This is a genomic window from Maritimibacter sp. 55A14 (assembly GCF_003122205.1).
Classification (GTDB): Bacteria; Pseudomonadota; Alphaproteobacteria; order Rhodobacterales; family Rhodobacteraceae; genus QEYE01.
Genome location: NZ_QEYE01000007.1, coordinates 57,672 through 115,342, shown reverse-complemented (window position 1 = coordinate 115,342; position 57,671 = coordinate 57,672). Strand labels below are relative to the sequence as shown.

Sequence of the window (57,671 nt, the reverse complement as noted above, 5' to 3'; positions counted from 1 at the left end):
GCCCAGCAGCCCCTGCCAGAAGGCGCCGTTCTGATAGGCCAGGCTGCGCCAGAGCCGCGAGCCGATAAGCCCGTGATCGGCCGCGATGAGCGTCAGTTCGACCAGGCAGGGCAGGATCACGAAGAAGGCCACCACCGGCGCGGGATGCGCCAGCCAGGCCGACCAGCGCGACCGGGGCGCGTCGTTATCCTTCTGCGTACTCATGCCCCAGCCTTGGCCCGCCGCGCCGGCGACGGCAAGGCCATGCACGTCGCGGGTGGGCAATCAGCCGCGGACAAGGCGCTGCCGTAGCAGGACATGGGCGGTAGCGGCGATGAGCGAGAGCGCCAGCCCTCCGCCGCTCAGCAGCGTACCGGACGTGCCCGGCGCCAGCCTGTCGGCGAGGAGTGTCAGGACAGTGCCCGCCAGCCCGATCAGGCCAAGCCAGACCAGAAGCATCAGGCTGGCACGCAGCATACGCCCGGCATAGGCGGGCACGGCCTTTTCCTTCCAGTGATCGGATATCCCGCGCGCGCCCACGACATGCGCCGCGCGCCGCGCGGTCGCGGCCACCGCCCGCGCCTCCGCCAGCAGCGGCAGCCGCAGCAGCAGTTCGACCAGCAGGACGGTTATCACGATTGTCAGAACCCAGGTCATCCGCGCCGCGTCATCCTTGCCCGCCCTCCGTTGCTGTCCGTTCTAGGACGTTTCGGCCGTTCGTTACAGCCATCATCGACGGGTGAAGCGCCCGGTCGCCTCGTCGTAGTAGAGCACGGGCCGTTCGGGGAAGGCGGCGATGACCGCGCGGTTGCTCTCGGGGCCGAGATCCTGGGCGAAGACAGGCTTGTCCGCTGGAAACCACGGATCGTTGAAGAAGAGCGCCGAGGATGCCTGCCGTGTCGCCTTGAACAGGATCAGCGGGGCCGCGGTGCCTTCCGTCTGTGGCAGGGCGAGATGCCTGTAATGATCGTCATAGGCGCGGTGATCGTGGTAACGCGTCACGCCCCGGTAGCTGAGGAAGACGGTCACCGAAAAAAGGCACAGCACCAGGAGCGCGGTGTTGAGCCCGCGCGCGCCGCCGGCAACACCTTCCGCGTCCAGCCGGGAGCGGAGCACCTGGAACCCGCGCGCGGAGAGATAGGCCAGCGGCGCGATCACCAGGAACCAGTAGCGCGGGCCGACATAATAGCTGGCGGCGAACCAGTAGAAGGCGTGGGCCACGGCAATGGTGACGACGACCAGCGCCATCGCCCAGTCGGCGCGCGTCTTGCGCCCCCAGATCAGGAGCGCCCAGACCAGCGCCAGCGATCCGATCCCCCAGCCCATGAAATCGGTGTGCAGCGCCGAGATGTTGTTGAGCGTGTTGACGAATCCCTCCCAGGGCGAATGGTCGAGCGGCAGAAGCTCCATATGGCCCCAACCTTCCGGGGCGCCAATGCCGCCGCCGAAGCCGAAGGCGTTCGACCCGCCCTGCCAGGTGCGGATGTAGTAATCCGACAAGGTGGTGCGCAGGGCGTCCCCGGTAAAATGAAGGTTGTAGGCAAAGATCAAGCCGCCCGTCGCGATGCAGCCCAGGCTGTAGCTGATCGCGCGCGGCAGTTGCCTGCGCAGATCCGTGTGGAAGAGCAAAAAGGCGCCGGTCAGAACGCCGATGAGCAGCCCGTCGAGGTTGCGCGTCAGAAAGAGCCAGCCCAGGGCAAGCCCGGCCGCGAGGATCAGGGCATGGGCACGCACGCCTTGCGTCTCTTCCGACCGCAACAGAAGCCACCAGGCCCCCAGCATGAGAAAGAGAGCCAGACTGTGCGACATCAGCGTGGCCGACATCGCGATCAGCCAGGGCGAAGTTGCAAGCAGCAGCGTGCCGATCATCGCGGTACGCTCTCCGGCGGTGCGCCGCATCAGGTCATGCGCGAGCGGGATCGACAACGCCCCCAGCACCGGGTTGACGAGCCAGGGCGCGCCGGCCAGCACGCCGAGTGCCAGCACCGCGGGCCAGCCGGGGGTGAAGACCGAAATCCAGCGCCCCTCATGCGTGTCGAGCAGGTAATGCTCGAAAGCCGCCCGCGCGGCCTCGGGCAGGGCCGGAAGCTCGAGCACGCCACCGGCATAGCTGCGCGCCTGGAAAAGATAGGCCAGTTCGTCCTGCACGTGCATGACCCTCTCGAACGCGAACCAGGCGAGAAGGAGCGTGGCAACGAAGGAGAACGCGGTCAGCAGCCATACGGCACCCCGCCCGCGCGGCAGCCGGACCCCATCCGGCGCGGTCACGGCGATGGCCGCGATGGTTAGCAGGTTGATCAGGCCAAGCCCGCCGCCGGCGGCCAGTTGCAGCCGAAAGCGCAGAAGATTGTCGAGCCGCAGATAGTCCAACAGGGACACCGTGAAGGCGCAGCTCAGCACGAGGAAGAGCAGGACCGGCAGGACTCCGAACGTGGACAGAAAGCGACGCAGGCCGGACCAGGCTACATTGGCGGCCAGAACCCCTGCCGCAAGGACGCCCTGCGCCACGGCGATGCCGAACATAACCGTCTCCATTCCCGAGCGCGGCGGCAGAAAAAGCTCCGGATACCAGAGCGGTTGCGTGACATAGAGCTGCGACGCGCCGCCGATCATCAGCGCGGCGGTCAGAACCCCCGTCGCGAACGCACCGCGCCAGTGCAGCGCGCCCAGCACGATGAACGCCAGACCCACGACGGCCAGCCACCAGCAGGCGAGGCCGCGCGTGGTCCCGCCAAGCATCTGTTGCGCGGCCAGCACCAGTACCGAAAGACCGACCAGCGCGGCCATCGCGGCGCAGGCCGCCCGCCTGCGATGCAGAAGGCCCTGCAAGGCTGGCAGGAAATGATCGCCTCGTGTCTCTTGCACCGGCATGGGTATTCCTCGCTCACAGGGCCTGTGTGGGCAGGCATTCAGGGCGCGGTACGCATTCGGGCCGCCGGAACCGACTCCGGATTCTCAAGCGCTACGCGCGGGCGTGCGCCGGATGACAAGCCGCAGCAGAACGATAATCAGGAACAGACCGCCATAGATGATGACGGTTTCGGCCCGGTATTTCTCGGCCATGAACCAATGCAGAAGGGTCAGCGGAGCGGCCAGATAGACCCACCGCTGAAGGGTTTTCCAGCCGGGGCCCAAACGGCGCACCGACCAGTCGTTGGACGTCGCGGCCATTACCGCAAAAATGAACAGACCGATCCAGCCGAAGAGCACCAGCGGTTCGGTGAAACTCAGGAGGACCCCCCGCAAAGGTTCCTGCATGAGCCAGATATAGGTGTGTATGGTGGTGTAACCGAAGGCGGCGACGCCGATATAACGCCTGCGCTTCAGAAACCAGCGCGGCCAGGCCCGGCCGCGGAACAGGCGCTGCACCGGGGTGACGGCAAGACCCATCAGCAGGAACCACACCGCGAAGACGCCGGTCCAGTAGAAGATCATGCCGCGGCGCATGTCATTGAACAGATGCTCGTAGGCGAGCCACAGCAACGGAACCGCCAGAACCAGCCAGAGCAGGAAGATGTTATCCCTGAATTTCTTGAACACCTGATCCACCGCTTACTCCGTCTGCTGCTTTGAGAGTATACAACAACTTGCCAGTATTCGCATTCATGTCAAATCTTTGCGGGCACTCGCCGAATGCGCGAATTGTGCAAGTGCCACCAGCCTCGCGCGTATCTCGACTGGCGCCCGATCCTGCGCAGGTTGGCGCATTGGGGGCGCATTGTGCATAATCCGGCAACGCGGACTTGGAAATCCTCACGGTCAGTTTACCGGTTCAGCGCAAGCCGGTAACCTTTGGGCAGAGGGTGGCGAATCGGTTCAATGGTTGGGAGATCTGGCGTGTTTCAGAAACGTGCTGCCGCAATTTCACTGATCGGGGCGTTGGTTTTCAGCCCGACCGCCGCGCTGGCCTATATCGGGCCGGGGCTGGGCGCCGGGGCGATCGCGGCCGTTCTCGGCGTGGTCGGGTCGATCTTCCTGGCCGTCTTCGCGGTGCTCTACTACCCGATCAAGCGCATGTTGCGCAAAAGGCGCGGCGAGGCCAAGACCGAAGCGGACGAGGCCGCGGAGTGATGCGGCCCTGGCCGGGCGATCGTGTCTGACTATTCCACGCTCGACCGGGTGCTGCACCGGCTGGCGCTCGGCGTGCCGGTCCTGCCGGAGATGCTCCACGATATCGAGCGCGCCGCCTTCCTGAAATCCGCGCCGCCCTTCGAGCCCGGCGGCCATGTTTTCGTCACCGGGCTGGCGCGCGCGGGCACCACGATCCTGATGCGCGAGTTGCACGCCACCGGCGTCTTCGGCTCGCTCACCTATGCCGACATGCCTTTCGTGCTGGCGCCCAATCTCTGGGCGCGGCTGTCGCGCGGTGGCGGCGGGTCGGAGTTGAAGGAACGCGCGCATGGCGACGGCATCGCGGTCAATGAGGAGAGCCCCGAGGCGCTCGACGAAGTCTATTGGCGTGTCGTCTGCGACATCGACTATATCCGGCCCGACGGCCTGCGCCCGCACGAACCAGGCGCCGCCGCCATCGCCGGTTACGCCGATTACATCCGGCTGATCCTGCGGCGCACCGGCCGCGCGCGCTACCTCACGAAGAACAACAACACCCTGCTGCGGCTGGCCGCGCTGGCCGATGCCTGGCCCGACGCGCATTTCCTGGTGCCGCTGCGCGATCCGCTGCAACACGCCGGCAGCCTGCTGGCGCAGCACCGGCGGTTCCTGGGGGCCGACGCCTTCACCCGCAACTACATGACATGGCTCGGCCATCACGAGTTCGGCGCAACGCACCGGCCCTATCTTTTCGGCGGCGGGCCGACTGGCAACCCGGACAGTCTCGATTACTGGCTCACGGTCTGGCTGCGTGCCCATGAGCATCTGCGCGACACTGCGGCGGACCGCGAAAATATCGTCATCCTGCCCCATGAGGAGATGAGCCGCGATCCGGAGATCTGGACGCGCCTCATGGACCGGCTGGGGCTGGAGCCGCGCGCACCTTCCGAGATGCGCGAGATCGCCCCGCGCGAGGTGCCCGACCACGACGCCGCGCTGGCGGAGGAGGCGCGGGCGTTGCACCGAACGCTGGCGGAGGCGAATAGTCTGGAACGTGGCGTTGAGGTGTTGGAAAAATAACGTCGTGGCACGCGGCCGACCGGCACCGGCGCTACGAGATGGGCCTCACGCTCCAGAAGCTCAAGTGACGCCGGGCGCGGCTCAGCGCAGCGCCGCCTCGATATTGCCGCCATCGACGGTCATCACGTGGCCGGTCGTCCGCTCGCTGGTTGCAAGGTCGGTGAACGCCTTGGCGACATGCCGCGCCTCGACCTCGCGGCCTAGCAGATTGCCGGCCATGTAGCTGTCGGGATCGGTCCCGCGTGCCTCCGCCCGCTCGGCGATGAAATCGCCGGTCAACAGGCCCGAGCGGATGCGGTCGGCATTGACGCCGTTGACGCGGATTCCGTCGGGGCCGAGTTCCAGCGCAAGCTGCCGCAGCAGAAAGAAGGTCGCCGCCTTGGGCAGACCGTAAGCACCGAAATTGCGGCCCGGATTCACCGCCTGCTTGGAGATGTTGAACAGGATCTGGCCGCCCCGGCCCTGGGCGCGCATCACCCCTGTCGCGGCGCGGGCAAAGGCGTTGTGGGCGAAGAAGTTCAACTCGAAACTCTGGCGCAGCACCGCCTCGTCGAGCCCAGCCATGTCCCCGGAAGTTGCCGCACCGGCATTCGACAGCAGGATGTCGATCCCGCCGAAGCGCCGCACGCAGCGCGCCAGCGCCTCGGCCGCCGCGCCGGGTTCGGTGATGTCCATCGCCGCGCCGCCATGCCACGGGCCGAGCGCCGCCAACGCCTCATCGAGCGCCGCGGCCTCGCGGTCCACCAGAAAGACCTGCGCGCCCTGTGCGGCGAAGGCAGCGGCACAGGCCCGGCCGATGGCCCCCGCCCCGCCGGTGATCAGCACCACGCGCCCGGTCAGGACCGGCGGCACACCCTTGCCCAGCTTGGCCTGTTCGAGCGACCAATATTCGGCGTCGAACGTGTCGGCCTCGCCGATGGGCCGGAAGCCGCCCGCCGCCTCGCCCTCCCGCATCACCTCCAGCGTCTGTTCGGCCAGGTCGGCGGCGGCGGAGGCGGCCTTGGCGGTCGCCCCGATCCCGGCCAGGCCGAGACCCTCCATCCAGGCCACGCAAGGATGCGGCGAGACCAGCGTCTTTGCGCCGCCGAAACGCGGTGCGTTGCGGTCGAAATAGGCCCGGTAGTCCTGCAAGAAGGTCTCAACCGCACCCGCGAGTGCCGCACGCCCGCTGGCCAGGACGTCGCGGGTCAGCAGCAGCGGGAAACGCTTGGTGCGCAGCACGTGATCGGGCGTGGCGACCCCGCGCCGCGACAGGTCGGCCAGATCCCGGCTGGCCAGGAAGTCCCGTACCTCCGCTCCGTCGCGCAGGTCGAGCACCGGCATGGCTGCGTCCGGGTTGCTCTGATGCGCCGCCATGACATCGCCGACGAGGCCGCGCAGCACCGGCAGGATCTCCTGCGGCTCAGGCCCGCGTGCCACCGCCGCGGCCGGTTTCAGCGGCCCCCGGCGCCGGGCGAGCCAGTCGCAGACCTCATTGGTATGCGCGATGATCCGGTCATAGCTCTCGCGGGCGGTGGCCCCGAAGGCGAAATGGCCATGGTTCTTCAGCAACAGGCCCTCGACCTGCGGATTGGTCTCGAACACCTCCGCCGCAGCCTTGGCCAGCCCGAAGCCCGGCAGGATGTAAGGCACCACCGCCAGGCGGTCGCCGAATATCTCGCGCAGCGCTGCGTCCAAGTCCGGCAGGTTGGCCAGCGCCAGGAACGGGGTGGCATGGGTGTGATCGACGAAGACATGCGGCAGGTTGGCGTGCAGCAGCGTCTCGACGGACGGGTTGGGCGCGCTGCTGTCGAGCAGGTTGCGGCGTTGCTGGTTGACCATTTCCTCGTCGCTGAGCGCGTCGAGCGCGCGCAGTTCCAGCAGCGGGTCCAGCAGGACGCCCGGCAGGCCCGGCGCCTCGATATCGCCCAGATCCCAGCCCGAACCCTTGACATGCAGAACCCGGACCTCGTTGCCGTAGAGGTCGCGGCGCGTGAGCTTGACCGAGGTGTTGCCGCCGCCATGCATGACAAGATCGGGGTTCTGTCCGATCAGGCGCGAGGTATAGACCCTGAGCGCGAGCTGCCGGTCCGCCGGATCGTCGCCCGCCTGCGCCATGCAGTGCGCCGCCGCTGCGTCATCCCACTGGTTCTCGAATTTCATGCTGCCTGCCTTGGTGGTTTTCATTTCCGGGCGTGTTCGGGAAACAGCGCCGCCAGCCCCGAAGCCGAGGCCGGGCACACGCCGCGTTCGGTGATCAGCCCGGTCACCAGACGCGCCGGGGTCACGTCGAAGGCCGGGTTGCGCGTCGGGGTCGCGTCGGGCGATATCTGCACCTCGGCGCGGCTGCCATCGGCGAGCTTGCCGGGCACATGCGTCACCTCGCGGCCGTCGCGCTCCTCGATCGGGATCTCGGACAGGCCGTCTGTCACCGTCCAGTCCACCGTGGGCGAGGGCAGCGCGACGTAGAAGGGCACGCCGTTGTCCTGCGCCGCCAGCGCTTTCAGATAGGTTCCGATCTTGTTGCACACGTCCCCGGCGGCGGTGGTCCGGTCGGTGCCGACAATCACCATGTCGATCTCGCCGCGCTGCATCAGATGCCCGCCGGCATTGTCCACCACAAGGTCATGCGGCACGCCGTGCCCGGCCATCTCCCAGGCGGTGAGCAGCGCGCCCTGCCCGCGCGGGCGCGTCTCATCGACGAAGACATGCACCGGGATGCCGGCCTCCATCGCGTGATAGATGGGCGAGGTCGCGGTGCCCCAGTCCACCGTGGCCAGCCAGCCGGCATTGCAATGGGTCAGCACCCGCACCGGTTCGCCGATAGGCTTGCCGGCGGCGATCCCGCGCATGATCTCCAGCCCGTGCTGCCCGATCCTGCGGTTGTTCTCCACATCCTCGTCGCAGATCGCGGCGGCGCGCGGGAACGCCGCCTCGGCGCGCGAAGCGGGGTCCAGCGGACGCAGCAACTCGCGCATCGCGTCGAGCGCCCAACGCAGGTTGATCGCCGTCGGACGGGTCGCGTGCAGCACCTGCCAGGCGTTCTCCAGCGCCGTGTCGCCGGGGTCGCGGCGCATCTGCTCGGCGATGCCATAGGCCGCCGTCGCGCCGATCAGCGGCGCGCCGCGCACCCACATGTCGCGGATCGCGGTGGCGAAGTCCTCCAGCCTGCGCAGCGTGACGACGCGGAACTCGTGCGGCAGCCAGCGCTGGTCGATGATGCGCACCTCGTCGGCGTCGGCGTCGTGCCAGATCGAACGGTAATGGGTGTCGCCAACCCTCATGTCACGGTCTCCCTGATGCCCGCCACGCCGCGGCTGCTGGCGGGGACACTGTCCCCAAGCCTGGCGAATCTATAAGGCTGCACTGGCGCGAAGGCCAGCCTTCCGGCGGCTGTCACATGGCCGGCGCACCGGGCGGCGGGATCAGGAACGTGCGGACGCATCCCGATTGTCCGACCGCGTCCGCCGCGTCATAGCGTCCGCCCCAGCGCGCTGCGGAAACTCTCCTCGGCCAGCGCCGCGCCCTTGTCCCAGCCGAATTGCGCGCTGCGCGCCAGCGCCTTTCCGGCCAGGTCGGCCTGCAGGCCCGGTTCGGTCAGCAGGCGGACCGCCTGCGCGGCCAGATCCTCGACCGAGAGCGGGTCGAAATAGAGCCCGCCATCGCCCACCACTTCCGGCAGGCTGCCGCGGTCCGACGACAGGACCGGCGTGCCGCAGGACATCGCCTCCAGCGCGGGCAGGCCGAAGCCTTCCCAGAGCGACGGGAAAACCAGCGCGTCGGCGGTGTTCAGAAGCTCCGCCAGTTCTGCGTCGTCGATCTCGCCGGTGAAGACGATGCTGCCGGAGCGCCGCGCATCCGCCGCCGCGCTGGCCTGCAACTCCTCCACATTGTCCCAGAAGCGCGCGCCGGCGGTGCGCCCGACGATGGCCAGCCGCAGCCCCGGCACATGGTCGAGGATCGCCGGCATCGCTTCGATCAGGCGCAGCACGTTCTTGTGCCGGTTGAAGCCGCCCAGATAGACCAGCAGCGGCGCGCCCTCGGGGATCGCGTGGCGGGCACGCACCGCCGCCAGCCTTTCCGTGTCCCCGATCGGGTGAAAGGCCGCGTCCCCGCCCTCGGTGATCGTGTCGATCCGGCTGCGCGGAATGCGCAGGATGCGCGTCAGATCGGTCGCGGAAGCCTCCGATATGGTCATTACCCGCGTCGCCTGCATCTTCGCCAGCCAGCATTTCGCCTGCCAGAGCCGGAAATTCAGCCGCCGGGGAAAGATCAGGTCGGGGAAGCGTTCCGGGATCGTGTCGTGATAGCAGACGACGCTGGGCCGCCGCGCCGGGAGCGGGAAATAGGAATAGACCGCCGGGTAGAAGAAGAGGTCGCAATCCATCCCGCGGGCAGAACGCATCATCGTCAGCAAGTCCGCCCCGCCGCGCGCCGCCGCGCCGCTGGAGGCTTCCGACATCGACCGGCCGGAGCCCGCGACGACCACATCCACCCCGCCGGGCACCGGCCGCGTGGGCGGCTGGTCGAAGAGCAGGCTGTAGCGGAAGCCGCTGTCGCGCGCGGCAAGCGCGGCGATCAGGTTGCGGGTGAACCGCCCGAAACCGCGCTCGTTCTCCCACGAACTCGCATCGACGCCGATATGGACTCCACCTTCACCCCTTGCCATGGCGCGCCTTAAGATAGGGGGCCGTGGCCGCGAGCCCGGCTTCCAGCGTGAAATCGGGGGCGTAGCCGAGCCGCGCCTGTGCGCGGGCGATGCTGCAATGCCCCTGCGCGGAGTAAAGCGTAAGCATGTGCCGGTCGGGCCAGGTCTCGCCCCCGCCTGCCCGCCGGCGCAGGCGGCGGACCAGCGATTCGAACCGCTCGCGCCCCAGCAGGTGCCGGCCCCAGGCGCCGATCCGCGCCGCGACGGAGGGGCCGGCGGGTGGCGCCTCATCCGGTTCCGGGCCCAGCCGCGCCTCCAGATCGGTCAGCGGGACATGGCGCAGGCCGCCCGCGCCGATGATCGCCGCGTAGCCTCCCAGCAAGTCGGACCAGGCGACCGTTTCCCGCCCGGAGACAATGAACCGCTCGCGCCCCGGATCGTCCAGCATCGCGGCGCGCAGCATCGCCTGCACCACGTCGCCCACGAAGACCGCATTGCAGCGCCCCTCCGGCTCGGGCAGCACGACCGTTCCGGCCGCCAGCGCATCGGCCAGCCCGTCGGTCCAGAGCGCGCTGCCCGGACCGTAGACCAGCGTCGGTTGCAGGATCGCAGCGGGCAGCGGGCCGTCGATCAACCGGCGTTCCATCGCCATCTTGGCGGCGCGGTAGGGACCGCCGCCGGGGCGCGAAATCGGGCTTTCCTCGGTCAGGTCGGCATCGGGCCAGCCATCGTAGACGACGATGGAACTGGCATGGACGATCCGCCCCACCCCGGCGTCAACCGCTTGGGAATAAAGGGTTTCAAAGGCTTCCAGGTTGCTGTCGCCCGAGGCGCGCACGTCATAGGCCAGGTGAAAGAGCACCGCCTGCCCGGCCAGCCCGCGGGCCAGCGCAGCGCCGTCGCCAAGCCCGCCGGTCAGCACGCGCACCCCTTGATCGCCGAGCGCGCGCGCGCCGTGGCGGCTGCGCAGCAGGACCGTCACCCGCGCGCCCGCTGCCAGCAGCGCCTCGACCAGCGCGCGGCCGATGAACCCGGTCGCGCCGGTGACGAAAACCGCCTTTCCGTCCAATGGCTTGACATCTTCGCGTTGCATGTCACCCCTGTAATTCGTGCCTTGTGCGCATCATCCGCACCTGTCAACAGACCGTTGCGCAGCCGAGCCTAGCCCAGTGCATCCGCGCATGCTATTCCGCATTGCAGCAAAATTTGATTGATCCGAATTCCGGCACGCGCTTGAACTTGCGGTGCCAAACGAGTTTGAGCGAGGGGCGTAATGAAGATCGGCGTGATCGGCGCGGCCGGGAAGATCGGCCAGATGCGCGTGCAGACGATTGTCGACAATCCCGCGACCACGCTGGCCGCGGTGCTGGACATGGAGATGCACAAGGCCGTCGCCGTCGCCCATGACGCACCCGCCTTCACCGATCTCGACCGGTTCTTCGGCGTGGAGATGGACGCGGTGGTGATCTCCACCCCGGCCCATGTGCGCGAACCACTCTGCCTGGCCGCGTTCGAGCGCGGGCTTCACGTGCTCACCGAAAAGCCTCTCGCACCGACGGTCGAAGGCGGCCAGCGCATCTTGGAGGCCGCGAAATCCGCGGGCCGGATGCTGGGCGCCGGGTTCAACATGCGCTACTACCCATCCTTCGCCTATGTGAAGGATGTGGTGAGCTCCGGCCAGATCGGCGCGATCGACCATGTCCGGGTCTATGGCGGCCATGACGGGCTGGGCCATTTCACCCATGACTGGGAATACCAGGCGCAGTATTCGGGGGGTGGCGCGCTCTGGGATGTGGGCATCCACATGACCGACATGGCCCGCCACATCCTGGGCGAGATCACCAGCGTCTACGGCGTCAGCAGCAACCGGGTGTGGAATGTCGAGGGGTCCGAGGACAACGCCGTGGCGATCTTCAAGAACCCCGACGGTATCCCGGCGATCTACCAGGCCTCCTGGACCGACTGGAAAGGCTACAAGAGCGCGGTCGAGGTCTATGGCAGCCACGGCATGGTGCGCGGCGCCTACGCGCCGATGCAGACCCTGCTGATCACGCTCGACAAGCCCGGCGGCAAACCCTCCAAGCTGCGCAACTTCTATCCCGAGATCATGCTGCGCGAGAAGCTGCGAAGCTGGAAGTCAACCGCGCTGCTGTCCTTCGCGGGCGAGCTGGAGGACTTCCTGAAACTGGTGCGCGGCCAACGCGGGGTGCGCTGCGCCGACGGCCATGCCGGGTTGCGCGCCATCGAGATCGCCACCGCCGTGCCCGAAAGCAGCCGTACCGGGCAGCCGGTGGAGCTGGAGAATCTCGGGGACATGATCGTCTGATGCCGCTGCGCGCACCGGCCAGAAACGGGGATGACCGATGAGCAAAGACCCCACATTGTCCATTGTCCTGACCATCGTGCAGGGCGGCACCTATGTGCGCGACTTCCTGGAGGCCGTGCACTCCTTTCAGGACCCGCCGCCGCTCGACGTGATCGTCCCCTATGACGCCAGCGTGGCCGATGTCGCACAATATGCCGAAGCTTACCCGGAGGTGAACTTCCTCGATCTGGGCACCATCACCCCGATCCGCGCGATCACCTCGGAGGCCGGCAAGCACGAGCTTTACGATCGCCGCCGGTCTGCCGGGCTGGCCGCCGCCAAGGGCGACATCATCGGCATCCTGGAGGATCGCGGCCTGCCGCAGGGCGATTGGGCGCGGACCATCGTGCGGCTCTATGCCGAAACCGGGCGCAACGTGATCGGCGGCGCCATCGAATGCATGGAGCCGGTGAGCACGCTCAACTGGGCCTTCTACGTCACCGATTTCGGCCGCTACGGCCGCCCGTTCGAGACCGGCCCGGCCGACTGGGTGTCGGATGTGAACCTGACCTACAGCCGCAAGGCGCTCGACGAGACAAAACACTTGTGGAAGGACCGCTACCACGAGCCCATCGTGCACTGGTACCTGATCGACCGGGGCGAGGAGCTGCTGCTCTCCAACGAGGTCGTGGTCCATCACCGCCGCCCGAAAACCACATTCCGCGAGTTGCTGCCCGAACGGTTCGATTGGGGCCGGCTCTTCGGCGAAATTCGGGTGCGCAACCAGAGCACCGGCAAGCGCCTGGCGCTGATCGCCGCCGGGCCGCTGATCCCGCCGGTGCTGTGGCTGCGCCATTACCGCATCCAGAAGAGCAAGGGCCGCGGGGGCCGCTATCTCAAGGCGCTGCCCTATGTGATGCTGCTGACCACCGCCTGGACCCTGGGCGAGGTCTGGGGCTACATCACCAAGCGGCCGTAGCGCCGCAGGTCGCCCCAGTTCGGAGATGAGCCGCGCGATTGCTAGACCGCGGGATGGCGATCCGGCGTCTGAGTAGGGCGCTTTATCCCTGTCACTTCCGAACAAGATCGAGGCTTCGCGCAAGCGTCACCACATCGCCAGCCCGTCGGGGCGGTCCGGCGATCGCGCGGCGGCCTGCGGCCTTGATTCCGCGCGAGGCAAGGTCGATCCTTTCCGCAAAGGCCATCACCACCGCTTCGGTCCAGCCTCTCGCCCCCGCTTCAGGACGCGCGCTCGGCCCCTCCCACCGCGGGCCGGGCGAGCTCGAAATAGGTCTTCTCGAACTGCCGATGAACCCAGTCGGGATCGAACCGGTCCTCGCGGCTGCGCACCAGCGCGGCTTCGGCCATGCGCTGCCGCCGCGGCTCGTCGCCCAGAACGTCGGCCACGGCGGCGCAGATCGCGTCGATATCGCCGATGGGGACCACCGCGCCCACGCTCTCGTCGATCAGTTCCACCACGCCCGAACAGGCGGTGGCCACGGCGGGGGTGCCGGCCTGGAACGCCTCGGCGATGGTGAAGGGCAGCGCCTCCCAGCGGGAGGTGAGCAGGAAGAGGTCGGCGGCGCGCAGATAGCGATGCGGCCGCCCGGTCCGGCCGACAAAATTCAGATGCGCGCCAAGCCCCCGCTCGCGCGCCATCGCCTTCAGCCGCTCCTCGTCCGGGCCGTCGCCCGCCACCACGAAGCGATAGCCCGGATGGGTCTGCCGCATCCGCGCCACGCTGTCGATCAGGATGTCGATCCCCTTCTGGTGCATCAGCCGTGCCAACGTCACGATCACCCGCTCGCCGTCGCCCAGAAGCTCCGCCCGCAGGGCCGCGACATCCTCGGCGCTGTCCTCGGGCGGGGGCGAGACGCCCAGCCCGATCACCTTCAGCCGGTCACGCGGCACGCCGCCCACGGTCGCCAGGTCTTCAGCGGACCGATGGCTGGGCGTGATCACCAGATCGCAGCGCCGCGCAATCCGCCCGAAGGCCGCGATCCGCTCCGGCTCGGAGCCGTGATAGGTGACGGCCAACGGAATGCCCCGCCCCGCCCGCGCCAGTTGCGCGACCAGCGCCGGGGCCGATTCGTGGCAATGGATCAGATCGACCGGATGCGCCGCCAGCCAGCGCCGCAGGATCAGCGCGGCGCGCGCCGTGTGCCCCAATCGCGCGGCGATGCCGCCGCCATCGCCCGCCACGAAGCGGGTGGGCAGCGGCAGGAAGTTCGGCTCACTCTCCGGCCCGGCCCACACATCTGCCGTGCCCGCCAGTGTCACCTCGTGGCCCGCGGCGCGCATCCAGTCGCGCAGCCCCAGCACGTGCCGGGTGATGCCGCCCATGCCGAATTGCGTGCCCATCTGCATAATCCGCAGGGGCGGGCGGGGCGCCGCGTCCGTCATCGTCCGACACCCCCGTTGCGGGCAATAATGTCCGGCGGCGCGAGAGATCCGGTTCCTGCCGTTTCGCTCAAGGCGTCTCCTTCCCTTGGGTCAGGCTTTGCCCGGAAATTCTTTGCACAGATTTCTGCAATTGCGAACTGGTGAATTGCGGGGCAGAACAGCGTTCCGATGCGGCAGGGTCCCGCGCTTGTCCGGATCGCGCACGCAAAATGGCCCGGTCCTGCACATCGGGCCTTTCGCGATGCCGAGCGAATGGCTACTGGACAAAGTTGCCCGCAATCCGGAACGCCCCACGCCTCGGACTGGAAGAAGAACATGCCACGGCACATGCCAAGCATCCTGTTGCGCGACGACATCGACGGCCGCGAACTGATGTTCTCAGACCCGCGCGAGGTGATACGCGCCGACGATGCCGGGGACGTGGCCGGGGCGATTGACCGGCTTGAAAGCGCACGGGCGGCAGGCAAATGGTGCGCGGGTTACCTGAGCTACGAGGCCGGTTTTGCCCTTGAGCCGAAGTTGCGCGATGACATGCCGGACGGACACCGCGTGCCGCTGGTCTTGATGGGCGTATTCGATGGCCCGCAAGAGCGGCAGGTTTCGCCCGCGCAAGGGACCGGTGCCGCGCTAACGGATATCCGCCCGGACTGGTCGTTCGAGGACTACGCGCCGCGCTTCGAGCGCGTGCACCGGCATCTGTGCGCCGGCGATTGCTACCAGGCGAACCTGACCTTTCCGATCTCGGCGCGATGGCATGGCGCGCCCGCGGCGCTCTTCGACGCGATGACCGCCCGCCAGCCGGTCCGCTACGCCGCGCTCGTCGATCTGGGCGGGCCCGTCATCCTGTCGCGTTCGCCCGAATTGTTCTTCGAGGTGGATGAGGCCCGCTGGATCGAGACGCACCCGATGAAGGGGACGATCCGCCGCGGCGAAACTCCCCAAGAGGATGCCGAACTGGCGGATTTCCTGCGCAACGACGCGAAGAACCAGGCGGAAAACCTGATGATCGTCGACCTCCTGCGCAACGACATTTCGCGCATCTGCGAGTTGGGCTCGCTCGGTGTGCCGGATCTCTTTCGGGTCGAAACCTATCCGACGCTGCACCAGATGGTCAGCCGCGTGCGGGCAAGACTGGCAAGCGGCGTCACGATCGCCGACATCTTCGCGGCGCTCTTTCCCTGCGGTTCGATCACCGGCGCGCCGAAACTCAAGGCCATGCAGATCCTCCGCGCGCTGGAGGACAGACCGCGCGACATCTATTGCGGGTCCATCGGCATGATCGCCCCCTCAGGCGTGATGCGGTTCAACGTGGCGATCCGCACCATCACCCTGCATGCAGACGGCGAAGCGACCTTCAATGTCGGCGGTGGCGTCGTTTACGATTCGGATGCGCGCTCGGAATATGAGGAATGCCTGCTCAAGGCGCGTTTCGCCGACGGCCCGGAGCCGCCCCGGCTGCCATGAACCGGCGGCTCAAGGCTCAGAAATCCAGCCCGAGATCGAGGGTTCGGGCCGAATGGGTCAGCGCCCCGGCCGAGATATAGTCGACGCCCGTCGCCGCCACCTCCGCGATGCGGTCGAGCCGCATGTTGCCCGAAGCCTCGAGGCAGAGCGCTCCCCCGGTCAGCCGCACCGCCTCGCGCAGGGTCGGCGTGTCCATGTTGTCGAGCAGCACGACATCGGCGACGCCCTCCGCCAGCACTTCCTCGAGCTGCGCCAGCGTGTCGACCTCGATCTCGACCCGGACCATGTGCGAGGCCCGTTCCCCGATCGCCCGCAGCACCGGCCGGATGCCCCCTGCGGCGGCGATGTGGTTGTCCTTCACGAGGATGGCGTCCGAAAGCGAATGGCGGTGGTTGAAGCCGCCGCCATGCAGCACCGCCTGTTTCTCGACGATCCGCAGACCCGGCGTCGTCTTGCGGGTGCAGGTGATCCGCGCCCCGGTGCCCGCCGTCTCGGCAACAAAGGCGGCGGTCAGGGTCGCGATGCCCGAAAGCCGCCCGGCGAAGTTGAGCGCCACGCGCTCGGCCGAGAGGATCGCGCTCGCGGCGCCTGCGATCTCCATCAGCACATCGCCCGCCACGACCTGTGCGCCGTCGGCTTTCAGGACCCGCAGTTCGAGCGTCGGATCGACCATGTGAAAGGCGATGCGGGCGATCTGCATTCCCGACACCACCCCCGGCTCGCGGGCGCGAATTCGGGCGGTGTATTGCGTGCCTTCGGGGATCACGGTGCGGGTGGTGAGATCGCCACAGGCGCCCAGATCCTCCATCAGCGCGTTTCGCACCAGCGGGTCGAGGATCATGTCCGGCAACGGAGGCAAGGTCATCAGGCGAATTCCTTCTCAAGCCGGGCACGGAGCGCGAGAGCCTCGTCCAGCGTCATGCGCCTGCGCGTTCCGGGACGGCAATCAGGGGCGCCGCCAAGAATGACCACCCGGCCGGTGGCGATGCTCTGCATGGTGTCAGGCGCGCAGGCGGCGCGACAGGTCGATCATCCGCTGCACCGCCTGCCGGGCGCCCTCGGCCACCTGTGCATCGACTTCCACCGCGCCCTCCATGCTGTGCAGCGACCAGAGAACCTTTTCGAGCGTGATCTTCTTCATGTGGGGGCACATGTTGCAGGGCCCGACGAATTCGATCCCCGGCAGCGCATCCGAGATGTTCGATGCCATCGAGCATTCAGTGACCAGCAGCGCCTTTTCCGGCTGTTCGCGCGTCACGTAGTCGATGATCCCGGCGGTCGAGCCCGAGAAATCCGCCTCGGCCACCACGTCGGGCGGGCATTCGGGATGGGCGATGATGCGGGTGTCCGGCTGCCAGCCGCGGAACTCGCGCAATTCCTGCGCGGTGAAGCGCTCATGCACGATACAGGAGCCGTCATACCAGACCACCTGCTTGTCCGGCACCTGCATCGCCACGTTCTGCGCGAGGTACTTGTCCGGGGCCATGATGACCGTGTCGGCCTCCAGCCCCGCGACGATCTGCGCGGCGTTCGACGAGGTGCAACAGATGTCCGAGGCCGCCTTCACTTCGGCCGAGGTGTTTACATAGGTGACCACCGGCGCGCCGGGATATCGGCGGCGCATCTCGGCAATGCCCTCCGGCGTGATGCCCTCGGCCAGCGAACAGCCGGCCTCCATGTCCGGGATCAGGACCGTCTTCGACGGGTTCAGGATCTTCGAGGTCTCGGCCATGAAATGCACGCCGCATTGCACGATCACATCCGCCTCGACCTTCGTCGCCTCGATGGCGAGTTGCAGGCTGTCGCCGACCACGTCGGCAATGCCGTGATAGATGTCGGGCGTCATGTAGTTATGCGCGAGGATCACCGCGTTGCGCTCTTTCTTCAGGCGGTTGATCGCCTCGACATAGGGCGCGTGAACGGCCCAGTCGCCGGGCGGCATCACACGGCGCATACGTGTATAAATATCGCCGAGCCGATCCGCCACCTCGAGCGACGGGGCAAGGTCGTAATGCGCGCCGAGCGTCTCGGCGATGGCGGTCTGGTCGAGCATGTCGGGGCTCCATACTCCCGGTCTGCGGCCCAATCATTTGCATGGAAACGAGAAATCGCTCAGGGGCCGAAGTGATGAAAAATAGACGGCTGCTTCCCCGAGGGCAACCGTCATTGGCGAGACCGCTCCAGGCGCTGCCATCGGCGGCTCATATGTGGCTTGAAGACAGGGAGCACAGCCGTCATGTCCCAGCCGGAAAGCGCCCGCACCGCTTCAATCGGCCGGAACAGGCGCAACGGTTGATCGGGCATTGCCACAGGCTGGCGAGACATCGCTCGCCGGGCATTCTGTACGGCATATCGGCGTAACGTCAGGCATACGGCGGATTTCCGTGCCTTAGCACGTTCCGGACAACGCGCGACAGGGCACGACGAGGGATTCGGGTCACCTCTGGACAAGTTCCACGCGGCGGTTCTGCGCTTGTCCGTCGCTTGTCAGGTTCGACGCAACCGGGGCAAGCGGCCCGACTCCGGCAGGCACGATCCGGTCCGAATTCACACCATGTTGCCCGACCAGCGCGTCGACAACCGCCTGCGCACGACGGCGCGAGAGATCAATATTGAATTCGTAACCGCCCGTATTATCGGTATGGCCGACAATGTAGACATCGACATCGGGATTATCCGAAAGCAGCCGGGCCATTTCAGTGAGTGCGTCGGCGGACTCAGAAGTGAGCGTTGCTTCGTTGAAGTCGAAATAGATGTTGTCAAGCGCGACGCGACCGGTTTCCGAGATACTCTCTGCCATTGCCGCCGCATCGAGCATCCTGTTCTCGAAAGCCGCACTTTCCACGATGTTCACATTGATCCAGCGTGGTGCGATGGTGATCTGGGCCTGCAGGGCCGAACCGCCGTCTTCGCGCGCCACGGTGAGAATTCCCATCTTGTTGTTGAGCAGTTTGCGCCACACCGTTTCCCGCAGGCGCGTCAGGTTGCCGCGACCGCACTCGCGGTCGATGCAACTGACAAGCACGTCGAACCCTTCATCGGTGAGCTTTTCCTCGTAGCTCCGGGCGATCTGCAGAATCGACGCCCCGTCAGGCACGCTGTAGACCACGCGTGTCACAGCACCCTCCGCATTCGAGTATTCCTCCGGATCGGTCCGAATGAGAATTCGCTGTGAATCGTAGTCGAGTTTCTCGAACAGCGTGATCTGGGTGCCCTCGAACCGGCCGAAGGCGGGGTGATCGGACGCGCCTTCAACATCCTGGGCCAGGGCGCCGCCGCTCAACACGGTGGCACACACGATTACTATCAGATTGATTACAAGTTTCATGATCCATCCAGTTTAAATTATCAAACCAAGTCAGTGTTTTACTAATTCCACCGCCGTTCCCGCCGGGGTATGGCCCGGAGGTTCCCACGGCATCAGGGTCAGGCGGTTGCCGTGGCATGCCGCGCGCCAGTTTCCGCCGCCGCCAGTGAAAGCCGATGCCGAAGCGGAGGTCACCTCATCGGTAATGGGCTGCGGGCCATCCGAGTTGGGGCCCTCCACAATGCCGTCGAAGGTGAATGTCGCGATGTCGAGTTCCAAACGGCCATTCTCGTCGTGCCAAGCGCCGGAATGCCTGTACACCCGGTAATCAATTCTGACGTCCTCGCGGGAGATGATATGCGGGTCGTCAATTTGGAAGCTTCCGTCTGGTCCGATTGTCAGGACCGGCCCACTCTGATCGTAGCGGACCTCGGCGGCCAGTTCTGCAAATTCATTCCGAAAGCGGAAACTGTCGCGGAGCACGGCCCCGGCCAGGAAATCGGCGGCGTCACGGGTCTGCTCCTCGCCGATGCCCATCCCGCCAAGCATGTCCAGCGCTTCACGTGCGCCATCGAGCTGATCCTCGGGACCGGCGGTTGGACGTTCGATCCAGCGCCCGACAAAGCACTTGCAACCACTGGGCGTCGCGGTCCCGGCTGACAGATCGACTGACAAGTCTGCCCCTGACGGAGAGATCGCGGCAAGCGTGAACGGCGAAGGAGGTGGTGCGATCCCGGTACTGCCCGTCGCCCGGCTCCAGTCGCCATCGACGCCCCGAAGAGCCACTTGCGCTTCGCCGGCCTCGATCTGCAATGTCCCGCCCATCTCCGGTGGCAGTGACACTTCCCTGACCTGAACCGAAAGCGCGGGACCGGTGATCGTCGCCCGGCACTCGCGCCCAAGGTCGATGGCCGGCTTGTGCACCTGCTCCGGGAGCGGCCGCCCGTCCGGCATCGTGATCGCCTCCTCCGCCTGAGCCACGGCCCAATCGAGCCAGCGTCCGGGCGGCAGGAGCTCGGCAGCCTGTTCCGCCTGCCGAAGATAATCTCCGCTTGCAAAGCCAAGTTCAAAAACCCAGGGGAGACCGAAGAGAGGTTCGCCCCAGAAGAAGAACACCTGGGCATCGTAGCTGTGGTCGGGCAATTCGCAGCTCTGCTGCTGCGTGAAGAAACGTTCGATCACATGGTCGCGCTCGGTTGCGGCCGGTACAACCTTGTGGGCGAACCAGTCCGCCGATCCTTCGCGCCACCAGGCCTCGTCCCCATACGCCTCGCCGAAGGCGTCCCTCTGCATCGTGTGCATCCACTCGTGCGCGAGGTCGAAGTCATACAACCGTGATCCGCCGATGCGGTCGGGGAACATGACAATAAGGCAGGTTCCCGCAGGCAATGCGTCCAAGCCGTCGATGTTCTCTTCCAACCAGTGGGATTCGCCGTTTTCAGCGCAATAGGTGAAGGCCATGGATTCGTCGAAACCATCGGTGTGGCTTTCCACAAGCACAACCGCACGGCGGGGCTCGATGACCATGGAGCGTTGAAGCTCCTCGATGCGAGGTGCCATGTCCGAAAGGCGGGCAAGAAGCGCATCCCGCGTACTGGCATCTCCCTCCGGCCTGAGCCGAAAAACGCGCTGCGCACCGACCCTGAGGCCCGGTTCTTCGAGCGGAGCGAAGCCGGCGATTTCCTCCCTGAGCTGGTTCCAGTCCCGATCGGACGGGGCTTCACTGTCCGGCGTGATGCACGAGGCGAAAGCCGGCATGACCGTGAGGGCAATTGCGACAGCGGCGGGAAGCAGGAAAACGAACCGATGTTCCATGTATTCAGGGCGCCCCTGTTTCCAGATCGTCCACCCGGCAGCGGATCGCCGGCAGCGCCGCATGTCGATACAAGCCTCCTGCGGCTGCCGGTCCCATGAAAACATGCAGAAGGCGATAACGTCTAGGGTCGGAACCGCCTTTGACGAACATCTGCGCGAATAGCTGCCAGAGCACCCTTGCGCCGTACCGGCGTCGCGCCGACCGGTCCACGCGGGCGAAGGCAGTGTCGGTGGCGTTGATTAAATTGCCGCCTAATGAAGTGTTGAAGTTTTTCATTTAATCGATAAGAAATCACGAGGCGCGGCTCATATGGAAATATTATCGATAAAATGCGAGACATATGTACGACCTGGACCCACGAGGGCGCGACGGCGCTCTATGACCAGCCGCTGATGGACCTGCTTTACCAGGCGCAGACGGTCCATCGCGCGCATTTCGACCCAAACAAGGTCCAGATGTCGCGCCTGCTGTCGATCAAGACCGGCGGCTGCGCCGAGGACTGCGCCTATTGCTCGCAATCGGCGCGCAACTGCCCGCCTCGAAGCTGATCGAGGTCGAGCGCGTCCTCGCCCAAGCCCGCGCGGCGCGCGAGTCCGGGGCCACGAGGTTCTGCATGGGGGCGGCCTGGCGCGAACCGAAATCCCGTGACATGGACGCGCTCGTGGCCATGGTCGAGGGGGTCAAGGCGCTGGGGATGGAAACCTGCATGACGCTGGGCATGCTGGACGACACGCAGGTGGTGCAACTGCGCGAGGCCGGGCTCGATTACTATAATCACAATCTCGACACATCCGAGCGCTTCTACCCGGAAGTCATCACCACCCGAACCTTCGCAGACCGGATCGACACGCTGAACCGGGTGCAGGAAGCGGGCATCAAGGTCTGCTCCGGCGGCATCCTGGGGATGGGCGAGGAGACTGCGGACCGGCTCGACATGCTGGTGTCGCTCGCCAACCTGCCGGCGCCGCCCGACTCGGTGCCGATCAATATGCTGATGCCACAACCAGGCACACCGCTGGCCGAGGCCGAGCCGGTCGATCCCATAGACTTCGTGCGCATCATCGCCGTGGCCCGGATCATGATGCCGCGCGCGCATGTCCGCCTGTCGGCCGGGCGAAGCGACATGAGCGACGAAATGCAGGCGCTGTGCTTCTTTGCCGGGGCGAATTCGATCTTCGTGGGCGAGACACTGCTGACCGCCGCGAACCCGGAGGAAAACAGCGACATGGCGCTTCTTTCCAGGCTGGGGATCACGCCGATGAAAGCGGAGGTCCAGATCAAGGCGGACGCCGCCGAATGACCGCTGCCGCCCGGTTCGAGGCGGCGCTCGACGCCTTGGCGCAGCGCCATCGCCTGCGCCGGCTGGAACCGCGCGCGGGGCTGGATTTCGCCTCCAACGATTACCTGGGGCTGGCCGGCTCGGCCCTGCTGACCGAGGCCGCGCGCGAGGCTTTGGCACAGGGCGTGCCGCCCGGCGCGGGCGGGTCGCGCCTGCTCAGGGGAAACCATCCCGAGCATGAAGCCCTGGAAGCCGAGGCCGCCGGGTTCTTCGGTGCCGAGGCGGCGCTGTTCATGGGCGGCGGATTCCAGGCCAATCAGGCGATCTTCGCCACCCTGCCCGCCGCCGGTGACCTGATCCTGCATGACGCGCTGGTGCATGCCAGCGCCATCGAGGGCATGCGGCTGGGCCGGGCCGCGGCGCGCGCCTTTCGGCACAATGATGTCGACGGGGCGAAGCAGGTGCTCGCCGACTGGCGAAAGGCTGGCGGGCGCGGGCAGGTCTGGATCGCCGTGGAAAGCGTCTATTCGATGGAGGGCGATCTCGCCCCCCTCGACGACCTGGCTCAACTGGCGCATGAGGCGGAGGCCGTGCTCGTGGTGGACGAAGCCCATGCCACCGGCGTGTTCGGCCCCGAGGGCCGGGGACTGGCGCATGGGCTGAAGGCGGAGCTTCTGACACTGCACACCTGCGGCAAGGGGCTCGGGGTGTCGGGCGGGCTGATCTGCGGGCCGCGGGCGATGATCGACATGCTGATCGCCCGCGCGCGCCCGTTCATCTTCGCCACCGCCCCGTCGCCCCTGACCGCCGCCGTGCTGCGCGCCGCGCTGCGTGCGTTGCAGGAACTCCCGGAACTGCTGCGCGATGCGCACAGGCGCATGGCCCATGCCCATGCAGAGGCGCGGAACTCGTGCGGGCTGGAGGGTCTGCAAAGTCCGATCATCCCCGTCATCATCGGCGCCGACGACGCCACCATGGCCCGCGCGCGCGATTTGCAGGAACGGGGTTTCGACGTCCGCGGCATCCGCCCGCCAACGGTACCGCGCGGCACCTCGCGGCTTCGGGTCTCCATCACCGGAAATGTCGGCGCCGCCGATATCACCGCGCTCTTCGCCACTATCGCCGCGCAGCGGGCGGAGGCCGTATGAGACCGCTCGTCGTCACCGGAACCGATACCGGCGTCGGCAAGACGGTCTTTGCCGCCGGCCTGACCGCCGCGCTTCTGGCGACTTACTGGAAGCCGGTTCAGGCCGGGCTGGACGAGGCGACGGACAGCGAGACCGTCGCCGCATTGTCGGGCCGTCCGGTGCTGCCCGAAGCCTACCGGCTGCGGCGCCCGGCCTCGCCGCATCTGGCGGCCGAGGAGATGGGCGTGCGGATCGACCTCGATCGGCTGGCGCTGCCGCAGGTCGACGGCCCGCTTGTGGTGGAAGGGGCGGGCGGCGTGATGGTGCCGCTCACGCGCAAGGCGGTCTATCTCGACCTCTTCGCCCGCTGGCAGACCCCAGTCATCCTGGTCGCCCGCACGCGGCTGGGCACGATCAACCACACCGCGTTGTCGCTCATGGCGCTGCGCAATGCGGGCTGCCCGGTGGCCGGGGTCGCCTTCAACGGACCGCCCGAACCGGAAGTGGAAGAGACCATCGCCGAGATGTTTTCGGTGCCGCATCTGGGGCGTCTGGACCCGCTGGCCGAGCTGACACCCGCCACCCTGGCCCGCGCCTTCGACGCCATCGACACAGGCACCATACAAACTGCGATACGGGGCGCGCTATGACCCCGCTGAAGTTCGACGCCCGCCACCTCTGGCATCCTTACACGAATGTCGCCGACCCCGGCCCGATGCATCTGATCACGGGGGCCGAAGGGGTCTGGCTGACGCGGGAGGACGGCACCCGCATGATCGACGCCATGTCGTCCTGGTGGTGCGCCATTCACGGCCATCGTCACCCCCGGATCGTTTCGGAAATGCAGCGGCAGCTGGACCGGATGCCTCATGTGATGTTCGGCGGCCTGACCCATGGCCCGGCCATCGAACTGGGCCGTAAACTAGTTGGCATGCTACCGCGCGGGCTCGACCGGATCTTCTATTGCGACAGCGGATCGGTGGCGGTCGAGGTGGCGCTGAAGATGGCGGTGCAGGCCCAGATGGCCCGCGGCCGCGACACCAGGACCGAGTTCGCCACCATTCGCGGCGGCTATCACGGCGACACATGGAAGGCGATGAGCGTCTGCGACCCGGTGAACGGCATGCACGGTCTCTTTCGCGGGGCGCTCTCGATCCAGCACTTCCTGCCGTGCCCGCCCGTGGATCTGGGCGAGGACTGGCCGGACGACCCGCAGCAGAACGGTCTGGCCGCCCTCGAGCGCCTGCTGGCGGAGAAAGGCGATCGGATCGCCGCGCTGATCCTCGAGCCCGTCGTGCAGGGTGCGGGCGGCATGTATTTCTATCATCCCGCCTGGCTGCGCGGCGCGAAGGCCCTGTGCGACGCCCATGGCGTGCTGCTGATCTTCGACGAGATCGCCACCGGCTTCGGCCGCACCGGGCGGATGTTCGCAATCGACCATGCCGACGTGATCCCGGACATCCTCTGCCTCGGCAAGGCGCTGACCGGCGGGCATATCTCCTTTGCCGCGACGGTGGCGACCGAAGCGGTGGCACGCGAAATCGGGGAGAGCGCCGCAGGCGTGTTCATGCACGGTCCCACCTATATGGCCAACCCGCTGGCCTGCGCGGCCGGGACCGCCAGCTTGGAGTTGCTGGAGGATCAAGGCTGGCAGAGCCGGGTGGCAGCTATCGAGGCGCAGTTGCGCGATGAACTCGCCCCGGCGCGCGGCCTGCCGGGGGTGGCGGATGTGCGGGTGCTCGGCGCCATCGGCGTGATCGAGATGCGGGACCGGGTCGACCCGCGTGTCGCCCACCGGCGGGCGCCCGAGACCGGGGTCTGGCTGCGGCCCTTCGGGCGCAACATCTACTGCATGCCGCCCTATGTCATCGCGCCCGACGACCTGAGCCGCGTCACCGCCGCCATGGTCGCCCTGGTCCGGGAGGCGGGATGAGACATCACTGGCTGGCACGGGCGGGGCGTGCGGAGCTGACGCTGGTCTTCGCCGGCTGGGGTCTCGGGCCGATGCCCTTCGCGGGGCTTGCGGGCGCGGGCGATGTGCTTGTTGTGGACGATTACACCGCGCTCGACGACCCGCTGCCGCAGACGGCCGCCTACGACGGCGTGCGCCTTCTGGCCTATTCCTTCGGCGTGGCCGCGGCCGGGCACTGGCTTTCGGCCAGCGGGCTCCGGCCGGTCCGGCTGGCGGCAGTCAACGGCACGCTCTTTCCGGCCGATGAGCGCAAGGGGATCGCACCCGAGATCGTGACGGCGACCGCCGACGGGCTGAGCACGGCAAGCTTTGCGCGGTTTTGCCGGCGCGCGGGCCACAAGGGACCGGTCCCCGCGATCGACATGGCCGCGGCCCAGGCGGAACTGCGCGCCATTGCCGACCGCGGCCCGGCACCGGAGACGCGCTTCGACCGCGTCTGGATTTCGGCGCAGGACCGGATCGTTCCGGCCTCCGCGCAAGAGGCCGCGTGGCGGGACCACGCCGAGGCCATCCGGCGCATTCCGGCATCGCACCAACCCTTCGCGCCGGACCAGCACTGGCAGGAGTGGTTTGCATGAACGGTTTCGTGGCCCGGCGGGCACAGCGCAGTTTCAGCCGCAGTTTCCCCAGCTATCACGCGCGCGCGTGCGAACAGGCCCGCATTGCCGACGACCTGGCGCGGCGGCTGTCGGAACTGGGCGCGCCGGAAACCTTCGGTCGCGCCTTCGAAATCGGCTGCGGCACCGGGCACCTGACCCAGGCACTGCTGCGGCGTTTCACGATATCCTCGCTCACCCTCAACGATCTGCTGCCGGAGGCGGCCGATGTCGCGCACGCCGCGGGGGCCCGCTTCCTTCCGGGGGATGCCCGGACAGTGGCCTGGCCCGATGCGCCCGATCTGATCGCGTCCGCCTCGACGATCCAGTGGCTGGATGACCCGCAGGCGTTCATGAAGAAGGCGGCGCGGTGTCTTGCGCCGGGCGGATGGCTGGCGATCTCCGGGTTCGGGACGGATCAGTTCCGCGAATTGCGGGATCTGGGGTCAACCGCACGGGCCCCCGGACTGTGCCAACCGGAAGCGATGGCAGGCGCAATCCGCTCAGGCGGCGGGGACGCGCTCGACGTGCTGGACGTCAGGCAGGAGCACCGCCGGATGTGGTTCGAGAACCCAACGCAGGTTCTGAAACATCTGCGGCAGACCGGCGTGAACGCCACGGCATCGCGTATCTGGACACGGCACACGCTCAAGGATTTCAACGAGCGATACGTTCGGACCTTCGGCGCCTCCTCGGGCCGCGTCCCGCTCTCCTACAATCCGGTCCTGGTCATCGCCCGCAAGCGGGCCTAGGCCTGCCTCGACAGGTGACGGCGCATGATTGTGCCGGCCCGCACCGCGTCCCGATCGTGAATGGCGGCGATGATCGCCCCGTGATCGGGATCGGAGCGCGGCTTCCAGCGATCCGCATGCCTGGCGAAGAAATGGCGCGCATAGAGAAGCTGCAGATTATGGATTTCCTCGGTCAGGCGCGGCATGCCGCAACCGGCAATGATCGCCATGTGAAACCTGCGATTGGTCTCTTCCCATTCGAAGGCCGTAGCCGACGCCTCGCATTGCGCGTGGATATCCTGCACCTCGGCAATCTGGGCGGCGGTCAGTTTCGGGACCGAGTGCAGGAGCGCGGCAGGTTCCAGCGCCTGACGCATCACGCGCAACTCGTCTATCGTGTTCCGGTCCAGTGGCGAGACGCACATCCCCCGGCGCGGCAGGCTTCTGGCCAACCCGTGCGCCGCAAGCCGCAGCAGGGCCTCGCGCACCGTCACATGGCTGACCCCGAACTTCCGGGCAATATGGTCCTGCCGCAATTTTTCACCCGGCTGCAACTCACCGCGAACGATCCCCATCGAGAGCGTCCGGGAAATATGGTCTGACTTGCTGTCCTGAGGATCGGTCACGAATACGGTCACAAGGTTGACGGTCACGTATCAGTACCCCAGGGCCGCGCAGGACTAAACCCGGAAATCGAGCCCGACACCTCGCGTGATCTGATCCACGGCAATCTCGACCGGCCCCCGACCCGACAGGGTCATTCCGCTGCCTCCCGCGTCCGAATGCCTTGCAGCAATTCCGCGATCTCGGGCCGGCACGAGCCGCAATTCGTGCCCGCGCCGAGCGCCGCGCCAATGGCGTCCACGGACATCAGCCCCTGGTCTTCCACGGCCTGCACGATGGTGTTGATCCCGATACCGAAGCAAGAACACAGAACCGGACCCGGATTGGGCATGTCCGCCGGTGGCCGACCCGTAAACGCGCCCGCCGCCTCGGTTCCGGGCAGGGTCGCAAGATAGTCGCGCTTGACCGCCACGGGTTGCGAGGACACGTAAAGCGCCCCCGCCAGCACGCGCCCCTCATGCAGAACGATCCGCGCGGTGCCCTGCTTTGCATCGAGCAGGGACGCGACCTCGGCGTTCGGCCTGCCGAAAAGGCGCCTTGCCTCCGCTTCCCAGTCCCGAACCGGTGCGCTGCCCGCCAGTTCGGCGCGGTATCCGCTGCGGGTGCGAGCCAGCGCCCAGTAATCCGCTCCCGGCGTCATCGCGTCGCGGGAGACGGCAAACCCGTACCAGGCGGCGGCATATCGCGCGACCGCGACGACACCCGCCTTGCTTTCCGGCTGGCCGGAGAGCGGGTCGGTGGCCGCCGCCACCAGGGCGTCGATCCGGGCCGAGGGTGCGGTTTCCCCGGTCCAATGCATCGGCGCGAACACCTGACCGGGCCGCACGGCATCGGTGATCCGGGCACGCAGGATGGCCGCACCGACAGCGCTGGTCACGCGCACCAGATCGGCGGACGCGATACCAAGGCGCCCGGCATCGGCGGGATGAAGTTCCAGGAACGGCTCCGCCATATGCGCCGACAGCCGCGGGCTGAGCGCCGTGCGCGTCATGGTGTGCCACTGGTCGCGCAGCCGCCCGGTATTGAGCCGGAATGGATAGCGCGGTTCCGTCCGTGCGGCGGGGGGCTTCCATTTGACCGGCAGCAGGCGCGCCTTGCCATCGGGATGGAAGAAGGCGCCGTCGGCAAAGAACCGGCCGCCCGAGCGCCCTTGGGCAATCGGCCAGCGGCGCGGCTCGAAAGCGTCATAGGCGGCGTCGGTCAATCTCGACAGACCCGAGATATCGAAATCCCGCCCAAACCGGCCTGCGATGCCGGAAAGCGCGGCATGTTCACGGAAGATCGCGGCGGGGCCATCGTAATCGAAGACCGCGCCGAACCCCATGCGCCGCCCGACATCCGCCAGGATCTCCCAATCCGGGCGTGCCTGTCCCGGCGCGGGCAGAACCTTGCGCTGCCGGCTGATCGTGCGGTCGGAATTGGTGACGGTGCCGTCCTTCTCTGCCCAGGCCGTGGCGGGCAGCAGCACATCGGCCAGCCGGGCGGTGTCGGTCCGGTCCGTGATATCGCTGACGACGGTGAAGGGACAGGCCGCGATCGCGTCGCGCACCGCATCCGCCTCGGGCATGGAAACGGCGGGATTGGTATGGATGATCCAGAGCGCCCTGACCCGCCCGCGGCCCACGGCGCGGAACATGTCCACAGCCTTCAGCCCCGGCCCATCCGGCACCGAAGGCGCCCCCCAGAAATCGCGCACCGCGGCACGGTGATCGGCATTTTCCAGATCGAGATGACAGGCCAGCGTGTTGGCCAGCCCGCCCACCTCGCGCCCGCCCATCGCGTTGGGCTGTCCGGTGACGGACAGGGGTCCGCAGCCCGGCTTGCCGATCCGCCCCGTTGCCAGATGGCAGTTGAGAATGGCGTTCACCTTGTCGGAGCCCGACGTCGATTGGTTCACGCCCTGGCTGAAGATCGTCACCACCCTTTCGGTGCCGATCCAGAGCCGACAGAACGCCGCGATCTGCGCGTCGCTCAGGCCGGTCGCCGACATGTCGTCATTGCGCGCGGCATCCAGCGTTTCATCGAACCCGTTGCAATGCGAAAGATACGCGTCGTCCAGCGCGCCCCGTTCGCAGATCTCCGCAAAAAGGCGATTGAACAACGCCACGTCGCTGCCCGGTGCGAGGGCCAGATGCATGTCCGCCCCATCGCAGGAAGCGGTGCGCCGCGGGTCTATGACGACGATCCTCGTGCCACGGGCCTTCCGCGCGGCCAGCAGACGCTGGTAGAGCACCGGGTGGCACCAGGCGAGGTTCGAGCCGACCAGCACCACCAGATCGGCCGCGTCGAGATCCTCGTAGGTGCCAGGCACGGTATCGGTGCCGAAGGCGCGCTTGTGCCCGGCCACCGAAGAGGCCATGCAGAGCCGCGAATTCGTGTCGATATTGGCCGAACCGATGAACCCTTTCATCAGCTTGTTGGCGACGTAGTAATCCTCGGTCAGCAACTGGCCGGAGACGTAGAAGGCCACGCTGTCCGGCCCGTCTTTCGCGATGGTCCCGGCAAACCGGTCGGCAACGCGTTGCAGGGCATCGTCCCAGCCCGTCTCCCGCCCGTTCACGCGGGGGACCAACAGCCGCTGCTCAAGCCCCACGGTTTCGCCCAAGGCCGAGCCCTTGGAACAGAGCCGCCCGAAATTGGCCGGATGATCGGGATCGCCCTGCACGTCAAGTCCGCCCTGCCCGTCCGCGCGCAGCAGCACGCCGCAGCCGACACCGCAGTAGGGGCAGGTCGAGCGCGCGGTCACGGCCGGATCCGGGGGGCGCTGCCCCCGTCGCCCTGCGGGCGACTCCCCCGGAATACTTGAACAAGTATGATGTTAATCGGTTCTTCACTGTTCCCCGACAGTCTTGTGGTTGCGGTACAGGCGGGGACGCCGATGACCGCCAAGTGTGATGGCTCTCCATCCCCGATGCACCACGCGGCGGGGGTGGAGAGTTCTCCTCCATCATACTTGTTCAAGTATCCTGGGGGTTTGGGGGCAGCGCCCCCATGACTGCGGCACCGGGTCATGCCGCTCTCCGCTTGTCGAGCGCCGCGCCGTCGAGGAGGATACGGCCCTCTTCCAGTCTAAGCGGGTAGGTCGCGATGCGCCCGTCCTCGCCCTGCGCCTGGCCCGTATTGAGATCGAACACCCAGTTGTGCAGCGGACAGGTCACGGATTGGCCGTGCACGATCCCCTCGCTGAGCGGCCCGCCCTTGTGCGGGCAGGCGTCGGCGGCCGCGAAAACCTCGGCCTCGGCGGTGCGGAAAAGCGCGATGCAGCCCGCCCGCGTCTTGACGATCCGCGCTCCGTGCAGCGGCACCTCGTCGATATGTCCGATGTCGATCCAGCTCATTCCGCCGCCTCCAGCGTCAGGTCGGCGAGCGGCCGGAAGCGATCGGCCTTCTTGGCGTGCTCGGCCCAGGGGTCCTTGCGATAGATGGATTGCGACAGCTCGAACGCCTCGATCAGGCGGGCGCGTTCGCCAGGGTCCGCAACGCGCGCCCGCACCCAGTCAAGCCCGACCTTGGCCAGCCATTTGTAGGGCCGGTCCAGATACCTGGCGTTCTCGCGATAAAGCTGGACGAAGGCCACGGTCACGTCGATGGCCTCCTGCTCCGTGGCCACGTCCGCCAGCCGCTCGGTTTCCTTCACATCCATGCCCGCCGCGCCGCCGACGCCCACCTGATAACCCGAGTCCACGCAGACGATACCGACATCCTTGCAGGTCGCCTCGGCACAGTTGCGCGGGCAGCCCGAGACCGCCAGCTTGACCTTGTGCGGGGTCCACGATCCCCACAGGATTTGTTCCAGCCTGATCCCCAGCCCGGTGCTGTCCTGCGTGCCGAAGCGGCAGTGATCCGTGCCGACGCAGGTCTTCACCGTGCGCAGCCCCTTGGAATAGGCATGTCCCGACACCAGCCCCGCACGGTTCAGATCGGCCCAAATCGCGGGCAAGTCTTCGCCCTTGACGCCCAGGAGGTCGATGCGCTGCCCGCCGGTGACCTTGACGGTGGGCACGTCGTATTTCTCGGCCGCATCGGCGATGGCCCGCAGCTCGCGCGGGTTGGTGATCCCGCCCCACATGCGCGGCACGACGGAAAACGTGCCGTCCTTTTGGATATTGGCGTGCTTGCGTTCGTTGACGAAGCGCGATTGCGGGTCGTCCTGGTGCTCAAGCGGCCAGTCCGCCAGCAGGTAGAAATTCACCGCCGGGCGGCAGACATGGCAGCCATTGGGCGTCTTCCAGCCCAGTTCCTGCCAGACCGCGGGCTGCGATTTCAGTTCCCGTGACTTGATCAGCCGGCGGACGTCCTCATGGCAAAGGTCGGTGCAGCCGCAGACGGGCTGCGCCGTCGGCATCTGGAATTCGTCACCCAGCGTGACCTGGAGAAGCTGCTCCACCAGACCGGTGCAGGTGCCGCAGGAGGCGCTCGCCTTGGTCTGTGCGCGGATCGCCCCGAGGTCAGCGGCCCCGCCTTCGATGGCCTGAACGATGGTGCCCTTGCAAATGCCGTTGCAGCCACAGATCTCCGCCTCAGGCGGCAATGCTGCAACGGCTGAGAGAGGGTCCGCGGCGCCCTCCCCCTGAAAGGCCGGGCCGAAGATCAGCGTCTCGCGCATCTCCTCGATCCCGGTCTCGTCCTTGATCAGGCCGAAGAACCAATTGCCGTCGGCGGTGTCGCCATACATGACGGCCCCCACCAGCCGGTCATCCTCGATGACCAGCCGTTTGTAGATGCCACGGGCGGGATCGCGCAGCACGATGTCCTCGCGCCCCTCGCCTTCGGCGAAATCACCGGCGCTGAAGAGGTCGCAGCCGGTGACCTTGAGCTTGGTGGCGGTGTCGCGGACGACAAAGGCATCCGGCTCGCCCAGGAGGGACCGCGCCAGAACCCTGGCCTGATCGTAGAGCGGCGCGACCAGACCGAAGAGATGCCCGTCGAATTCGACGCATTCCCCGACTGCATATATGTCGGGATCGGTCAGCGATTGCATCTGCGCGTTCACCTCGATGCCGCGCGCCACCTCCAGCCCGGCATCGGTGGCGAGCCGTGTTTCGGGGCGGATGCCCACAGCCATGACGACCAGATCGGCGCCCAGTGTCTCGCCGCTTTCCAGCAGCACCGCCTCGGCCCGGTCCTCGCCCAGGATCGCCTTGGTCGAGGCTTGCGTCCTGATGGTGATGCCCCGGCCCTCAAGATCCTTGCGGAGCAGGTAGCCCGCGGCCTCGTCAAGCTGACGCTCCATCAGGTGACCCATCAGGTGCAGCACGGTCACGTCCATGCCGCGCTCGGACAGGCCAGCGGCGGCCTCCAGCCCCAGCAATCCGCCGCCGATGACCACCGCCTTGCCGCCCTTGCCGGCAGCCTCGATCATGGCGTTGGTGTCGTCGAGATCGCGATAGGTGATCACGCCCGGCAGGTCCTTGCCCGGAACCGGGATGATGAAGGGGGCGGAGCCGGTGGCGATGATCAGCTTGTCATAGGGCACAGGACCGTTCTGGCCTTCGACCAGCTTCGCCTCTCGGTCGATCCGGACCACGTGTTCGCCGAACCGGCAGGTGACGCCATGCGCGGCGTACCAGGCATCGTCATGGGTGACGATATCCGCATAGGTCTTGTCGCCCGACAGCACCGGCGAGAGCATGATGCGGTTGTAGTTGCCGCGCGGCTCGGCGTTGAAAAGGGTGATGTCGTAGGCGTCCGGATCGGCCTCGATCAGATGTTCGATCACGCGGCCCGAGGCCATTCCGGCGCCGATGACGACGAGTTTCTCTGTCATGGGTTCACTCCGCTGCCAGAGCCCTTGGGGCCGGTGTCCGGGGCTTTGCGCCGTGTTCGTATTCTTCGAGGAAATCGAGCACCTCCTGCCGGTAGGCGTAGTAATCGGGATGCCCCAGCAGCGCCTTGCGGGTGCGCGGGCGCGGCAGTTCCACCGATGTGATCTTGCCGATCGTGGCCTGCGGCCCGTTGGTCATCATCACCACCCGGTCGGCCAGCAGGATCGCCTCGTCCACGTCATGGGTGACGCAGATCGCCGTCACCCTTGTGCGCGACCAGACCTCCATCAGCACCTCCTGCAATTCCCAGCGGGTGAGGCTGTCGAGCATTCCGAAGGGCTCATCGAGCAGGAGCAGCTTGGGGCTGAGCGCGAAGGCCCGCGCGATGCCCACGCGCTGCTTCATTCCGTTCGACAGCTCCGATGCGGGCTTGTCCATCGCATCCGCCAGCCCCACGCGTTCGAGGTAGTATTCCACCACATCCTGACGTTCGGCCTGACTGGCTCGGGGGTAGACCTTGTCGACCCCGATAGCGACGTTCTCCCTGGCAGAGAGCCACGGAAAGAGGTTGGGCGACTGGAACACCACCGCGCGCTCCGGATCGGCGCCCTCCACATGGCGGCCATCGAGCTTGATCGCGCCCTTGGAAATCTCGTTGAGCCCGGCGGCCATGGTCAGCACCGTGGACTTGCCGCAGCCGGAATGGCCGATCAGCGAGATGAACTCGCCCCGGTCGATCTTGAGGTCGAAATCCTCGACGACCGTGAGCGGCCCCTTGGGCGTGGGATAGACCTTGTGAAGCTGCGAGAAGTCGAGGAACCGCTCGTCGATCAGACCGGTCTGCGCATCCTTCACCGCCGTGGGCACGCCATGGATCGGGGTAACATCCGGCAATTGCCGCGTGCCCTCGACCCGGGCCTCGATCCCCACATCCATCAGGTACTTGGTGACATCGGCGCGCAGGCGCTTGAACGTCTCGTCCGAATTCATGGCCGAGCGGTCGCGCGGGCGGGGGATCGCAACCCTGAACTCCTGCCCCAGCGTGCCGTCGGGATTGAGCGCGATGATCCGGTCGGCAAGGATGATCGCCTCGTCCACATCGTTGGTGATCAGCACGCAGGTCTTCTTGTCCGCCTCCCAGATACGCTCGATCTCGTCGGCGAGATTGGCGCGCGTCAGCGCATCGAGTGCCGAGAGCGGCTCATCGAGCAGCAGCATCTCAGGGCTCATGGCCAGCGCGCGCGCCACGTTGACCCGCTGGCGCATGCCCCCCGATAGCTCGGCGGGCCGGCGCGTGGCCGCATGGGAAAGCCCGACCATCTTCACGTATTGCGCCACTTTCGCGGCCTTCTCGGCCCTGCTGAGCCGCGGAAAGACCGTATCCACCGCCAGCGCCACGTTGCCGCTCACCGTCAGCCAGGGCATCAGCGAATAACTTTGGAAGATCACCCCGCGTTCTGGTCCCGGACCGGTGATGGGCGCGCCCTTGTAGGTGACGCGGCCTTTGCTGGGGTTGTCCAGTCCCGCCATCAGGTTGACCAGCGTCGTCTTGCCGGTGCCGGAAAATCCGAGGATGACGAGGAACTCCCCCTCCTGCACGTCGAGATCAATGCCCTTGAGCACATCCGTCCTGTGCGTGCCTTCGCCGAACGATCTGGTCACGTTGTCGAACCTGAGAATACTCATGGCACTCACCGGTTGTTCGTGAAGGTGAAGAGCGATTGCAGCGCGTACATCACCCGGTCGAGCAGGAAGCCGATGATCCCGATGGTGAAGACCGCCACCATGATCTTGGCCAGGCTCGAGGAGGAGCCGTTCTGGAACTCGTCCCAGACGAATTTGCCCAGGCCGGGGTTCTGCGCCAGCATCTCGGCGGCGATCAGCACCATCCAGCCCACGCCGAGCGACAGGCGCAGCCCGGTGAAGATCAGCGGCAGCGCCGAGGGCAGCACCAGCTTGGTGATCTTGGTCCAGGTGTTCATCTTGAGCACCTTGGAGACGTTGACCAGATCCTTGTCGATCGAGGCCACGCCAAGCGCGGTATTGATGAGCGTGGGCCAGAGCGAGCAGAGCGTCACCGTGATGGCCGAGATCAGGAACGACTTGGAGAACATCCCGTCATTGGTGGCGTAAACCGCGCTGACGATCATCGTCACGATAGGCAGCCACGCCAGCGGCGAGACCGGCTTGAATATCTGGATGAGCGGGTTCAGTGCCGCATTGGCCGTAGGCGACAGGCCCGCCGCGATGCCCAGCGGCACGGCCACGGCGGTGGCGATCAGAAAGCCGAAGAACACGGTCCGGATCGAGGTCCAGATCTGCTGGTAGTAGCTGGGCGCACCGGTATAGGCGACGTCTTTGACCTTTTCGGGTTGGCCCGCGTCGATGTATCTTTGGTTCCGCTTATCGACCATGGCCTCGAACTTGGCCTGTTTGGCGGCCTTGGCACGCGCGTCCCCGTGCAGGCTTACGGCCTCCACCCAGACCTGCGCAGGGCCCGGCACGGCGCCGAGCGATGTCTGCACCCTGGGTGCCAGCGTGCCCCAGAGCAAAAGAAAGGCGCAGATGGCCAGAAGCGGCACTGCCAGCAGCCGCCATATCTCCTTCATCTGCGCTCGCGGATTGTCGCCGGCGGCGGCCTTGAGTACCGGGGCGAGCCAGCTCAGCCCCAGGACCTGGAACCATTTGTCGGCGGCGTTGATGCGGGTAAAGAGCCGCGCGCGGCGCGCCTCCCTGGCCTCGGCATTGGCGAATTCGGGATCGGCGGTTGTCATCTGGCTTTCCTCGGGTTGAGGGAGAGGCCCTGGGTCCGTGGTGCCCGGAGCGCGGTATCCTGGTGAAACGCGCCCCGGACCTGATCCGGGGCCTCCTGTTTCGGAAGGGTCAGCCTTCGACCTCGGTGCCGACGACAGTCTGTTCGCCTTTCAGGCCAATGGGCAAGCTGTCGAGATAGGCGTTGGGCGCGCGGCCATCGTATGGAATGCCGTCGATGATATCGGCGGCCCGTGTCGGCGCCTTGTAGCCGTCGCTGTTCCAGGGAAAATCGGCTTCATCCGCCAGACCCTCATCGACGAGCAGACGCGCGGCCTCGAGATAGATCTCGGGCTTGTAGACCGAGCGCGCCACCTCGTCATACCAGCTGTCCGGCTTGGGCTCGGCGATCTGGCCCCAGCGCCGCATCTGCGTCAGGTACCAGACAGCGTCCGAGTAGAAGGGATAGGTCGCGTTGTGGCGGAAGAAGACGTTGAAATCGGGAATGTCGCGCTTGTCGCCCTTCTCGAACTCAAAAAAGCCGGTCATCGAGTTGGCGATCACCTCGTAATCGGCGCCCACGTATTCCGGACGACTGAGAATCTCGACCGCCTCGGGACGGTTGGCGTTGTCGTTCTCGTCCAGCCACATCGCCGCGCGGATCAGCGCCTTGGTCACGGCCAGCGTGGTGTTGGGATACTCCCCGGCGAACCCTGCGGTGATCCCGAACACCTTCTCGGGGTTGTTCTTCCAAAGCTGGTAATCGGTGATGACCGGCACGCCGATCCCTTTGAACACCGCCTGCTGGTTCCACGGCTCGCCCACGCAATAGCCATGGATGGTTCCGGCTTCGAGCGTGGCGGGCATCTGCGGCGGCGGAGTGACCGAGAGGTACACATCGGCGCCGATCTGCCCGGTCACGTTCTCGGGGCTGTAATAGCCCGGATGCAGACCGCCGGCGGCCAGCCAGTAGCGCAGCTCGTAATTATGGGTCGAGACCGGAAAGACCATCCCCATATTGAAGGGTTTGCCCTCGGCCTTGTATTCCGCGACCACCGGGGCCAGCGCCTCGGCCGAAATCGGGTGCTGCGGGCGGCCGTCATCCATCCTGGGGATATGCGGCAACATCTTCTCCCAGACCTCGTTCGACACGGTGATGCCGTTGCCGTTCAGGTCCATGGAAAACGGCGTGACGATATGCGCCTCGGTGCCGAAACCGATGGTTGCGGCCAGCGGCTGCCCGGCCAGCATATGCGCGCCGTCCAGTTGCCCGCCGATCACGCCGTCGAGCAGAACCTTCCAGTTGGCCTGCGCCTCCAGCGTGACAAAGAGCCCCTCGTCGAGGAAATACCCCTGTTCATAGGCCACGGCGAGCGGGGCCATGTCGGTCAGCTTGATGAAGCCGAAGGTGAGCTCGTCCTTCTCCAGGTCGAGCATTTCGGCGAAGGCCGGGCTTGCCAGCGCGGTTGAGGCGGCAAGGCCGAGGAGGAGCTTTCTCATCGTCTGTCCTTTCGTTGCGCCCGGCGGAGGAGCCGGGCAAACGCAAAATGGCCACTGCACATCCCGCCGAATATCGGCGGTGCGCGAGCGGCCTTGCTCAGGATTTCCCTGTCATTGGGAGAATTTCGGATCGGCCCACCCCGTTGCAGGCCGATACGCAGATGATGCCGCAGCGCAGCAATTCCGCCAAGCCGAAATACAGGTCTTCGGGCCGATTGACCGCATGTGGCGCGGCGAGGCGCCCAAAAAACGGTCACACATGCTCCGATGGATCAAAAATACATCCATCGAAAAACCCGTCCGGCAGCAGACTCAACCCCCCGCGCGCCGACGCGACCGGCGTGGCGTGCCGAATCGCGCCTTCGACCTTTTCCGACGCGCCGGGCAGATCGCTGCCTGCCACGGCCAGGTGACGACGGTGCAGATCAGCCCGGAAGACGCGCGCCACCTCCTCCAGTGCCCCTGCCGTTTCCAGCCCGTGCGCCATGCCGAGCCGGCGGGCGATCCATTTCGCCTGGCTGCGCCAGGGAAAGGTCGCAGCGCCCCGGTGAAACTCCAGAAAAGTTTCGACGCAGCGCTGCTCTCCCCGGCCGGAAACCGTCAGATGCCCGGACAAGGCGCGGTCGATCAGTTCCGGGGCCACGTCCAGATAGGCTTTGCGTGACAGGATCTCCCCGGCGGTGATGCGGCTTTCAGGCTTCGACAGCCAGCGCCCGGCCTGCCACACCGCCCGCATCAGCCGGCCCAGCAGGTCGGGCTCGGTCTCGGCCCAGTCGGTGCGGACCGCCAGCACCTTTTCGGGCGCGAAGCCCCAGATCGCCCGGCCGGGCAACAGCAGGGCGCCTGCCCCCTGATCCACCGCGACCGAGCCCCAGGGTTCGCCCACGCAGAAGGCATCGATATCGCCCGCGACCAGCGCGTCGGCCATCAGCGGCGGCGGCACCGTGCGAATCTCGATCCCGCCCGCCCCCAGTGCCGTTCCCGCGCACCAGTAGCGCAATAGCTCGACATGCATGGAGAACGGAAACGGGACACCAAAGGTCAGCGGGCCGGACCGGACCTCGGCCAGGGCCTCCGCCGCCCTGACGGGATCGGAGAAATCGAACGCATGGCCGCTCGCCCGCAGCCTGTCCTCGACCGCGCAGCCGACGCCGATGACATTACCGTTGACCGAAAGGACGGACACCGCCGAGATGGGCGTGGACACCCCGCCAAGCCCCATCGCCATGGCAACCGGAACCGGCGACAACAGATGCGCCGCATCCACGCGGCCGAAGGCCAGCATGTCACGCACCGAAGACCAGGACGGCGCGGCGATCAGGTCCAGCGAGATGCCCTCGGCTTCGGCAAACCCCATCTCCTGCGCGATGATCAGCGGCGCCGCGTCGACCAGCGGCATGAAGGCGACAGGAAGCCGGACCGTCTTCATCCCAGCAGCCCCGACGCCGTGACCAGAGCTTCGGCGACATCGGCCACCCGGCGCCCTCGATCCATCGCCGTCTTGCGCAGCAATGCGTAGGCTGCTTCTTCGTCGATGCCCTTTGCCTTCATCAACAGCCCCTTGGCGCGGTCGATGACCTTGCGTTCTTCCAGCGCGCGGCGGGTCTCGGCCAGTTCGGTCCGCATCTGGCGCACCATGCTGAACCGCGCGATGGCCGTGTCCATCACCGGCTTGATCCGTTCGGGCGACAGCCCGTCCACCACATAGGCCGACACGCCCGCCTCGATCGCGGCCTGCGCCAGTCCTCCCGCCGCGCCAGAGACGAACATGGCCACCGGCCTTTCCAGCGGACCGGAGGCCAGGGTCAGTTCCTCCAGCATGTCCCGTGTGGGGTTGTCGATATCTATCAGCACGATATCCGGTGCATGTGCCGCGATCTTTCGGGCCAGACCGCTGGCATCCGCAATCACGATCACGTCGCAGTCGATAGTGTCCTTCAACGCATCCACGATCGCGATGGCCCGATCACGATCTTCCTCGACCACGACGACTGTAAGTTTCGCGCCCATGGACCACCGATTGGCGCGCGCGACGGATCTCGGCAAGCGGCTTTCGCGGGAAACAAGCTCTGCCCCGGCAGGCATTGCCGAAATTTCCGGCATCTGCATAAACTTTCGGCAGCCGGAGCGAAGTATGTGCAGGGCGGAAAGGTTGAAACCCGCTCCGAGGCGTCTGCCGGGTCCCGATCCTCTCAGTCCACGATACGGAATACATCCCCCGTCGTCGCATCCCGGATGAGATCGACGCGTGTTCCGTTCCAGTGATAGTCGAGGTGACGGCCCTGGATGGGGTCGTGCGCGAGGTCGGGATAGAAGAGCCCGACGCAATCCCCCTCCCCCCGCACGCTTGGATAAACGACACCGTCCGAACCCGCGTCCCGCAGCGCCGCGGCCAGTCGTTGCGCCGGTGCATAGTTCGCGGGATCGAGCACCCCTTCAAAGGCCGGGGTGTTGCCACGGAGGTCATGCAAGGCCGCATCGACATCCACCCGGAGTTCGCGGAATTGCGATACCCAGCCCGGCGCCTCGTCCGTGGCCGCCATGAAACGCGCATGGTGATGGGCGGTCTCGTGGACGGCGGTCTCGAAATCACGCGCGATGTAGAGAACGCCCAGCCGGCCATCCGAAAAGCGGCTTGGCCGATCCGGGCAGGTATGGGTGAACGGCGCCATCAGGTAACTTGCCCCCAGCCCGCCGACCCGCCGCCCGGCAGGAACCAGGTCGATATTGCCGATCGTTTCCATGAGCCTCGGGTTGGTCTTCTGCTCGGCCGAGATGAGCAGGGGCCAATCCTCCGGTTCGGCAATGTCCTCGAAAAGGTCAATCGGCGGGTAAACGCTGCGGATGATCCTGACGGCGCGCTCCCAGTGAACGGGGTTGACCGGAATTCCGGTCGTGTCGGCTACCAAGCCCCGCGCTCCGCATCGACATAGCGGCGAACGCGCATGAGATCGGTCAGTTCGCCGCCGAGCATGACCTCAAGTGCCGAGCAACCGCCGAATGCCTCGTTTCGCGCCTTGATCCAGGCATAGGCTCGGCCCGGTTCGACAAAGATGATACGAAGCGCTTTGTGGATGCCCAGTAAGTTGGACAGCCTCGCTTTCTTGTCCCGATCGAGCCGCCCCGGCTGACCGGCTTTCCAGCGCCGGTAGGTGCGGACCGGGAGATCGAGCAGAACCGCGGCCTCGTCGTCCGTGATCTCCCATTTTCGGAACAGGTTGAGGACGGCGCGCAGCATCGCCCCCCCTTCCTCATCGGTAATCCGGTCGGGGATGAAATTCGGCGCGCGGGTTATGACCGGTTGAAGTGCCATTGGACTCTCCTTTTGGCATTATATATCCATTATGAGGCCAATTGGCAATATACGGTCTTCTTTAAGACAGCCTGACCGCAACGAATGGTTTTCCGGTTCGCAGGATCGCTATCGCATGCCTGCCCTTGAAAGCTGACCCGGCTCTTGGCGGCGCCCGTGCAGGATACGGTCGTCCCTGCCAGAGATCATCGAGACCGCGATGGAGGGGGGGGCCGAACCTCCGCACGGCTTGGCGGCCATGTCTTCGTCACCGGGGTCCGAGCCGCGCGCACCATCGGAGATGCGCGAGAACGCCCCGTGCGCGACGCCGTACCACGACGCCGCGTTGGCGGAGGAGACGCGGCCGTTGCACGCTGACCTGCGCCGCATTTCGAAGCGCGCCGCGGGTCCGTTCGGTTCCAGCTGAGTGAGCCGGCCCTGCACCTGCCGGTTCAATCCATTCATGCGCCTACCATGCTCCAGATCAGAGAACGCTCACGCACCACACCTGATGTCGGACCACGGTCCGAATTCATGCAATCGCCGGGCCTTGTCCCTGCATTTCTGGCTTGAGCGGACCGCCTGCGTTTCCGGGCTAGCCCTCGTTCGGCGGGAACATCTGCCTCACGACCTCCGCCGCAAGCATTTCCGCCCCTTCGTGTGTTAGGTGATCTGGATCGCGATAGAGGGGAATGTTGGATTCGCTCTCTTGAAAACACCTGTTCGCACCAGGATCGCAGAACACCAGACCCGACCGCACCCGGATTATCCTTTCCTGTTGAATCGAATCGAAGACCTCGATCACTGAAGCGTTGCGCTGAAGAACGGCATCGTATGGGATCGAAAGCCGAGGGCGATCATCCATGCCTCTTAGCACCATTTTGGCCAGATGCATGGGCACATCCCAACCAGCTTCGGGTATAGGATAGATCAGAACTACCGTTTTGCCTTCTTCCGCCAGCTTTTCCGCAAAATCTGCATAGGCGTCACTAATCGTTCGCCGCCTCATGTCTGTCAACGGAGTTAGCGCACCATTCTCCCCATCGGTACCGCCAACGCCGTTGGCAAAGGGCTCAACATCCAGATAATAGGACCATCGCGCGTGCAGGATGACATACTGCGCGGGGCTGGACAGAACCTGAACGAGGAGCGTGCGGAGCTTCTTATCACAATCGTAGTATGGCGCTTGCCGGACAAATCCAATGACTGGTGGGCAACTTTCCGTTCCCGTGAATGCCATGTTGAGTCCCTGCGCAGACAGGGCTCTCCCAAGCGTGTAGTTCAATGCGTCCGCATGGCTGTCACCAATGAATATTGCATCTGCCGGCCGATCAGCGTCGGCCGCGCAATCCGCGATCTGTGTGTCGCTTGGGAACTCCTCCCTCACTAGGTAGCACGTGTCGCGCTCGGGATAGGAGAACTCCTGATAGGCGAGCAGCGCCGCGACCCGGCCGTAGTCGATGCGCCACGGCAGGCCATTCCCGACGACTCCCACTGTTCCGAGAACTACAAATCCTAAAATGCCTACCGCCGAGAACGCGAAGACCCGCGGGCGCGTATTGAAAATACTCCGATCAGCACGCCGGAACGGCTGTTCGACGAAGCGCCAGCTCACATAGGCGGGAAGGAAGGTGAGAGCCGACAGCACAAACATTTTCTCGGGCGTCGGCCAGGTCAGAGACGCCATTCGAGCGAAAACAAATATCGGTTGGTGCCAGAGATAGGCGCTGTAACTAACAAGACCGATCCAGACCAGCGGACGGATCGAGAGTAACCGCCCGGCCATCTCATCGGGCGCGGAGAACAGGATAACAAGCACGGTGCCGACGACAGGCAGAAGTGCATATTTCGACGGGTAACCCACAGAACTGTCAAGCAAAAAGACGGAAGCAAGGATCATTCCCAACCCCATCAAAGACAGCACGGCGTTGCCTTTAAAACGATTCACTATCATTAAATGCGCACAAATCGAGCCCGCGAAAAGTTCCCAAATTCGGGTTGGAGCCAGATAGAAGTTCGCACGGGGATAAGTTCGCCAAGCCATTTCGCAAAGCGCAAAGCTCGCGAACATGACCGCTAGAGTGATCCAAACGAGGGTGTGACTCCGATGGCGCCAAAACAAAAGACACATCAAGGGGAAAAACAGATAGAACTGCTCCTCAACGGCGAGACTCCAAGTGTGAAGGAGTGGCTTGAATTCGTTGGCGGCCGCAAAATAACCGCTCTCTTGCCAGAAAAGGACATTAGAAGCGAAAACAGATGTGGCGACCAGGCTTTGCGAAAAATCCGAAAACTGTTCCGGAAGCATTATGAACCAGAACGCAGCTATGCAGAAAAACATGACGAGAAAAAGCGCAGGCAGAATGCGCCGCATCCGACGTTCATAAAAATTCGCAATTGAAAATCTGCCGCGCTGTAGATCATCCAAGATGATACCGGTAATCAGATAGCCGGAGATCACGAAGAAGACGTCCACCCCGACATAGCCTCCGCCGAACGCTCCGAATCCGGCATGGTATAGGATCACAGGCACGACTGCGACAGCCCGGAGCCCGTCGATTTCACTGCGATGCCTCATATCGCCTCCCGCTTGCATGCCAGCACTGTAATATAATTGCGCTCAACTGTTTCTAACTCCTCTAAGGTTACCGGGATTCTTTGCCATTAACTCCTGCTGACCATGAATCGCTGTGCGCAAGTGCCAAACTATAGACGCGGCTTTGATTGTGCAGTAACCATTTATGTACTGGGCACGATGGGTTGGGATGCTGCGAAACAATGGAGAGTTTGGTACATCTACGGGCGAGCGCACGCAACTACGCTGCCATCGCGCGCCCCGATCACTGGCTCAAGAACATCTTCATGCTGCCAGGCGCAGCACTGGCATTTGTCATTGACGATGATCTCGGTGCGGGCAGCCTGCTGGGGCTTGCGGTTGGAATCGCCGCGACCTGTCTGATTGCATCCGCCAACTACACTATCAACGAGTTCCTGGACGGAAAGTTCGACCGGCACCATCCGACGAAGTCGGCGCGACCGACTGCGCAGGGCAAGATTCGTTTGTCCTATGTAATGTTGCAGTACTTCGCGCTTGCTGGTCTGGGTCTGGCGCTGGCGACAACGCTCTATCCGATGTTCTTCTACGCCGGCCTCGCCTTGCTCGGCATGGGTTTGATATACAATGTCGAGCCGATCCGAACCAAGGACAAAGTGTATCTCGACGTCCTGTCTGAATCTGTCAACAATCCACTTCGGTTGATTCTGGGCTGGGCAGCGGCTACGCCGATAATCCTGCCTCCCTCATCGTTGCTAATATGCTACTGGATGGGCGGAGCGTACCTGATGGCGATCAAGCGCTACGCCGAGTACCGTATGATCGCAGATCCCGAGCGGGCGGGCCGTTACCGTCGGTCATTTGGTGTGTATACCGAAGAAAGTTTGCTTCTTTCAGCTTTTTTCTATGCACTCACGTCCGTGTTTTTTATGGGCATATTTCTGATCAAATACAAGATCGAGTTCCTGATTTCGTTTCCCTTTTTTGCGCTACTCTTTGCGTGGTATTTAAAGATCGCCCTGCAACCTGCTTCGGTCGCGATGAACCCCGAGAAGCTATACCTGAACCCTCGTTTTCTTTCCTATGTGGTTTTTCTTTGCGGGCTCGTGGGAGTCCTCTTCTTCGTCGAAATCCCAGCCATTCAATATCTGATGGACCATAGCGTCGTGCGGGATATGCGAATCCCCTGAAGCCGCTGAGTGGAGTTGTAATAGATGTCGAAATACTTTGTCTTCATTCTCATAACGGTTTTACTCAACGCCGTTTCCCAACTCTTGATGAAAGCTGGCATGACTCAGGTCGGTAAGGCGGAGTTTTCATCAGCGAAAACTCTTACACTTTTCCTAACCGCTGCCACCAACCCGTTTGTTATTTTTGGTCTTCTGACTATGACCATAAGTATGGGCACCCACTTAATGTCCCTATCCCGCTTTGATGTAAGCTTTGCCTTCCCCTTTATAAGCTTGGCATATGCCATTGTAGCAGCTTGGGGCTATTTCGTGATGGGTGAGGATGTCGGCCTTCAACGCATTGCTGGCATTGTGATCATTGTGGTGGGCACCATCGTTCTCGCACGGAGCTAATGCGGCAGAAGGGTCGAGATGAAACACGTATTGATTGGCGGCAACGGATTTGTGGGGCGGGAAACGCGACGGCTGCTGGAGGAGCAGGGAAGTGCAAGGATTGTGGTGGTCGACCTGCCCGAATCCTTCGAAGCCTACCCCGTAAAGGAACGGGCTCGGGTCGTTTCCCTTCACGCTGATATTGCCGTTCCTGGGACGCTTTCCTCGCTCCAACTGGGACCAGAAGATGTCGTTCATCATCTCGCGACCAGACTCATAACTCCCAACCGCCCGCGATTTGGTCGCGACGAATTCTTCCGCCGCTGCGCGGTAGATGGGACTGCGGAGGTTCTGAAATGGATGAAGGCGAACGGCAACCGGAAATTGATATTCTGGAGCACCGACATGGTGTACGGCCCCTCATTGGAGGTTCCACGAACGGAAACCCATCCATTCCGCCCGTTCGGCCCCTATGGCCGATCAAAGGTTGCGGCCGAGAACCTGATCTCGAAAGCTGTCCGCGACGGCGACGTGACCTGCACGATTTTCCGTCCGCGGCTGATCCTTGGCGCCGGTAGACTGGGAATATTCGAGCTGCTTTTCCGCGCCGTCGATGCCGGCCGGCCTATTCCGCTGATCGGACCGGGGACGAACCGGTTTCAATTCGTCTCGGTGACCGACTGCGCGCGCGCAGCACTCCTAGCCGCAGAAAAGGGATGTCCATCAGCGACCTACAATCTGGGAAACGACAACACGCCGGAGGTGTATGATCTGCTGTCTGCCTTCCTTTCAGAGACCGGATCGTCCTCCCGACTGATCCGAACCCCAGCCGGAGTGACCAAGGGGCTTCTGAGAGCAATGAATCTCGTGAAAATCGCACCCATGGACCCGGAGCAATTTGAGATCGCCAATCTCGAAGTTTCGCTCGATACGACTGCGGTGAAACGCGATCTCGGCTGGACTCCGACACAGTCGGACAACGAACTGCTTCTGGCGGCATATCTAGCATACAAGAACGAACAGAGGAATTCCGATGCCGCCTGACATCAGGGGAGGTGAATGACCGTGGCGATATTTCCGGCCTTGCTCAGAGCATTCGGGTGCCTTTGCATGATGGCGATCCTGGGCGCCACGATTTACGCCATCCTGGACCATCGCGGCTTGGGTCTCGACTTCGCCAATTTCTACGATGCCGGCCGCAAGGCGTGGCATGGAGAGTTGAACACTCTCTACGATCCAATGGCATCCATCGACGGGCAGCCCCCGTTCGGCAACATGCTGTTTTTCAGCGCGCCCGTTAGCAGCTATCTATTCGCTCCATTTGGTATCTTGGAGCCGATCCCCGCCGCATTGAGTTTCATGACCCTGGGTGCGGTTTGCATGTTCTGCGGCCTCGGTCTGCTCTATTATCGAAATCGACCGCCTCACTGGGAAACACCGTACAAGAAGGCCGAGTTCTTTGCTCTCTTCTTTGCCGCGGCAATGATGTTTCAACCGTTCTGGACCGTTTTTCAGGTCGGCGGCCAGACAACACCTGCGGTATTCTTGATGTTCGTTCTGGCACTCATCGCCTTCGAGCGGGATCGTTTCGGACTTACGGCGCTCCTATACACTGCGATCGTTCTGATCAAACCTGTGTTCGCCCCCGGTGCGTGTCTCCTGTTCTTGTTCGCCCCCTGGCCTTTCCGGTTCTGGTCGCTTGCCATTGGGCTAACGGCGATATGCTTTTCAGTTCTTGTAGCGGGTTGGCAGGTAAATCTGGACTTTCTCAATCTGATGCGCGAACGCGCGGGCGCTATTCTGGGTATTCCCTATTTTAACAGCCACATGTTCGCATGGATCGAACCGATGGCTATTACTCCTTCCGAATACAACGTCGGAGCATTGCCTTCGGAAAGGCTTCAATTAGTCAGCTTGTTGCTGCGTTTTGCGATCGTGGGCTGGATCGTGGCTCTCATGTGGCGCCTGTCGCGCATCGAAGCTGCGCCTCATGCGCAACGCGGCATGGCTATCTTGCTTTCTGTGCTGGCCGCCTTGGCCTTCTCGCCGGTCGTCTGGTCGCACTATCTGATGATATTTTTCATTCCACTTGCGCATTTCCTTGCGCGGCATGATCGTTTCCCGCGGACCGTCGTCGCGCTGGTGGCGTTGGCAATCCTCGCCGCGCCGCTACAGAACTTCTTGATTCTGAAACAGGTGGTCGAGGCATTGATGCCGTTGAGCCAGGGTGACCTCATATTTCTCACATCCGCGAAAAGCATCGTAATGCTGGCACTAATGGCCGCAATCCTGTTCTGGCCCTCGGCGGCGTTGGAATCGTTCCGGACCCCGGTCAGACGCTAGCCATGCGCGCGGCGGAAGCTCTCCTACGCCGACCGCGCGCGCCCGCGCGGCCGCGTTGCAGCAACTTCGCAACACCGGCGCCAAATTCCGGCGGGCTTCTGTCACCGGAGCGCCGCTTTGCTGGTATCAGGTGAAGCGATGGCGAGGCCGCGCCGGGGGAGACCGATGAAATCGCTGCGCATCCTGATGTTCACCACCTTCTATCCGCCCTGGTCCTTCGGCGGCGACGCGGTGGGTGTGCAGCGCATGGCGCAGGCGCTGGCGGCGCGCGGCCATGACGTGACCGTGGTCCATGACGAGGATGCCTATCTGTCGCTCGGCGGCCTGCCGCCCGTGTCGGCGGCGGTACCCGATGACGGGGTGCGCGCCATCGGGCTGCGCAGCCGACATGGCATGGTCGCGAACCTGCTGACCCAGCAGCTTGGCCGCAACGTCGTCCATGCCCGGCGCATCCGCCAGATCGTGGCGGAGGGGCGATACGACATCGTCTGGCACAACAACATTTCGCTGGTCGGCGGGCCGGGGATCCTGTCGGTCGGGGAGGGGCTGAAGCTCTACGAGGCGCATGAGCACTGGCTCGTCTGCCCGACCCATGTGCTCTGGCGGCACGGGCGCGAGTTGTGCGACCGCCGCGAATGCCTGCGCTGCGTGCTGGCCCATAAACGCCCGCCGCAGCTCTGGCGCTATACCGGCTATCTCGACCGGCAGCTCGACGAGGTGGACCTGATCGTGGCCAAGAGCGAATTCAGCCGCGCCAAGCACCGCGAGTTCGGACTGCGGCAGGAGATGACGGTGCTGCCCTATTTCCTGCCCGATCTGGACCAGACCGCCCTGCCCGACCCGGCCCCGCATCCGCGGCCCTATTTCCTCTTCGTCGGGCGGCTGGAAAAGATCAAGGGGCTGCAGGACGTCTTCCCCGCCTTCGACGACTACCCGGATGCCGACCTGCTGATCCTGGGCGACGGCGATTATGCGACGACGCTCAAACAGCAGGCGACGGGCAATCCGCGCATCCGCTTCCTGGGGCGCAAATCGCTCGACGAACTCAACGCCTATTACCGCGGCGCGCTGGGGCTGATCGTGCCCTCGGTCTGCTACGAGACCTTCGGCATCATCCTGATCGAAAGCTTCCGCCTGGGCACCCCGGTGATCGCGCGGCGGCTCGGCCCCTTCCCCGAGATCGTGGAACGCGCGGGCGGCGGCAAGCTCTTCGAGACACGCGACGAGCTGACCGGCGCGATGCGCGCGCTGCAGCATGGCGAGGGCGCGCGCGAGATGCAGGGCCGCGCCGCCCGCCACGCCTTCGAGGAGATATGGCGCGAGGACAAGGTGCTGGCGGCCTATGGCTCGACGCTGGCCCGCGCGGCGGATGCCAAGGGCGACCGGGCGCTCGCTCGCGCGCTGGAGGGCGGGGCATTCGAGACCGGCACGCGGCAGGTCTGAAGCGGCGCTCAGGGCGCCTCGGTCCCGATCCGATGCGCGTTGGCCATCACGCTGAAGGTAATGGTCGTGGCCGGGATCGACGGCAGCACCGAGGCATCGACCAGATGCACGCGGCCCAGCCCCTGCGGGCGGCCCAGCCGGTCGGCCTGTCCCGGCGCGGGATCGCTTGCCATCGGGACCGAGCCCCCGACATGGAAACTGGACCCCGGCGCACCGGGACGGCGGGCGAATCCAAGCGTGCTCAGCCCCGCGTGGCCGAGCGCCCGGCCCAGCCGCGCGGTCGCCGCATTCGCCACAAGCGCGGTGCCGGGATCGGCCGCGACCGTGGCGGCAAGCCGCCCGTCGGGCGCCAGCGTCACGTCGACCGCCGCGTAATGGTCGGAATGCAGGAAGACCTGCGCCACGATCAACCGCCGCGCCAGCGCCCGCCAGAGCGGCGCCGATCCGGGCAGTTTCGCGCCGTAGCTCGCCACCAGGTCGCGCGGGTAGAAGGCGTTCCAGGTGTAAAGCTGGGCATGGACCAGATGTGGCGAAACCGAAGGGTCGTCGATCTCCACGAAGGCCTGCGGCAGGGTGGTGAAGGGCGGCGCGTCGGGACGCCGCTTAGCGCGCCAGCGGTGCAGCGCGGGCAGGAAGAAATAGCCGCTCTCCCTCAGCCGCAGCCGCCCCGCGCCGCCGGGGTGGGAGGCCAGCAGAAGCCGCGCCGTCTCCAGCACGCCGGCGGCGATGAAAAGCCGCGTGCCGGCCAGCCTCGTGCCGTCTTCGAGCGTGACTTCGACGCCCTCCGCTGTCTCCGCGAAGCCCTGCGCCGGCGGGCCGGGACGGTGCGTGAAGCCGGTCCGCGCGCGCAACTCCGCCACCGTGCGGGCGGCCGACCAGATATGGCCCCAAGGGCAGCCATGCAGGCATTGCCCGCATTGCCGGCACTCCGCATCCACCGCCTGCCGCCCGGCCCCGGCATGAACGCCCATTCCCGCCAGCGCCGCGCGCGCGGCATCGAGCCGCGCCAGCAGCACCTCCGCCTGCGGCGAGGGCGGCAGCGGGCGGCGGCCCTCCATCGGGAAGGCGGGCAGCAGCGCCTCCAGATCGTCGGCACGCCCGGCCACCGGCATGAACCCGGCCACGGCGCGGTAATGCGGGGCCAGCGCCTCGGCCGTCACCGGCCAGCCTGCCAGGTCGGCCGTGCGGTAGGGCAGCACCGCCGCCCCCCAGAGGTTCGACAGCCCCCCGACTGCGCGCGAGGCGCGCAGCGCGAAGCCGTCCGGGTCGCTCAGCGTGGTCACGCCGGGCTCCATCGCGAAATCCGAGCCGTAGCGGCGCACCTGCCCGTCGGGCGTGTCGAATTGCGGCGCCTGCCAGGCGTCGCGCGCCGCGTCGGTCCAGTCCTCGGGAGCGGTGGCGGCAATCGCGTCGCGCCGGGCGCGGGCCGCGTCCTCCAGCACCTTGCCGCCGTCGAGCATCACCACCTCGCGCCCGCGCGCCAGCAAAGCCTGCGCCACCGACACGCCCGCGGGGCCGGAACCGATGACGATATCTGCCATGTCAGTCGCGCCTGAGGACGATGATGTTCCCGTCCCCCAGCGTGCCGCGCAGGATGCGCTCGATCCGCAGGCTCTCGCCCAGCTCCTCGTCCAGCGCCGGGATCGCCCGGAAGGAGCGTTCGGGAAACGGCACCACGACCGCGACCGGGCCCGGCGCGGCCATCGCCTGCGCGTATTCCTCCGGCGCGTTCACATTGCCCCAGTCGGCGCCGAAAAAGCCGGTGAAGATCGGTCCCGAATATCCCACCGAGATCACCCGCTCACCCTCGCGCCGCGTTGCCTCGACGAAGCTGTAGGCCCCGGCGAGGTCCTGCTTGGGCATCGTGTAGTTGCGCGGCAGCAGCAGCGCGGAGACGCCGATCATACCCACCACCAGCACCGCGAAAAGGCCGCCGCCCGCCTGCGGCCGCCCCACGCCGCGCGCCAGGGCCCCGGCGATGACCGAGGCGCCGCAGAAGGCCAAGATCGTCAGGAAACCGATATCGGCGAAGAAGAAACGCGGCCAGACCCGCATACCGACCGCCGTCAGCAGCCCGATCGTCAGCGCGATATGCACCACCACGACCGGCGCGAAGAGCGGCGCGCGGGCTTGTGTCGCCGCGATCCCGACCAGCGCCGTCAAAGCCGCCGCCGCGGCGAGGAAGGGCGCAAGCCGCCCGGTCCCGCCGAGCGCGGTGCGCACCCCCTCCACCACAGTCCAGAGCGGGTTCTGATATTCCTGCATCACGTCGACGGCGGATGTGCCCGAAACGGTCTGCACCGTCTCCAGCACGCCGGGCAGCACCGGGGCATAGAAGGCCAGCGTCAGCGCCGCGCCCAGCACGTAGCCCAGAAGCGGCAGCCCCACCTGCCCGCGCCCGAGCCTTCCGCGGGCCGCCAGCCAGATCACCGCACCCAGCCAGACGAGCCCCTGCGCGGCGAAGAAGAAGGCCCCGGTCAGATGGGTGCAGACCGCCGCCGCCAGCGTCACGCCATAGCCGATCCAGACCGCGCGCCGCGGCGTCTCCATCCCGCGCAGGAAGAGGATCATGCCCAGCGTGCTCCAGAACGCCAGTTCGGTGTAGCCGCGCGCGTTCTGCGAAAACCAGACCTGGTGATAGGAGATCGCCGTCAGGAAGCCCGCCAGATGCGCCGTGACCGGCCCCGCGACCTGTCGCGCCAGCCACCAGATCGCGCCCACGGTGGCCACGCCGAAAAGGAAGGCCGGCAGGCGGATCGCCCAGATCTCCATCCCGAACAGCGCCGCCGCCGCCTTGGATTGCAGGCTGAAAAGGTAATGGTGGTTCATCGAGTAGTCCTGCATCATCTCCGCCCAGGGCAGGGTGAGATGCGTCTGGATTGTCACGATCTCGTCGAACCAGAGCGGCGCGTTCAGGCCCGGCAGCCGCAGCGCCGCCGCCAGCACCAGGAGCGCCGCCAGCCAGAAATGGTCGCGTCCCGATTGCCGCCGCTCCCGCATGGCGGTCACACTTCCGCGGGCTGGCGCATATCTGCGATGATGTCCTCGATGATCCGCTCAAGCGGCGTCGTCGGACGGAAGCCGGTCACGCGCTCCAGCTTCGAGACATCGGGCAGGCGGCGCTCCATATCCTCGAACCCTTCCGGGTAGACTTGCGCATAGGGCACCAGCTCGATGCCCGAGCTTGACCCCGTCGCCGTGATCACCTGTTCGGCCAGACCCCGGATCGTCACCTCCCGATCGGTGCCGATATTGAAGACCTCGCCCAGGGCGGCGGGGTTTTCCATCAGCAGGCAGAGCGCATCGACCACGTCGCGCACATGCCCGAAACAGCGCGACTGCTCGCCCGTGCCATGCACCATGAGCGGCCGGCCCTCCAGCGCGGCCTTGACGAAATTGGGCAGCACCATCCCATAGCGCCCGGTCTGGCGCGGCCCGGTGGTGTTGAAGAAGCGCAACACCGTCACCGGCAGGCCGGTTTCGCGGGCATGGGCGAGCGCCAGGAACTCGTCCAGCGTCTTGGCGCAGGCATAGGACCAGCGCAGGTTCTTCGTCGCCCCGATGGTCAGGTCATCATCCTCGCTGAACGGAAACTTGGTGGTCTTGCCATAGACCTCGGAGGTCGAGGCGACGAACGTATGCGTCATGTCGGCGAGTGCGGCGTCCAGCACGTTCTCGGTGCCCGCGACATTGGTCAGGATCGAGCGGCTCGGCTCCTCCATGATCTTCTTGACGCCCACGGCGGCGGCCAGGTGGAAAACCTTGTCGGCGCGCGCCACCAGCTCAGCCACCAAGGGCCGGTCGAGGATCGTGCCCTCGATGAACTCGAAGCCCTGATGGCCCATGATCCCGGCCAGGTTCGACACCTGCCCGGTGGAGAGATCGTCGAGCGCGGTCACGGTATGGCCGTCCGCGATCAGCCGTTCGGAAAGATGGGAGCCGATGAACCCGGCGCCGCCCGTGACCAGAATATGCATGTGTCTCACCCCGAGAAACCTGAATCGAAATACCCGCCCGAGCTATAGCATGACCGGCCGCGCCGCGCGCGGTCAAATGCCGGAAACGGCGGGGGGATCGCCCCCGGCCCTTGCAAAGCGGACACGGGCCGCAGGCCATTGTTGCGCAGCCGCCAACAGGGCGCGGCGGCGTGTCCGATTGTCGCCGGGACGCAACAGAGGGTCGCGCCCGGCCCCGAGGGTGGGGTCGGGCGCGAACCGGATCGCACGCGATCCGGGGAAAAAGGGGCCGATATCACTCCGTTTCAAAGCGGTGAGATCCGGTTCCGCCACACTACCCCGCCTCCCCGGCACCCGGCGCGGCCCCCGCCCCGGCGAACCGCGCCACCAGCCGCAGCCGGACGCGCAGGAAAAGCGCCGCGTATCCGCCGAATATCGCGATCCCGGCCAGCGTTCCCAGCCCGACCTGCGCGGCCAGCGGCAACCCCGTCATCTGCGCCCGCAGCCAGAATACCCCCCCGGCCATCACCAGCGCGCCCAGGATCGGCGGCAGATGGACCCCGGCCAGAGCGCGAACCGGTACACCGGCAATCGCCGCGACATTGCGGAAGCGGAAGACCCAAACGATCAGGAAGGCCGCGACGAAGCCCGCGGTCAGCGCCGTCAGCCCGAAGCGCGAAGCCGCCAGGATCAGCGCCGCGCCGAGCGCCACCTCGCACCAGGCGAGCACGCTCACCACCCCGATGCGCCCCGCCGCAAGGCAGAAGGATTGCTGCACCTTCTCGATGCAGAGATAGACGCCGAACCCCGCCATGACGCTCAGCACCGGGGCGGCATCGGTCCATTTCTCGCCGAAGAGCAGCACCAGCAGCGGGCCGGAGAGCACCGCGAGCCCGGCGAAGGCGGGAAAGACCGCAAGCCCCGCCATCCGCATGATGTCCAGCAGCAGGTTCGAGGCGACACCCCCCGCCCGCGTCATCGCGCCGAAGGCCGGCTGAGAGACCATGCGCAAGGGTGTGACGATCAGGAAGGAGGCGATCTCCACCACCCGCCAGGCGATCGAGAAGAGTCCCGCCTGCACCGGGCCCAGCGTCACGCCAATGATAACGGCGGGCATCTGGATCGCCGTCAGCTCGGCCGCGCGCAGACCCACGACCTGACTGGCGAAACCCATCACCTCGCGCATGTGGCGGCGCGAGCAGGTCAGCGACGGGCGCCACGTGACCGCCGCCCAGGCCATCACGATATTGACCCCGACCTGCGCCAGCCGCTGTCCCGCCAGGCTCCAGACCCCGAAGCCCGCCCAGGCCATGCCGATCCCCACGACGCCGCCCGCGACCACCCCGGCGATGGCGCGCAAGGCCAGCACCCGGAACTGCATTTCGCGGCGCAGGATCGCCACCGGCACCGCCGTCAGCGCGATCATCGGCACCGTGGGCGAAAGCGCCAGGATCAGCGGGCCGACCTGCGGCTCGCCATACATCCGCGCCACCGGGTCCGAAATGAGCACCAACAGCAACGCCAGCGCCGCGCCGAACCCCGCCAGCATCCAGAAAACCGAACTCAGCCGCTCGGGCGAGGGGTCGTCACGGGTCAGCAGCACCTCGGAGATGGATTCGCGCACCAGAAACTCCGAGACCAGCACGAAGGCCGCGGCCATCGCGAGGAAGCCGAACGCTTCGACCCCCAGCAGCCGCGCCAGCAGCGCGAAGACGATGAAGTTGATCGCCTGCTCGATCCAGTTGCCGGCCGACATCCAGGCCACGCCGCTGCTGAATTTCCGCTCCAGTGACATTCCGTCCCCGCCGCTCCGGGCCGCCCTATTCCGACAATCGAGCAGTAGCAGCCCGCCGCGCCGACGGGAAGCCGCGCAGGGTCACTCCGCCGTCACGGTCAGCACGCCCGCGCCCGGTATCTCGGCCGCCAGCCGCCGGTCCGGGCCGGTCGCCACCGGCGCGGGCAGTTCCGCCGAACCGCGCCGCACGGCATAGGAGACCCGATAGCGGCCCTCCGGCAGCCCGGCGATCGCCACCACACCCGCGCGCGCGGCCTTGACGACCACCGTGTACCGCCCATCCGGGTTGACGAAGGCGACCGGGTCGAACAGGCCGGGGCTGTCTGTCGCCGCACCGATGCGCACCGCGCCGTGGCGCACGTGGCGGAAGTATTGCAGCGTGTAGCGCACTTCGGGTCTCGGGCTCAGGGTGTTGCCCGGCCCCACATCGTGCAGCCCACGCACCACGCGCCCCTGCCAGGCCGAATTCATGCCGACCGTCAGATCCTCGTGCAGCACCTCATGCGTGGCGCGTCCGAACCACCATTCCAGCATCCCCGTGCGCAACCCGTAACCCCCCGCCGTCCGGGCGATGTCGCGCAGGACTTCCGTGCCGCGTCCGCCGTAGCGGTGATAGGAGAGCTCCACGAAATCGCGCATCGCGCCGGGCACGTCGGCAATCGCCTCCACGTAAGGCACGGCGTGCTTCATGTTGGTGACCGAGGGCGCCACGAAGGCCGGCGTGAACCCGTGCGCGCGCAGCCGCTTCGAGGTCGCCGCCATCGCCGCGCCCATCTGCGCCCCGGTCCAGCCGTCGCGCGGCAGGTCGGGCTCCAGCACGAGCTCCCACAGGTCGGGGGTGAAGCCGTATTTCCGGTCCAGATGCAGATAGGTGGCCAGCACGAATTCGGCATATTCCTCCGGCGCCATGTGGAAGGTCTGGCCATTGTCGAAGGCGACGTAGCAGAGGTTCACGATCAGCCGCTCGCCGCGCCGTGCCAGCCGGTCGCGCAGCGGCAGGACCGTGCGCTCCACATGCCAGTCCAGCTCGGCGAAATCGAACCCGTCCCAGTTGATCGTGAACGGGTCGTCATTGTCGTTATCTGATTGATAACGCGTGTTTTTCCAGTCGTCGAAGCCGATCTCGCCGCGGATGAAGCGGGAGATGATCCCGGTGCTGCTCTCCGCGCCGGACCGGATTTCCAGCCGCACCCGGTTGATGCCTACCTCCGCCACCGTGCGGTCGAGCTGTTCCGCGCGATAGGCGGCGTATACCGGGGCGGTCGGGTTGTCGGGCAGATCGGCCGTCGCCTCCCATCCGGACATGGTCTGGAACCGCTGGCCGGGGTCGAGCGTAATCTCCGCCGCCCAAAGCCCCGCACCGGGCCAGAGCATCGCGAGAGCCGCAAGCATCCCTGATGTGAACCGCATCGCCGTCACCTCCCCCGCGCCCGAGGCTAGGCGACGCGCCATCCGCTGACAAGCGCGCCCTGATGCCCGGAATTCCCCGAAATGTTGCCCATTCGTTACGCATTCGCGGCATTACCGGGGCGCCGCCACGCGACGGCCCGAATAATTCCCTATGTTCAGCAAGAAGCTGTTTGAATATCATGGGCGCCGAAGGAATTTTCAGGGTTGCGATACCGGTATTGAGACGCCCTGCGCGGGACCGGGGCCCGCGTGTGGGCGGTGACAAAGGGGTTGTGTGCTGCATGGATCAGGTCGCCGAGAAGCAGAGCGGGGAGAGCGCCGCATCCACGGATTACGAGGGGCTGGAGTTGAGCGTGGTGATCCCCGCCTTCAACGAGGAAGGCGCGGTCCGCATGACGGTCGAGGACGTGCGCAAACATCTCGACCCGCTGGGCATCCCCTATGAGGTGATCGTGGTAGATGACGCGTCGGAGGACGGCACCCGCGCCGAAGCCGCCGCCGCCGGGGCGAAGATCGCCTTCAACGACGTGAACTCGGGCTACGGCGCCAGCCTCAAGCGCGGGGTGCGCATGACGCAATACGCCTATGTCGCGATCCTCGACGCCGACGGCACCTATCCGGCGCGCTACCTGCCCGAGATGCTGGCCGCCTGCCGCGAACAGGACATGGTGGTGGGCGACCGCGGCGCGGCGATGAAGAACGTGCCGCTCATCCGGCGCCCGGCGAAATGGGTGCTCAACAAATTCGCCTCCTTCCTGGCCGAGCGCAGGCTCAACGACCTCAATTCCGGCCTGCGCGTCTTCCGGCGGGAGGAGCTGATTCCCTTCCTGCCGCTCCTGCCGCAGAACTTCTCCTTCACCACGACGATCACGCTCTGCATGGCATCGAACGGCAAGCGGATGATCTATATGCCCATCGAATACGGCAAACGCGTGGGCAAATCGAAGATCCGGCCGATCGACTTCCTGAATTTCCTGATCCTGGTCCTGCGCATCAGCGTGCTCTTCAACCCGCTGCGGGTGTTCATCCCGCTGGGTCTGGCGCTGCTGGTCGTGGGCACGTTGAAACTCGGCTACGACATCTACATGGACGACCTGTCGGAAACTACGGTCTTCGCCTTCCTGTCGGCCATCATGATCTGGTCGCTGGGGCTGATCGCCGACATGATTTCCCGCCTCCATCTGCGGCCCTGAGATGACGGGCGCACCCACACAGGCGGCCGCGCGGCGGCGCTGGCTTATCCGGCTGTGCGGGTCGGCCCTGCTGCTGGCGGGGCTGTTCTGGGTGCTGCCGATGGACGCCGTGCTGGGCGCGCTCACCTCGATCCCGCTGGCCGTCTTCGCCGCGGTTCTGGCGCTCTTTCTGGCCGCCCATGTGGGCGCGGCGCTGAAATGGTGGGGGCTGCTGAGCCGCGCCATCCCGGTGCCGCTGGCGCTGCGGGCCCATTACGCGGGGCTCGCGGCCAATCTCTGCCTGCCCGGCGCGGTGGGCGGCGACGCGGTGCGCGCGGGCCTTGCGCATGGCGCGCTGCGCGACGGGCCGCGCGTGGTCGCCGCGGGGGCCGCCGACCGGCTGATCGACATGGCCGCGCTGCTGGCGATCTCGCTTTTCGGGCTTCTGATCGCGCAGCAATCGGGCCCCGGCGCGGGGCTGGTCCTGCAAGCCGGGCTGATCCTGGCGGGGGTGACCCTCGGGTTCGCCGCCCTGCCCCGGCTTCTGCCCGCGCTCTGGCGCATCGCCCCCGGCCTGCCCGGCCGCGGCATGGCCGAGCGGCTGACCGCAGCCTTCGCCGATCTGGCCCGCCACCCCCTGCGGCTGGCGCTGGCGCTGGTCGCATCGGTGGCGATCCAGACCGCGCTGGTGTTGCTCTCGTGGTGGCTGGCGCGCGCCGCGGGGGCGGATGTCGCCCCGGCCCTCTGGATATTCGCCTGGCCGCTGGC

At 65.9% G+C, this 57,671-nt stretch carries 48 protein-coding genes and 1 pseudogene (2 of these 49 cut by a window edge); 18 read left to right on the top strand and 31 right to left on the bottom strand.

The genetic code is table 11. The annotated features are described in order from the left end of the window. The 4 genes from DDZ14_RS07775 to DDZ14_RS07760 all read right to left on the bottom strand — a co-directional run. Positions 1-204: the 5' end (the start) of a rhomboid family intramembrane serine protease gene (locus DDZ14_RS07775; protein WP_109424448.1), read on the bottom strand. Its footprint begins 477 nt before the window's first position; 204 of the gene's 681 nt are visible here — the first part of the coding sequence; it begins with the start codon at positions 202-204; its stop codon lies off the left edge, out of view. A gap of 60 nt (positions 205-264) precedes the next feature. Further along, complete coding sequence (locus tag DDZ14_RS07770) at positions 265-636, bottom strand: hypothetical protein (RefSeq protein WP_109424391.1); 372 nt, start codon at positions 634-636, stop codon at positions 265-267. 72 nt (positions 637-708) lie between these two features. Further along, entirely contained in the window at positions 709-2,850 is a 2,142-nt protein-coding gene (locus tag DDZ14_RS07765; RefSeq protein WP_109424390.1) for a glycosyltransferase family 39 protein, read from the bottom strand. Between the two features lie 84 nt (positions 2,851-2,934). Next, complete coding sequence (locus tag DDZ14_RS07760; RefSeq protein WP_109424389.1) at positions 2,935-3,528, bottom strand: sulfite oxidase heme-binding subunit YedZ; 594 nt, start codon at positions 3,526-3,528, stop codon at positions 2,935-2,937. Positions 3,529-3,816: 288 nt separating this feature from the next. Between DDZ14_RS07760 and DDZ14_RS07755 the strand changes: the two genes are divergently transcribed. After that, entirely contained in the window at positions 3,817-4,050 is a 234-nt protein-coding gene (locus DDZ14_RS07755; RefSeq protein WP_233252520.1) for a hypothetical protein, read from the top strand. Between the two features lie 21 nt (positions 4,051-4,071). Next, positions 4,072-5,109: a sulfotransferase gene (locus DDZ14_RS07750; RefSeq protein WP_109424387.1), complete on the top strand. Its 1,038-nt coding sequence runs from the start codon at positions 4,072-4,074 to the stop codon at positions 5,107-5,109. Between the two features lie 81 nt (positions 5,110-5,190). On the opposite strand, the gene DDZ14_RS07745 is transcribed toward DDZ14_RS07750, so the two are convergent. From DDZ14_RS07745 to DDZ14_RS07730, 4 genes are all read right to left on the bottom strand, one after another. Next, positions 5,191-7,251 (bottom strand): bifunctional aldolase/short-chain dehydrogenase, encoded by a 2,061-nt coding sequence (locus DDZ14_RS07745; protein WP_109424447.1) that lies wholly within the window; start codon positions 7,249-7,251, stop codon positions 5,191-5,193. A 20-nt stretch (positions 7,252-7,271) separates the two neighbouring features. Continuing rightward, positions 7,272-8,372 carry an S-methyl-5-thioribose-1-phosphate isomerase gene (gene mtnA, locus DDZ14_RS07740; protein ID WP_109424386.1) on the bottom strand — a complete coding sequence of 367 codons (1,101 nt, stop codon included), beginning with the start codon at positions 8,370-8,372 and terminating at the stop codon, positions 7,272-7,274. 188 nt (positions 8,373-8,560) lie between these two features. Continuing rightward, a complete protein-coding gene (locus tag DDZ14_RS07735; protein ID WP_158275486.1) occupies positions 8,561-9,757 on the bottom strand; it encodes a glycosyltransferase family 1 protein in 1,197 nt (398 codons plus the stop codon). Next, positions 9,744-10,829: an NAD(P)-dependent oxidoreductase gene (locus tag DDZ14_RS07730; protein WP_109424384.1), complete on the bottom strand. Its 1,086-nt coding sequence runs from the start codon at positions 10,827-10,829 to the stop codon at positions 9,744-9,746. The genes DDZ14_RS07735 and DDZ14_RS07730 overlap by 14 nt, the downstream gene beginning before the upstream one ends. Positions 10,830-11,009: 180 nt before the next feature. On the opposite strand from DDZ14_RS07730, the gene DDZ14_RS07725 reads away from it, so the two are divergent. Then, positions 11,010-12,062, top strand: a complete 1,053-nt coding sequence (locus DDZ14_RS07725; protein WP_109424383.1) for a Gfo/Idh/MocA family protein — start codon at positions 11,010-11,012, stop codon at positions 12,060-12,062. A 37-nt stretch (positions 12,063-12,099) separates the two neighbouring features. Further along, positions 12,100-13,020 carry a hypothetical protein gene (locus DDZ14_RS07720; RefSeq protein ID WP_109424382.1) on the top strand — a complete coding sequence of 307 codons (921 nt, stop codon included), beginning with the start codon at positions 12,100-12,102 and terminating at the stop codon, positions 13,018-13,020. Positions 13,021-13,280: 260 nt separating this feature from the next. Here DDZ14_RS07720 and DDZ14_RS07715 read toward each other — a convergent pair whose 3' ends face one another. Beyond that, the gene (locus tag DDZ14_RS07715) at positions 13,281-14,402 is read right to left on the bottom strand and encodes a glycosyltransferase family 4 protein (protein ID WP_158275485.1); all 1,122 of its coding nucleotides are present in this window, start codon (positions 14,400-14,402) and stop codon (positions 13,281-13,283) included. A gap of 357 nt (positions 14,403-14,759) precedes the next feature. Here DDZ14_RS07715 and DDZ14_RS07710 point away from each other — a divergent pair, with 357 nt between their 5' ends. Then, positions 14,760-15,908, top strand: coding sequence for an aminodeoxychorismate synthase component I (locus DDZ14_RS07710; protein ID WP_109424380.1), 1,149 nt, complete (start codon positions 14,760-14,762; stop codon positions 15,906-15,908). Between the two features lie 16 nt (positions 15,909-15,924). On the opposite strand, the gene nadC is transcribed toward DDZ14_RS07710, so the two are convergent. The 5 genes from nadC to DDZ14_RS19360 all read right to left on the bottom strand — a co-directional run bounded on the left by nadC (position 15,925) and on the right by DDZ14_RS19360 (position 21,307). Then, entirely contained in the window at positions 15,925-16,773 is an 849-nt protein-coding gene (gene nadC, locus DDZ14_RS07705) for a carboxylating nicotinate-nucleotide diphosphorylase (protein ID WP_109424379.1), read from the bottom strand. Between the two features lie 135 nt (positions 16,774-16,908). Beyond that, positions 16,909-17,961 (bottom strand): quinolinate synthase NadA, encoded by a 1,053-nt coding sequence (gene nadA, locus DDZ14_RS07700; RefSeq protein ID WP_109424378.1) that lies wholly within the window; start codon positions 17,959-17,961, stop codon positions 16,909-16,911. Between the two features lie 384 nt (positions 17,962-18,345). Continuing rightward, on the bottom strand, positions 18,346-19,236 hold the full coding sequence (locus tag DDZ14_RS07695; RefSeq protein WP_109424377.1) for an OmpA family protein: 891 nt from the start codon (positions 19,234-19,236) through the stop codon (positions 18,346-18,348). A 30-nt stretch (positions 19,237-19,266) separates the two neighbouring features. Then, positions 19,267-21,030, bottom strand: coding sequence for a hypothetical protein (locus tag DDZ14_RS07690; protein WP_146193109.1), 1,764 nt, complete (start codon positions 21,028-21,030; stop codon positions 19,267-19,269). Positions 21,031-21,034: 4 nt separating this feature from the next. Continuing rightward, positions 21,035-21,307, bottom strand: a complete 273-nt coding sequence (locus DDZ14_RS19360; protein WP_146193108.1) for a hypothetical protein — start codon at positions 21,305-21,307, stop codon at positions 21,035-21,037. A 53-nt stretch (positions 21,308-21,360) separates the two neighbouring features. On the opposite strand from DDZ14_RS19360, the pseudogene bioB reads away from it, so the two are divergent. The 6 genes and pseudogenes from bioB (at position 21,361) to DDZ14_RS07660 (ending at position 26,757) form a co-directional block, all read left to right on the top strand. Next, positions 21,361-22,331, top strand: a pseudogene (gene bioB, locus DDZ14_RS07685) (biotin synthase BioB). Next, entirely contained in the window at positions 22,328-23,458 is a 1,131-nt protein-coding gene (locus DDZ14_RS07680) for an 8-amino-7-oxononanoate synthase (protein WP_109424375.1), read from the top strand. Before bioB ends, DDZ14_RS07680 begins: the two are co-directional and overlap by 4 nt. Further along, the gene (bioD, locus tag DDZ14_RS07675; RefSeq protein WP_109424374.1) at positions 23,455-24,087 is read left to right on the top strand and encodes a dethiobiotin synthase; all 633 of its coding nucleotides are present in this window, start codon (positions 23,455-23,457) and stop codon (positions 24,085-24,087) included. Before DDZ14_RS07680 ends, bioD begins: the two co-directional genes overlap by 4 nt. Further along, positions 24,084-25,370, top strand: a complete 1,287-nt coding sequence (gene bioA / locus DDZ14_RS07670) for an adenosylmethionine--8-amino-7-oxononanoate transaminase (protein ID WP_109424373.1) — start codon at positions 24,084-24,086, stop codon at positions 25,368-25,370. Before bioD ends, bioA begins: the two co-directional genes overlap by 4 nt. Beyond that, positions 25,367-25,987 (top strand): pimeloyl-ACP methyl esterase BioG family protein, encoded by a 621-nt coding sequence (locus DDZ14_RS07665; RefSeq protein WP_109424372.1) that lies wholly within the window; start codon positions 25,367-25,369, stop codon positions 25,985-25,987. Before bioA ends, DDZ14_RS07665 begins: the two co-directional genes overlap by 4 nt. After that, positions 25,984-26,757 (top strand): methyltransferase domain-containing protein, encoded by a 774-nt coding sequence (locus tag DDZ14_RS07660; protein ID WP_109424371.1) that lies wholly within the window; start codon positions 25,984-25,986, stop codon positions 26,755-26,757. Before DDZ14_RS07665 ends, DDZ14_RS07660 begins: the two co-directional genes overlap by 4 nt. Here DDZ14_RS07660 and DDZ14_RS07655 read toward each other — a convergent pair. The 12 genes from DDZ14_RS07655 to DDZ14_RS07595 all read right to left on the bottom strand — a co-directional run bounded on the left by DDZ14_RS07655 (position 26,754) and on the right by DDZ14_RS07595 (position 43,246). After that, on the bottom strand, positions 26,754-27,389 hold the full coding sequence (locus DDZ14_RS07655) for a GntR family transcriptional regulator (RefSeq protein ID WP_233252519.1): 636 nt from the start codon (positions 27,387-27,389) through the stop codon (positions 26,754-26,756). The two genes, DDZ14_RS07660 and DDZ14_RS07655, sit on opposite strands and share 4 nt — an antisense overlap. Positions 27,390-27,493: 104 nt before the next feature. Next, positions 27,494-30,106 (bottom strand): nitrate reductase, encoded by a 2,613-nt coding sequence (locus DDZ14_RS07650; RefSeq protein ID WP_109424370.1) that lies wholly within the window; start codon positions 30,104-30,106, stop codon positions 27,494-27,496. Positions 30,107-30,368: 262 nt separating this feature from the next. Next, positions 30,369-30,698, bottom strand: a complete 330-nt coding sequence (nirD, locus tag DDZ14_RS07645; RefSeq protein ID WP_109424369.1) for a nitrite reductase small subunit NirD — start codon at positions 30,696-30,698, stop codon at positions 30,369-30,371. Beyond that, positions 30,695-33,127 (bottom strand): nitrite reductase large subunit NirB, encoded by a 2,433-nt coding sequence (gene nirB, locus DDZ14_RS07640; RefSeq protein WP_109424368.1) that lies wholly within the window; start codon positions 33,125-33,127, stop codon positions 30,695-30,697. The genes nirD and nirB overlap by 4 nt, the downstream gene beginning before the upstream one ends. A 4-nt stretch (positions 33,128-33,131) precedes the next feature. Beyond that, the gene (locus DDZ14_RS07635; protein ID WP_109424367.1) at positions 33,132-34,811 is read right to left on the bottom strand and encodes an ABC transporter ATP-binding protein; all 1,680 of its coding nucleotides are present in this window, start codon (positions 34,809-34,811) and stop codon (positions 33,132-33,134) included. 5 nt (positions 34,812-34,816) lie between these two features. After that, complete coding sequence (locus tag DDZ14_RS07630; RefSeq protein WP_109424366.1) at positions 34,817-35,899, bottom strand: ABC transporter permease; 1,083 nt, start codon at positions 35,897-35,899, stop codon at positions 34,817-34,819. A gap of 109 nt (positions 35,900-36,008) precedes the next feature. Then, a complete protein-coding gene (locus DDZ14_RS07625) occupies positions 36,009-37,376 on the bottom strand; it encodes a CmpA/NrtA family ABC transporter substrate-binding protein (RefSeq protein ID WP_109424365.1) in 1,368 nt (455 codons plus the stop codon). Between the two features lie 253 nt (positions 37,377-37,629). Next, positions 37,630-38,805 (bottom strand): ABC transporter substrate-binding protein, encoded by a 1,176-nt coding sequence (locus DDZ14_RS07620; RefSeq protein WP_109424364.1) that lies wholly within the window; start codon positions 38,803-38,805, stop codon positions 37,630-37,632. Then, positions 38,802-39,386 carry an ANTAR domain-containing response regulator gene (locus tag DDZ14_RS07615; RefSeq protein WP_109424363.1) on the bottom strand — a complete coding sequence of 195 codons (585 nt, stop codon included), beginning with the start codon at positions 39,384-39,386 and terminating at the stop codon, positions 38,802-38,804. Before DDZ14_RS07615 ends, DDZ14_RS07620 begins: the two co-directional genes overlap by 4 nt. Positions 39,387-39,568: 182 nt before the next feature. Beyond that, positions 39,569-40,285 (bottom strand): RES family NAD+ phosphorylase, encoded by a 717-nt coding sequence (locus DDZ14_RS07610; RefSeq protein WP_109424362.1) that lies wholly within the window; start codon positions 40,283-40,285, stop codon positions 39,569-39,571. Beyond that, complete coding sequence (locus DDZ14_RS07605; protein ID WP_109424361.1) at positions 40,279-40,689, bottom strand: MbcA/ParS/Xre antitoxin family protein; 411 nt, start codon at positions 40,687-40,689, stop codon at positions 40,279-40,281. The genes DDZ14_RS07610 and DDZ14_RS07605 overlap by 7 nt, the downstream gene beginning before the upstream one ends. Before the next feature lie 574 nt (positions 40,690-41,263). Then, positions 41,264-43,246 (bottom strand): acyltransferase family protein, encoded by a 1,983-nt coding sequence (locus DDZ14_RS07595; RefSeq protein ID WP_158275484.1) that lies wholly within the window; start codon positions 43,244-43,246, stop codon positions 41,264-41,266. A gap of 200 nt (positions 43,247-43,446) precedes the next feature. On the opposite strand from DDZ14_RS07595, the gene DDZ14_RS07590 reads away from it, so the two are divergent. From DDZ14_RS07590 to DDZ14_RS07570, 5 genes are all read left to right on the top strand, one after another. Continuing rightward, the gene (locus DDZ14_RS07590; protein WP_109424358.1) at positions 43,447-44,412 is read left to right on the top strand and encodes a UbiA family prenyltransferase; all 966 of its coding nucleotides are present in this window, start codon (positions 43,447-43,449) and stop codon (positions 44,410-44,412) included. Positions 44,413-44,436: 24 nt separating this feature from the next. Next, positions 44,437-44,805 (top strand): EamA family transporter, encoded by a 369-nt coding sequence (locus tag DDZ14_RS07585; RefSeq protein ID WP_109424357.1) that lies wholly within the window; start codon positions 44,437-44,439, stop codon positions 44,803-44,805. An 18-nt stretch (positions 44,806-44,823) separates the two neighbouring features. Continuing rightward, a complete protein-coding gene (locus DDZ14_RS07580; protein ID WP_109424356.1) occupies positions 44,824-45,828 on the top strand; it encodes an NAD(P)-dependent oxidoreductase in 1,005 nt (334 codons plus the stop codon). A gap of 15 nt (positions 45,829-45,843) precedes the next feature. Beyond that, positions 45,844-47,127 (top strand): glycosyltransferase family 87 protein, encoded by a 1,284-nt coding sequence (locus tag DDZ14_RS07575; protein WP_109424355.1) that lies wholly within the window; start codon positions 45,844-45,846, stop codon positions 47,125-47,127. Between the two features lie 165 nt (positions 47,128-47,292). Continuing rightward, positions 47,293-48,570: a glycosyltransferase family 4 protein gene (locus DDZ14_RS07570; protein WP_158275483.1), complete on the top strand. Its 1,278-nt coding sequence runs from the start codon at positions 47,293-47,295 to the stop codon at positions 48,568-48,570. Positions 48,571-48,578: 8 nt separating this feature from the next. Here DDZ14_RS07570 and DDZ14_RS07565 read toward each other — a convergent pair whose 3' ends face one another. The 5 genes from DDZ14_RS07565 to DDZ14_RS07545 all read right to left on the bottom strand — a co-directional run bounded on the left by DDZ14_RS07565 (position 48,579) and on the right by DDZ14_RS07545 (position 55,731). After that, positions 48,579-50,111, bottom strand: a complete 1,533-nt coding sequence (locus DDZ14_RS07565) for a GMC oxidoreductase (RefSeq protein WP_109424353.1) — start codon at positions 50,109-50,111, stop codon at positions 48,579-48,581. Between the two features lies 1 nt (position 50,112). Continuing rightward, positions 50,113-51,570: a glycosyltransferase family 39 protein gene (locus DDZ14_RS07560; RefSeq protein WP_109424352.1), complete on the bottom strand. Its 1,458-nt coding sequence runs from the start codon at positions 51,568-51,570 to the stop codon at positions 50,113-50,115. Positions 51,571-51,575: 5 nt separating this feature from the next. Beyond that, positions 51,576-52,547, bottom strand: a complete 972-nt coding sequence (locus DDZ14_RS07555; RefSeq protein ID WP_109424351.1) for an NAD(P)-dependent oxidoreductase — start codon at positions 52,545-52,547, stop codon at positions 51,576-51,578. A 313-nt stretch (positions 52,548-52,860) separates the two neighbouring features. Then, positions 52,861-54,321 carry an oligosaccharide flippase family protein gene (locus tag DDZ14_RS07550; RefSeq protein WP_109424350.1) on the bottom strand — a complete coding sequence of 487 codons (1,461 nt, stop codon included), beginning with the start codon at positions 54,319-54,321 and terminating at the stop codon, positions 52,861-52,863. Positions 54,322-54,402: 81 nt separating this feature from the next. Then, positions 54,403-55,731: a glycoside hydrolase family 30 beta sandwich domain-containing protein gene (locus DDZ14_RS07545; protein WP_146193107.1), complete on the bottom strand. Its 1,329-nt coding sequence runs from the start codon at positions 55,729-55,731 to the stop codon at positions 54,403-54,405. A 281-nt stretch (positions 55,732-56,012) separates the two neighbouring features. Between DDZ14_RS07545 and DDZ14_RS07540 the strand changes: the two genes are divergently transcribed. Next, on the top strand, positions 56,013-56,924 hold the full coding sequence (locus tag DDZ14_RS07540) for a glycosyltransferase family 2 protein (protein WP_158275482.1): 912 nt from the start codon (positions 56,013-56,015) through the stop codon (positions 56,922-56,924). Position 56,925: 1 nt separating this feature from the next. Next, on the top strand, positions 56,926-57,671 hold the 5' portion of the coding sequence (locus DDZ14_RS07535) for a lysylphosphatidylglycerol synthase transmembrane domain-containing protein (RefSeq protein ID WP_109424347.1). Its footprint extends 229 nt past the window's final position; the window shows 746 of its 975 coding nt (coding positions 1-746); its start codon is at positions 56,926-56,928; its stop codon lies off the right edge, out of view.

Bases quoted from the DNA above. Each gene is read 5' to 3' on its own strand.
- DDZ14_RS07725 (WP_109424383.1), top strand. From the start codon at position 11,010: ATGAAGATCGGCGTGATCGGCGCGGCCGGGAAGATCGGCCAGATGCGC.
- DDZ14_RS07765 (WP_109424390.1), bottom strand. From the start codon at position 2,850: ATGCCGGTGCAAGAGACACGAGGCGATCATTTCCTGCCAGCCTTGCAG.
- DDZ14_RS07625 (WP_109424365.1), bottom strand. From the start codon at position 37,376: ATGAGAAAGCTCCTCCTCGGCCTTGCCGCCTCAACCGCGCTGGCAAGC.
- DDZ14_RS07660 (WP_109424371.1), top strand. From the start codon at position 25,984: ATGAACGGTTTCGTGGCCCGGCGGGCACAGCGCAGTTTCAGCCGCAGT.
- DDZ14_RS07555 (WP_109424351.1), bottom strand. From the start codon at position 52,547: ATGCATATTCTGGTCACGGGCGGCGCCGGGTTCATCGGCTCCCATCTT.
- DDZ14_RS19360 (WP_146193108.1), bottom strand. From the start codon at position 21,307: ATGAAAAACTTCAACACTTCATTAGGCGGCAATTTAATCAACGCCACC.
- DDZ14_RS07620 (WP_109424364.1), bottom strand. From the start codon at position 38,805: ATGAAGACGGTCCGGCTTCCTGTCGCCTTCATGCCGCTGGTCGACGCG.
- DDZ14_RS07715 (WP_158275485.1), bottom strand. From the start codon at position 14,402: ATGGGCACGCAATTCGGCATGGGCGGCATCACCCGGCACGTGCTGGGG.
- DDZ14_RS07710 (WP_109424380.1), top strand. From the start codon at position 14,760: ATGCCACGGCACATGCCAAGCATCCTGTTGCGCGACGACATCGACGGC.
- DDZ14_RS07595 (WP_158275484.1), bottom strand. From the start codon at position 43,246: ATGAGGCATCGCAGTGAAATCGACGGGCTCCGGGCTGTCGCAGTCGTG.
- DDZ14_RS07560 (WP_109424352.1), bottom strand. From the start codon at position 51,570: ATGCGGGAGCGGCGGCAATCGGGACGCGACCATTTCTGGCTGGCGGCG.
- DDZ14_RS07575 (WP_109424355.1), top strand. From the start codon at position 45,844: ATGACCGTGGCGATATTTCCGGCCTTGCTCAGAGCATTCGGGTGCCTT.
- DDZ14_RS07730 (WP_109424384.1), bottom strand. From the start codon at position 10,829: ATGCAACGCGAAGATGTCAAGCCATTGGACGGAAAGGCGGTTTTCGTC.
- nadA (WP_109424378.1), bottom strand. From the start codon at position 17,961: ATGCTCGACCAGACCGCCATCGCCGAGACGCTCGGCGCGCATTACGAC.
- DDZ14_RS07545 (WP_146193107.1), bottom strand. From the start codon at position 55,731: ATGCGGTTCACATCAGGGATGCTTGCGGCTCTCGCGATGCTCTGGCCC.
- DDZ14_RS07635 (WP_109424367.1), bottom strand. From the start codon at position 34,811: ATGAGTATTCTCAGGTTCGACAACGTGACCAGATCGTTCGGCGAAGGC.
- DDZ14_RS07745 (WP_109424447.1), bottom strand. From the start codon at position 7,251: ATGAAATTCGAGAACCAGTGGGATGACGCAGCGGCGGCGCACTGCATG.
- mtnA (WP_109424386.1), bottom strand. From the start codon at position 8,372: ATGAGGGTTGGCGACACCCATTACCGTTCGATCTGGCACGACGCCGAC.
- DDZ14_RS07770 (WP_109424391.1), bottom strand. From the start codon at position 636: ATGACCTGGGTTCTGACAATCGTGATAACCGTCCTGCTGGTCGAACTG.
- bioA (WP_109424373.1), top strand. From the start codon at position 24,084: ATGACCCCGCTGAAGTTCGACGCCCGCCACCTCTGGCATCCTTACACG.
- DDZ14_RS07615 (WP_109424363.1), bottom strand. From the start codon at position 39,386: ATGGGCGCGAAACTTACAGTCGTCGTGGTCGAGGAAGATCGTGATCGG.
- DDZ14_RS07590 (WP_109424358.1), top strand. From the start codon at position 43,447: ATGGAGAGTTTGGTACATCTACGGGCGAGCGCACGCAACTACGCTGCC.
- DDZ14_RS07735 (WP_158275486.1), bottom strand. From the start codon at position 9,757: ATGGCAAGGGGTGAAGGTGGAGTCCATATCGGCGTCGATGCGAGTTCG.
- DDZ14_RS07630 (WP_109424366.1), bottom strand. From the start codon at position 35,899: ATGACAACCGCCGATCCCGAATTCGCCAATGCCGAGGCCAGGGAGGCG.
- DDZ14_RS07690 (WP_146193109.1), bottom strand. From the start codon at position 21,030: ATGGAACATCGGTTCGTTTTCCTGCTTCCCGCCGCTGTCGCAATTGCC.
- DDZ14_RS07665 (WP_109424372.1), top strand. From the start codon at position 25,367: ATGAGACATCACTGGCTGGCACGGGCGGGGCGTGCGGAGCTGACGCTG.
- DDZ14_RS07565 (WP_109424353.1), bottom strand. From the start codon at position 50,111: ATGGCAGATATCGTCATCGGTTCCGGCCCCGCGGGCGTGTCGGTGGCG.
- DDZ14_RS07570 (WP_158275483.1), top strand. From the start codon at position 47,293: ATGAAATCGCTGCGCATCCTGATGTTCACCACCTTCTATCCGCCCTGG.
- DDZ14_RS07550 (WP_109424350.1), bottom strand. From the start codon at position 54,321: ATGTCACTGGAGCGGAAATTCAGCAGCGGCGTGGCCTGGATGTCGGCC.
- DDZ14_RS07680 (WP_109424375.1), top strand. From the start codon at position 22,328: ATGACCGCTGCCGCCCGGTTCGAGGCGGCGCTCGACGCCTTGGCGCAG.
- nirD (WP_109424369.1), bottom strand. From the start codon at position 30,698: ATGAGCTGGATCGACATCGGACATATCGACGAGGTGCCGCTGCACGGA.
- bioD (WP_109424374.1), top strand. From the start codon at position 23,455: ATGAGACCGCTCGTCGTCACCGGAACCGATACCGGCGTCGGCAAGACG.
- nadC (WP_109424379.1), bottom strand. From the start codon at position 16,773: ATGACCTTGCCTCCGTTGCCGGACATGATCCTCGACCCGCTGGTGCGA.
- nirB (WP_109424368.1), bottom strand. From the start codon at position 33,127: ATGACAGAGAAACTCGTCGTCATCGGCGCCGGAATGGCCTCGGGCCGC.
- DDZ14_RS07540 (WP_158275482.1), top strand. From the start codon at position 56,013: ATGGATCAGGTCGCCGAGAAGCAGAGCGGGGAGAGCGCCGCATCCACG.
- DDZ14_RS07695 (WP_109424377.1), bottom strand. From the start codon at position 19,236: ATGAAACTTGTAATCAATCTGATAGTAATCGTGTGTGCCACCGTGTTG.
- DDZ14_RS07580 (WP_109424356.1), top strand. From the start codon at position 44,824: ATGAAACACGTATTGATTGGCGGCAACGGATTTGTGGGGCGGGAAACG.
- DDZ14_RS07585 (WP_109424357.1), top strand. From the start codon at position 44,437: ATGTCGAAATACTTTGTCTTCATTCTCATAACGGTTTTACTCAACGCC.
- DDZ14_RS07605 (WP_109424361.1), bottom strand. From the start codon at position 40,689: ATGGCACTTCAACCGGTCATAACCCGCGCGCCGAATTTCATCCCCGAC.
- DDZ14_RS07720 (WP_109424382.1), top strand. From the start codon at position 12,100: ATGAGCAAAGACCCCACATTGTCCATTGTCCTGACCATCGTGCAGGGC.